Here is a 57,671-nt window from a genome sequence, read left to right as displayed (position 1 = left end):
CGCGACGACCTCGACGGCTGCATCGGCTGCGGCTGCCTGTCGCTGCGGCGCTGCACCCTCTACAACCCGGAGGACTCGCTAGCCGGCGAGGGCCCCGGGGCCCGCCTGTTCCTCCCGCGCCCGGCCGCCTGAGCCGGCGCCGGCCGACCCGTGAGCCGGGGCCGTCCCCGTCGCCGGGGTGTCGCGGGGCGGGCCGGGCGTCAGCCGAGGGTGAGCAGCACCTTGCCGAAATGGTCGTTCGACTCGACCAGCCGGTGCGCCTGGGCCGCCTCGGCGATCGGCAGCCGGCGGTCCACGACCGGCCGGACCCGGCCCGCCTCCACCAGCGGCCACACCTGCTCGCGGACGCCCCGGACGATCTCCGCCTTCTGCCCGGTCGGCCGGGACCGCAGCGCCGTGGCCGCGAGCGTGCCCCGCTTGGCCAGCAGCGCGCCCAGGTCCAGCTCGCCCTTGCGACCGCCCTGCATGCCGATCACCACCAGCCGCCCGTCGGCGGCCAGCGCCGCCACGTTCCGGGACAGGTAGGAGGCGCCCATGATGTCGAGGACGACGTCGGCGCCCCGCCCGTCGGTGACCCGCCGGACCTCCTCGACGAAATCCTGCTCCCGGTAGTCGATCGTGTGCGCCGCGCCCAGCTCGCGCAGCCGCTCGTGCTTGGCCGCCCGGGCGGTCACCACCACCGTGGCGCCGAGCGCGACCCCGAGCTGCACCGCGAACGTGCCGATCCCGCTGCCGCCGCCGTGCACCAGCAGCGTCTCGCCCTCGGCGAGCCGGGCCAGCCACACCACGTTCGACCAGACGGTGCACGCCACCTCCGGCAGCGCCGCCGCGTCGACCAGGTCGACCCCCGCCGGCACCGGCAGCAACTGCCCGGCCGGCACGGCCACCCGCTCCGCGTAGCCGCCGCCGGCCAGCAGGGCGCAGACCTCCTGGCCGACCTCCCAGCCGGTCACCCCGGGACCGATCGCGCCGATCACCCCGGAGCACTCCAGACCGGGGTACGCGGGCGCGCCCGGCGGCGGCGGGTAGTGCCCCTGCCGTTGCAGCAGGTCGGCCCGGTTGACCGCGGTGGCCCGCACGTCGACGACCACCTCGCCGGGACCGGGCTCGGGATCGGGCACCTCGCTCCAGACCAGTGCGTCGGGTCCACCGGGCTCCGGGATCGTCATCGCGCGCATGACCTGTGTCTACCCCACCCGCCCGTCGGTCCACGCCCGGGCCAGGATCTCGTCCACCGTCTGCGCCGGTGTCTGCGCGGAGGTGTCCAGCCAGAGCCCCAGCCGGGGCGTCTCGGCGCGGAACGTCGCGTCGAGGTCGGCGACCGGCCAGCCGCCGTAGCCGGTCTTGTCCCGGGCCTCCTCGCGGACGGCGACGGCCTCTGCGCTGGGGGCGAGCACGACCACCGCCAGCGGCCGGTGCCGGATCCGGTCGACCATGGCCGGCAGGTCGGCGCCGAGGACGACGTCCTGGAGCACCACCGTGAAGCCGGCGGCCGCGTAGCCGTCCGCCGCCGACGCGGCGAGGTCGTAGCGCAGCCGCAACTGCCGCCACGCCTCCTCCGACGGCTCGGCGCTCATCTCCTCCCGGCCGCTCACCACCATCCGCCGGAAGACGTCCCCGCGCAGGTGCACGGACCGGGGCAGTCGCCGGGCCAACGCCTCGGCCACAGTGGACTTCCCGGCGGCCATGATGCCGGTGATCAGGACGACGGACGGGGCCTCCCACATGCCGTCGATCCTGCCAGCTCGGGTGCCGTGCCCGCTCGCCCGGTCGGCCGCCGTGGCAGACTAGGGACGGCCGCGTACCCCCTGTGGGGCGCGGCCCGGGAGGGTTCGCCTAGTGGCCGATGGCGCTGGTCTTGAAAACCGGTAAGGGCAGCGATGTCCTTCGTGGGTTCGAATCCCACACCCTCCGCCGATGAACAGCAAATTCGGTCACGTTCTCACTCGCAGCCCGCCTGCCGGAGGTGCATGATCGTCTGCGTGCGCTACCTGATCCCTCACCCCGACGCGTTGGCCGAGCTCGACGACCTGGACGTCGGCCTGTACGACGGCAGCCAGCCCCCGCCCGAGGACCTGGCCGACGTCGAGTTCTACGCGGTCCCGTACGGCGTCGTCGACCCGCGCCTCTGCGAGCCGATCGTCCGGATGCCCCGGCTGAGGGTGGTGCAGACCGTGACCGCCGGCTACGACCACGTCCTGCCGTACCTGCGGCCCGGCCTGACGCTGGCCAACGGTCGGGGCGTCCACGACGCGGCGACCGCCGAACTGGCCGTGGCGCTGACCCTCGCCGCCCGGCGCCGGCTGCCGGACTTCGTCCGGGCGGCCGACGAGGGCCGCTGGGCGTCGGGCTGGTCGCCCGGGCTGGCCGACGCCCGGGTGCTGATCGTCGGGTACGGCTCGATCGGTGCCGCGATCGAGCGCCGCCTCGCGGGCTTCGAGGTGGAGATCACCCGGGTGGCCCGCAGCGCCCGTCCCGGCGTACGGCCGGTCTCCGAACTTCCCGAGCTGCTGCCACGGGCGGACGTGGTCATCCTGTCCATGCCGTTGACCCCGGAGACCGAGGGCCTGGTCGACCGGGACTTCCTCGCCCGGATGGCCGACGGCGCCCTGCTGGTGAACGTGGCGCGGGGGCGCGTGGTGGACACCGGCGCGCTGCTCGCCGAGCTCGGGGCGGGCCGGCTGCACGCCGCCCTGGACGTCACCGACCCCGAACCGCTGCCCGCCGGCCACCCGCTGTGGTCCGCGCCGAACGTCCTGGTCAGCCCGCACGTCGGGGGCCTGACCGCCGCGCTGTCGCCGCGGGCCCGCCGGCTGCTGGTCGACCAGGTCCGGCGGTACGCGGCGGGCGAACCGCTCGCGAACGTCGTCGTCGGCCCGTAACCCGGATCCGAACCCTCGGCGGACGGCCCGAGGTTCCGCCGGTGAGCGGTGCTCGCCCCGGCGGGCGGCGCGTCCCCTCGGTGGGCGGTGCTCGCCCCTGCGGGCGGCGCGTCTCCTCGGTGGGCGGTGCTCGCCCCTGTGGGCGGCATGTCCCCTCGGTGGGCGGTGCTCGCTCCGGCGGGCGGCGCGTCTCCCCGGTGGGCGGTGCTCGCCCCTGTGGGCGGCATGTCCCCTCGGTGGGCGGTGCTCGCCCCTGCGAGCGGCACGTCTCCCCGTGGGCGGTGCTCGCCCCGCCGGGCGGCGCGACGTCCCCTCGGTCAGCCGGGTGCCTGGCCGAGGGGCGTCGTGGCGTCCGGTCAGTAGTCCAGCAGGAGGGGCTGGCGGTGGTGCAGCGCGGTCTCGGCGAGGTGGAGCATCACCGCGAGGCCGAACCGGGCGACCTCCGTCACCGTCGGGTCGTCGCCCGGCAGCCCGCGCCGCAGCTCGGCCGGGTCGTGCCCGGCGAGGACGCCGGCGCGTTCGTCCAGCAGGCGCAGCTCCGCGACCAGCCGGGCGACCGAAGCCATCGGGGTCGGCTCACCCGCCGGTCGGGACGCCTCGAACACGAGCGGATCGTCGTCGAGCGGCAACCACCACTCGACCCCCGACAGCAGGCTGAGGTAGCGCTCGGGCTGCGCCGCCGCCGCCTGGTAGGCGGGAGCGTCGGCGAACCCGCGCGGGTCGTCCTTCCTGTCCCAGGGGCTCGGGCGCAGGTCCGGTTGCTCGTCGTACGCGGCGAGCAGCAGGACGGCGCCGAACCCGTCCCAGTCGGGCTTGTCGGTCCAGTACGGCCGGGTCGGGTCGTCCGGCCAGTCCACCGGGCCGCCGAGGGCCTCGCCGAGCCACTGCTGCCACCCGCGTACGACGTCCTGGACCACGTCCGGGTCGGTCTCTCCGTCCTCCTCCTCGTGCGCCCGCACGATGCGCACGTCGTAGCCCTCCTGCGCACCGATCTGCTGGGTGATGGTCAGCCAGTCGCCGAGGTGGTAGCGGGTCAGCGGCCCGACGTAGAGATCAAGTCCCATGGGGAGGCATTCTGTCCCATCAACGCGCCCGTCTCGACCCCGTTCGACCTCGTCGGGCACCGGGCTTCCGGTTCGATCGCGGGCGTCGGCGGGGTAAGAAGGTGAGTCAAGGACAACAGCACCAACCGGAAGGACCAGTCTCGATGACCCTGGAACGACCGATCGCCCCCGACCCGTACGAGCTGCTGCCGACCGTGTCGGCGTTCACCCTGACCAGCGACGACGTGCAGAACGGCGAGCCGATGGACGCCGCGCACGCCCACGGCAGCGTCGGGGGCGGTAACGTCTCGCCGCAGCTCGCCTGGTCCGGCTTCCCGGCCGAGACCAAGGGCTTCGTGGTGACCTGCTTCGACCCGGACGCGCCGACGGGCAGCGGCTTCTGGCACTGGGTCGTGGTCAACGTGCCGGCGAGCGTGACGGAACTGCCGCGCGGGGCGGGCTCGGCGGACCTCGGCGGCGGCTTCACGGTCCGCAACGACTACGGCGACCAGGGCTACGGCGGGGCCGCACCGCCGGCCGGCGACCGCCCGCACCGCTACGTCTTCGCGGTGCACGCCATCGACGTGGAGCGCCTCGACGTCACCCCCGACGCGACCCCCGCCGTCGTCGGCTTCAACCTCGCCTTCCACACCCTGGCCCGCGCCGTGATCCGCCCCACCTACCAAATCAACCACTAACCCCCAACCCCACCCCTCGCCCCTCCCCGCCCCCGCCCACCCGCTCCCGCGATCTTGCACTTGCTGCCCCGACAGAAGGGGCGAAAGCCGCGTAACGAGGGCCGAAAGTGCAAGATCGCGGGCGGGGTGGGGGCGTGGGGACGCGGGTGGGGGCGCGGGTGGGGTGGGGTGGGTTAGGAGGGGACTCGGGCGACGGCGAAGACGGACTGGCCGAACGGGGGGCGGACGCGCTGCTCGGCGGCCTTGGTGGCGGGGAGCACGAGGGTGTCGTAGACCTTCACCATCGGGCCCTCCTTCGGCATCAGCCGGAAGACCTTGGTGGCCATGAAGTAGCCGATCAGGCCGAGCGCGTTCGCGTAGTGGATCTTCTCCACCGTCAGGCCGGCGGCGGTCATCGCGTCGGCCAGGGTCTTCTTGGTGTAGCGGCGCACGTGGCCGGTGGCGATGTCCGCCGGGCTCATCGCGAACTGGAACGCCGGCACGATGATGATGACGTTGCCGCCGGGCCGGACCAGGTCGCGCATGCTGCGCAGCGCGCCCACGTGGTCCTCGATGTGCTCCAGCACGTTGTACGACACCGCGGCACTGTAGTCGCCCCGCTCGGAGTGCGGCAGGAGCATCTGGCGGACCTCGATGCGGGGCTCGTCGGCCAGCCGCTCCTTGAGGGAGACGAGCCGGTCGGGGTCGGCCTCGGTGGCGGTGAACCGGGGCAGCCGCTCCGCCCACTCCAGCGCGTAGTCGCCGAGCCCGCTGCCGATCTCGATCGGATTGTCACCGAGGTACGGCACGGCCAGCTCGACGAACCAGCGTCGGTGGTTGACCGCTGTCGCGAGGCCCTCCAGGACCTCGGACTGCACGCGCTGATCCCCAGTGATTTCTGCCATGCGTCGATTCCTCACGATATGACTCGACCCGCGCCTGGACCGACAGAGTGAATCATCCGCGCTGACGGCAGAAGAATCGGGGCACCTGGGTGGCCGAATTGCGGTCGGGGGTGGGCACGTGATCGGCGGTCGGCGAACCCGGCACATGGTACGGCAGTACCCCGAAACATGTCACGGCGGCGCTAGCGGCTGACTACTCTACGAATCGTCATGACTACTCCCGAATCGGGTCCCCCCGCCGGCGCGTCCGCACGCGGGGCGGCGGAGGGCGGTCCCGACCGGGGATTATGGCGGTGGAGCGGCCGGTGGGCGGACGCCGCCGCGGTGGCGAGCTTCGCCGCGCTCGGCTTCTGGGTGACCGCGCGGCTCTGGCTGCGCCCCTCGCACGGCGTGCGGGACAACCGCACGGACCAGTCCCAGTTCGAGTGGATGATGGCGCACGGCGCGCGCGTCGTGACCGATTTCGCCTATCCCTTCACGTCGGACCGGATGAACGTGCCGGACAGCGTCAATCTGATGGCGAATACGTCCGTATTATCCGTATCGCTGCCAATGACGCCCGTCACCCTGCTGTTCGGCACCCGGGCGTCCTTTCTGCTCTTTCTCACCCTCGGCATGATCGCCACGGCGACAGCCTGGTACTTCCTGCTCTCGCGGGTGGTCGTCGGCTCGCGAGGGCCGGCCTGGCTCGGCGCGGCGTTCTGCGCGTACGCGCCGGCGATGGTCTCGCACGCCAACGCCCATCCCAACATCGTCTCGCAGTTCGTGGTGCCCCTGATCATCTGGCGCACGCTGCGGCTCGGCGATCCGGGCCGCTGGCTGCGCAACGGGGTGCTGCTGGCGCTGGTGATCGTCTGGCAGGCCTTCATCAACCTCGAGGTGCTGCTGATGACCGCGATCGGGCTGGGCGTGGTCGTCGGGGCGCTCGCCCTCGGCCGGCCCGAGCTGCGCCGCCGGGCGCGGCCGTTCCTCGCCGGGCTGGGCACGGCCGCCGTGGTGGCATTGGTCCTGCTGGCGTACCCGCTCTACGTGCAGTTCTTCGGGCCGGGCGCGTACAACGGGCTGTCCTGGCTGATCCGCGGCTACTCCACGGACCTCGCCTCGTTCGTGGCGTACTCCCGGGAGTCCCTCGCCGGGGACGCGCGCACCGCGCAGGGGCTGGCGAAGAACCCGACCGAGGAGAACGCCTTCTTCGGCTGGCCGCTGGTGGTGCTCGTCGTCGCCCTGGTCTGGTGGCTGCGCCGGCACGTCGTGGTACGCGGGCTGGCCGTCCTCGCGCTGCTCTTCGGCCTGCTCTCGCTCGGGCGGGAGGTCCAGCTGAACGGCAGGGGGACCGGCGTCCCCGGCCCCTGGGCGGCGCTGGAGGGCCTGCCGGTCCTGCACTCGGTGGTGCCGACCCGGTGGGCGCTGGCGATCACCCCGATCGTCGGGGTGCTGCTCGCCTACGGGGCGGAACACGTGCGCGTGCTGGCCGCCCGGCACCCGGGGGCCCGCCCGCAGATCCGCTTCGCCGCCGCCACGGTGGCCGCCATGGCGCTGCTGCCGATCCTGCCGACGCCGCTGCCCACCACCCGGCTCGACGCCGTTCCCGCCTTCGTCACCTCCGGCGCCTGGCGGCCGTACGTGGCCGGCGGGCGGAGCATCGTGACCCTGCCGCTGCCGGACACCCACTACGCCGATCCGCTGCGCTGGTCGGCGCGGACCGGGCTGGAGATGCCCATCGCCCGGGGCTACTTCCTGGGCCCGGACACCCGTCCCGGGCGGGACCGGGTCGCCCTGTTCTCCGCCCCGCCCCGGCCGACCAGCGAGTTCTTCGCCGAGATCCGGCGCAGCGGCGCGGTGCCGCCGATCACCCCGCAGGCGCGGGTCGACGCGGTGGGGGACCTGCGGCACTGGCGGGCGGGCGCGGTCGTGCTCGGGCCGCACCGGCACGCCGACGCGCTGCGGCGGGGGATGACGGAGCTGACCGGCATCCGGCCCACGTACACCGGCGGGGTCTGGCTCTGGGACGTCCGCACGCTCACCGACTGAGCGCGCCCCCGACGACGTCGACCTGGGGCCGCGCGGGCCGGCGGGTGGTCAGGGCTGGCGGACGCAGCAGCCCTGGCAGACCTTGGGCTTGGGGAGGGTGAACGCGAGGCAGCAGGTGCGCCGCTGCACGGTGGGCTCGCCCGCCGGGCCCGGCACCAGCTCCACCAGGTCGGCGAGGTCGAGCGCGCCGAGCAGCGTCTCGATCGTCTCGACCGACGAGCCGGGCAGGCCGTCGGCAGCCCGGAGGATGCCGTGGGCGATGCCGGAGGCCACCGACCCGAGCAGGGTGCGCGCGCCGATGCGCACCTCGGCCTGGATCGCCGCGATCATCGGCGCCAGGTGGGCGTCGAGCAGCGAGCCGCGCAGCACCCGGAGCAGTTCGGCCTCGTCGGCGACGACCCGCACCTCGGGCGGCCCGGAGAGCGCCAGCGGGTCGCCGGGCAGCACCGCGACCGTGGTCGAGCGCCGCAGGCCCATGGTGAGCAGCGGGCGGTGGTCCTCGAAGTGGATCAGGACGTCGGCCGGGTCGAGCAGGGGCACCCGCCGGGCGGAGGCCCAGCCGAGCACGACGGGCAGCGCCGTCCAGTAGCTGTAGGACTTCCAGGCCAGCGCGGCGCAGGCGTGCGGCGTGCCGCCCCAGCGCAGGGTCGCCGAGTGCAGGAACTCCGGCAGTCGGGTGCCGTCGACCAGGGTGGCGGCGGTGCTCCAGCCGAACTCGTCGGCCACCAGCAGGCCGGGCGCGAGGCCGGGCACGTCGTCGGTGCCGAACATCCCGCGCAGGGCGGCGGTGACCGGCGCCAGCGGCGCGGCGGCGATCTGGCGCCCCGGCATCACCGCTGTCATCCGACTCATCTCCCGTCCGAAGCGCCTCAACTGAGCTAAGGCTACCCTAACCCCAGCGCAGGGGCCGAGGGAAGCCCGACCCCTGTCGGATACCCGAGGTGCGGGTCACCGCCCGGGCCGCTCCGCCGGCGTGCGGGGGACTACCCGAGGGGCGGGGCGGGAAACGTCGCCAGTATCGACAACTGTCGCTTCCCGTCAAGATTCGTGTCGGCAAGACGGCACTTGCCGTGTGTGCGCGGGCACAGAACGTGAAACTTGATACTCCCGGCCACGAGGAAGCTGATGACGACCTCACCGCTCGATCGGGCTGCCGACTCCTTCGCCGCCGAGCTCGCCCGGCACCGCACGGGACGGGGGCTGTCCAAGAAGCAGCTCGCCACCCTGATGGGGTTCGATCCGTCGTACGTCAGCCACGTCGAGGGGCGGCGGCACCGCCCCACCGAGGACTTCGCCCGCCGCGCCGAGGCCGTGCTGGAGGCCAGCGGCGCGATCTGGCAGCGCTTCAAGGAGTACGACGAGCTGCGCCACGCCCGCGCCGAACGGGCCCACCGGGAGCCGCCCCTGCCCGGGCAGTGGATGCCGCCCGGCACGGGGCTCATCGTCGAGCGGGAACTCGCCACCCTCACCCACCTCGACGACGCCTACCGCTGCGTCATCCGGCGGGAGCTCTACAACGCCGGCACCGAGCCGGTCACCCGCTACCTCGTCCGGGTCGCCGTCGACCGCTACCCCAACGACCCGGGGCGGTCCAACCGGCACCACCGGGAGCACCCGCTCACCTTCGCCGAGCTGCGGCTGCGGGCCTACCGCGAGGACGGCGGCGAACGGGAGGCCATGCACTGGCGGGCCAAGCACGACCGGGACGCCTTCAAGGAGATCTGGCTGCTCTTCGAGAACGGCGACCGGCGCTTCCCGCTCTATCCCGGCGACCGGGCCACCATCGAGTACGCGTACTGCGTCGGGCACGACAAGTGGGGCCCCTGGTTCCAGCGGGCCGTCCGGCTGCCCACCCGGCAGATGGCCGTACGCCTGGACCTCCCGGCGGCCCTCGACCCGCAGGTGTGGGGCGCGGAGACCTCGCTCTCGGCGGAGGAGGGCCCCCTGCGCACGCCCGTGCACCGGCGCGACGACGGCGACCGGGTGCTCTTCGACTGGGCGACCGACGACCCGCCGCTCAACGCGCGCTACCGGTTGCAGTGGCGGTTCCGGGCCCGGCCGGACGCCGAGCCGGAGGAGACCGGGCGGGTCCGGCCCAGCGACCGGATGCGCGGCCTCGGCATCGTGCAGCGCGGCGCCGACCTGCTCCGCCAGCCGGCGCGCCCGTTCGAGCTGCCCCGGGAGGAGCAGGCGGCCCGGGAGGTGGTCGACCGCCTCTCCGCCGCCCTCGGCCGCCTCGACGAGCTGCACCCGTTCAGCAAGGGCGTGGGCATCGCCGCCCCGCAGCTCGGCCTCGGCCGGGCCGTGGCGGTGGTCCGGCCCCCGGACCGCTCGGCCGAACCGGTCGTGCTGCTCAACCCCCGGGTGGTCGACACCTCGCCGGACACCGACGAGCAGTACGAGGGCTGCCTCTCCTTCTTCGACCACCGTGGGCTGGTGCCCCGGCCGCTTCGGATCGACGTCGAGCACGCCCAGTACGACGGCAGCCGCATCATCACCTCGTTCGAGTTCGGCATGGCCCGGCTCGTCGCGCACGAGATCGACCACCTGGAGGGGCGGCTCTACGTGGACCGGATGGCGCCGGGCGTGCCGCTGGTGCCCGTCGAGGAATACCGCGAGACCGGCCACCCCTGGCGCTACTGACCCGGCCGGCGGCCCGCCGTCGACCCCCTCCCGGGCCCGACCACGTCCCGCCCGGGTGGAAGGACGGGGTCGACTCCCGTCCGGGCCCGACCACGTCCGCCCGGGTGGGAAGGACGGCCGGGCGGACGTGGTCGGGCGGGGCGGTGCCGGTCCGCCCGACGGGGACCGGGGCGCGTGCCCCAGGGGGCAGGGGCACGCGCCCCGGTATGGGGGGAGGAACGCTTCCTAGAGGTTGCCGAAGGTGTCGTAGCGGGTGTTCTGCGGCGGGACGTCGTCCTCGGCGAGGACGCGCAGGGTGGCCCGGACCATCCGGGCCGAACCCGAGACGTAGCAGTCGTGCGTCGTCCACGGCCCGTACCGGCTGACCACGTCGGAGATGTCGCCCAGCTCGCCGTCGAAGTCCGGGTCCTCGCTGCACGCGGGGGTGACCGACAGCCACGGGTGCGCCGCCACCAGCTCCTGGAGCCCGGCCAGGCCGTAGAGGTCCGCCGCGGTGCGGGCGCCGTAGAAGACGTGCACCCAGCGGGTCCGGTTGTAGGTCGCCAGCTCCTCCACCAGCGCCTTGATCGGGGCGAGCCCGACGCCGCCCGCCACGCACAGGACGTCCCGCTCCGAGGAACGGTCCAGCGTCATCGACCCCATCGGCGCCGCCACCCGGAGCAGGTCGCCCGGCTTCACCCGGCGCACCAGCGCCCCCGAGACCCAGCCCGCGCCCGGCGGCGTACGGACGTGGAACTCCAGCACGTTGTCGTCGTTCGGGGCGTTGGCCACCGAGTAGGTGCGCCACACCCGGGGATGGTGGCGGGGCACCTCGACGCTGACGTACTGGCCGGCCCGCCACGGCAGCGGATGCTGCAACGCGCGGCAGGTCAGCACCGCCGTGTCCGCGCCGTACCGCTCGTGGGTCAGCACCTCCGCGTGCCAGAACGGCGGGTTGTCGTCGGCCGCCGCCCCGGCCAGCATCTTCTCCGAGATCGCCGCGTACGCGTCCCGCCACGCCTGGTCGTACTCGAGGTTCCAGCCGTCGCCGGCGGTGCTGCGCAGCGCGTCCAGCAGCGCGACGCCCATCGTCTCGTAGTGCGCCGCCTCGACGTGGTACTTCCGGTGGTCCCGACCCAACGATCGCAGGTACTCGTCGAAGCTCTCCGGGTCGCCCACCGTCTGGCTGGCGGTGACGATCGCCTCCAGGATCCGGTCGCCCTGCCCGGTCATCTGCACCGGGAAGAGCTTGCGCAGCTCGGGGTCGAGCAGGAAGAGCCGGGCGTAGAAGTGACCGCTCAGCCGCTCCCGGTGCTCCTCGACCAGGGTCCAGCTCTCCTTCAGCAGCCGTGCGAAGTCGTCCACGAGCGCTCCTTCTCCTGACGGCGGATCGGGCGTCCATAGAATGTCCACGGAGCGTGCACGGTGGTCGCACAGAATGTGCGATCGGCACGTGAGGTCCACTCGTCGCTGCCGCCGACCGGCGACGTCGGGCAGAGTGGTGCGGTGACCGTTGAGCTGGACCGCCCGGCGACCCGCCGGATGCTCGGCACCGAGACGCTGCTGGTGCTCGGCCTCTCCCTGGGCCAGTCCGCCGTCTACGCGGCGGTGTCGATCGTCGCCAAGCTGACCGCCGACGGGCCGCTGTCGAAGCAGACCGCCTCGCTCAACACCTCCGTGTCGCCCCGGCCGTGGCTCGACCTCACGTACCAGCTGCTCGGGATCGCCTTCGCGCTGCTGCCGGTGCTGCTCGCCGTACACCTGCTGGCGCGCGACCCCGGCCACCCGGCGCGGACCCTCGGCCTGGACGCCCGGCGGCCCGGCCAGGACCTGGCCCGCGGCGCCGGCCTGGCCGCGCTGATCGGCCTGCCCGGCCTGGCGCTGTTCTGGGCGGCGGCGCAGCTCGGCGTCAACGCCACGCTGGTGCCGGCCGCGCTGCCCGAGCTCTGGTGGACGGTGCCGGTGCTGATCCTGGCCGCCGTGCAGAACTCGGTGGTGGAGGAGGTGATCGTGGTCGGTTACCTGGTCACCCGGCTACGCCAGCTCGGGTGGCGGCTCGGCGCGGTCGTCGCGACGAGCGCCGTCCTGCGCGGGTCGTACCACCTCTACCAGGGCTTCGGCGCCTTCGTCGGCAACGTGGTGATGGGCGTCGTGTTCAGCCTGTTCTACCTGCGCACCCGCCGCGTCATGCCGCTGATCGTCGCGCACACGCTGCTCGACGTGTGCGCCTTCGTCGGCTACGCCCTGCTGCCCAGGGAGTGGTTCGACTGGCTGTGAGCCCGCCCCGCCTCTCGTCTGCTCCTCGGTAGATCTTGGCGAGAATTGGCCCCTCCAGGGGCCGTTTCCTGCCAAGATCTACCGGCGTCCGGTGCTTCTCACCCGGCTTGCCGCCGCCGGTAGGCGGTGATCGCGCGGGCGGCGAGCCGCTCGGCAGCCGCCGCATCGCCGGCCGCCGCCGCGAGCGCCGCCACGCCCGGCAACAGCCGGGACGCGGCTCGCAGCGCCAGCCAGCCAGCGGCCTGGGCCGTCAACGGCGCGGCCAGCCGCCACGCGGCCTCCGCCGCCCGCGGCCACGGCGCCTCACCCGGCCCGTCCGCCGCCCGGGCCGCCGCCAGCGCCGCCCGCGCGCTCTCCGGGCCCGGGTGCACCCGGGTCAGCACCAGCAACTCCGCCGCCCGGTCCGGATGGGCGGGATCCCGACCGTACGCCGCCGCCAGATGCAGCACCAGGTTGGCCTGGGTCCAGAGCACCGCCGCCAGCTCGGCCACCGGCGCGAACAACCCCGCCAGCGCGGCCGTCGCCCCGCCCGCCCCCGCCTGCCGCACGAACCGCCGCGTCGCGAGCCGGGCCAGCCCGTCGGCACTCGCATCCGGGTACGCGTCGCGCAGTCGCTGCGCCCAGTCGCGGGCGCCCGGCCCGATCGCCTCGACAGCTGCCAGGGCCAGCAGCTCCGGAGCGAACCCGGGGTGGTCGAGCACCCGCCGGCCGATCTCCCGCAGGGACGATTCCGGCGTACGGGTCAACGGGCCTCTCCTGATTCCCGTGTCCGTGCCCGCGCCTGTGCTCGGGGCGGCGGTGGTCGCCTCGGCAGCGGCGGTCTTCCTCACCGGCGTCGGCGGCGTCGGGTCGGCCTCCCGAGCGGGGGCGGTGGTTCCGGCGGCGGCCCTCGTCGCGACGGCCTTCTTCGCCGGAGCTTTCTTCGCGGGGGCCTTCTTGTCCGCCGTTTTCACGAGGGCTGCTTCTGCTGGGGCCTTCTTGGCCGGAGCTTTCTTCGCGGGCGCCTTCTTCGCGGGAGCGTCCGGCGTCGGGTCCGTCGTGGCCGGGGCCTTCTTCGCGGGAGCGTCCGGCATCGGTTCCGTCGTGACCGGGGCCGCCGATCGCCCGTCAGCTGCACCCGGCGCCCGCTTCCTCGGCGAACTGGCCGTGGCATCGCCGTTCCCGGCTCCGGCCGTGTCCGGCCTCACTTCGGCCGGCGCCGTGCGCGGGCCGTCGCCGGTGGGGGCGGATTCCGCGTCGCTTCTGTGTGCAGCGTCACTCTCCGCGTTTGCGTCCGCTCGACCGGCTTCGCGACCGGGGGGCGGAGGGGCCGCCCGGTCGGCCTGGCGGGGAAGCGGCGGGTCGGCCGAGGGCGGCTGGAAGAGCACCGCCGGAGCCGGCTTCGCCCGCCGGGGGCGCTTCTCCGAGTCCTCCGCCCGCCGGGGACGCTCGCCGCCGTCCTCCGCTCGGCCGGGCGGTTCCGGGGACGCCGGCGGCGGGGTGAATGTCGCCTTCGGGGAGCGTCGCCGCGCTCCCTCAGCAGGCTCTCGGCGGGTCGGCTCGCGCGGCGGCTGCTCCTGCATATCGATGAAGCGTAGTCCCGATGACGTTCGCGCACAGCCGGGAAACACGAGGCCGGAGAGGGCGCGGGCCGCGCCCCGGGTGCCCCGGCCCGCCGGACGGCCGGGCGTACCGGGGAAGTCGCTTTGCTCCCGATCGGCCGGGCCATGTATTCTCGGGCGCGGTGGTCTGCAGGGGCCACCAGGGAGACTTCGCCTAGTCTGGTCTATGGCGCCGCACTGCTAATGCGGTTGGGGTCTTAAAGCCCCTCCCGGGTTCGAATCCCGGAGTCTCCGCGCGAAAGCCGGGTGTGTAGACTGGCTGAGCACCGAGCGCCCGTAGCTCAATGGATAGAGCATCTGACTACGGATCAGAAGGTTAGGGGTTCGAGTCCCTTCGGGCGCACAGCAGGTGAGGGGCCGTTTCGGGTAACCGAGACGGCCCCTTCTCCGTGGGTACAGCAGCAAAGTACAGCAGTAGTCATGCCGACTCCGTGCCGTTCATGCGGTCGCCCAGGCGCTTCAACGCCTCACGAGTCTGCTTCGAGCTGACCCGCGTGTAGATCTCCATCGTGACCTTGAAGTCGGCGTGCCGCAGGATCTGCATGGCCACCCGTGGGGGCATGTCGAGCTCGGCCAGGATGCTGGCGCGGCCCCAACCAGCGGCAAGAAGAGCACGATCCGCCAAGCCGCCTGGCTGGCTGGCGATGAAGTTAGGGCGGTGAGCTTGGTCGAGGGGGAGCATCTTTGCAAGGCGGGGGTCCCTGCGGGATGTTGCCGGGCTACGGGCTGAGGCGGTCCACCGTAGGCCGTTCGGTGACGCTACGGCCGAAGTCCGTCCGGTGCAGGTAGCTAATCTCCGTCGAGTCTTCCCCGGTCCACGGGTCCTGCGCGACATACCGCTCGGTGCGCGGGAGCGCCACCTCGACGAGCTTGCCGTCGTACATCATCCACAGGCCAAAGCAGTCGTCTTCCTCGTCGTGGATCAGCACCTGCACCGTCTCAGGGCGCGGCCAGGGGAGCAACTGCAGGTACTCCAGCAGGTGGGCCCAGTGGCGCCGGTGGGTGAACTCGGCTGCCCACCCGCCGCCGAACGAACCTGGCCATTGGCTCTCAATTGGCACGAAGATGTTGTTCCACGGACGTGTCCCGTCGTTGTCCCGGGTCAGTGGGGCCATGACGTCGTGGGCATCGGCCGCCAACACGACAACTTCCGCGAATCTGCTCACCCCAGTATTCGATCTTTGGAGGGGAGGTGACCGCAACCGCCTTTGATGCCACCGCTGCGGTTGCGGCCTTGATCGCTTCTGCATGATGGGGCAGATCTTTCCGACATCTGGGATCTGCTGCTCCGTTGTCGGTGTGCTGTTTCGGCGGTGGCCGTGCCGGCCGGGTGCTGACCCCAGCATTGCGTGTCGGCTGGTCGGGATCGCTGGTCGGGATGCCCATGTGTCAGGGGTGTGACTGTTGTCCACGGTGGTCAGTGTCGTGGTTCTTGCCCGCCGAGGTGGGCGCCCGGGTCGTTCGCGTCGTCGAACTGGCTGGCGCAGGGTGACGAGTGGGGGTTGCCCCGCGGGCGGCGAGCAGTAGCTGGTGGCAGCCGGTGGGTCCACGCATCTGATGTTGCGCTCTGCTCGTCGCCCGGCTTACCGGGCGGCCCGCTCCTCGGACGCGACCCGCGCTCTCGTTGCTCGGCGCCGGATGTCGGGGCTGCCGGTGGACCAGGCCCGCGCACCTTCGTCATGGCCGCGCGGTGCCTTGCGGCGCCGTCCAGCAGGTGGAACAGCTCGACCGAGTTGGCGTGGTGGTGCGGCCGGGGCGCCGTTCGCGACATCGAACGCCTCCTTCGGGGTGTTCACAGGGCGAACAGCAGGACGGCGTCGAGGACCACGACCACGGCTGTGGCGAAGTGGATGCCGAAGGCGACGGCCTTCGTGCCGCCGTGCCGGAGCACGACGACGGTGTCGCCCAACGGGTTGAGCGCGACGATCAGCATGAACCACGCGACCGCGTCGGCGGTGGTGAAGGCGATCAGTGCGAGGCCGAGCAGGCCGTAGCTGAGGTCGCGCAGGCCCTTGATCGTGAGGTAGGCGGGGTCCCCGTTCGGGGCGGCCGGGACGCCGTAGCCGGCGGCCGAGGCCTGCGGCGCCAAAAGGAAGCGGGCGCCGATGAAGACGACGAAGAGGCTGAGGACGACGGCGAGCCCGTAGGCGATGGGGCTGAGCATGTTCGGCTCCGATGCTAGCGCTGCTAGATGTGAGAGCGAAGCTAGCAGAGCGGCGACAGGTTGGCTAGCGGTGCTAGGGTTGTGAGCATGTCGATTCGGGCCCGCCGGGAGCGGGAGCGGGCGGAACGGGAGCGGGCGATCGTCGCCGCGGCCCGGGATCTGGCTGAGTCGGAAGGCTGGGACGCGGTCACTACCCGCCGACTCGCCGCCGAGATCGAGTACAGCCAGCCCGTCCTCTACAGCCACTTCAAGGGCAAGGACGCCATCATGGCGGCGGTCGCCGTGGAAGGCTGCGGTGACCTGGCCGCCGAACTCGCCGCCGCCCGGGCCGCCGCGACCGACCCACGGCAGGCGGTGTCCAACATCGCCACGGCGTACGTCGCGTTCGCCGAGCGCCGGCCCGCGCTCTACGACGCGATATTCAACCTTCCCGTCGACCTGTCCTTCGCCAGCCAGGACGCGCCGGTCGAGCTGGCCCGGGCCTTCGCCGAGCTGGCCGAGACCCTGCGCCCGGTCGCCGGCGACGACGACCTGGAGACGTTCACCGAGACCTTCTGGAGCGGACTGCACGGCCTGGTCACGCTGATGCGCAGCGGCCGGCTCCGGCGCGCGGAGCACGAGCGGCGACTGGCCCTGCTGGTCGACCGCTTCACTCGGCCAGGGTGAGCTGCCCGCCACGGAGGAGCGCACCCGATGGCCGACCACCCACCCGTCGCCGTCGCGATCGACGAGCCGCTGCTCAGCTACCTCGACGGGACCCCCAGGAACACCTGCCGCAGGAACGCGGCTTCGGCTCGGAGACGACCCGCCGGCACGCTCTGCGGAGCGAGGGGTAGCTACAGATCATTGCTGGTCGGGTTGTGTGTCGGGTTCGAGTGTCAGTCCGGTGGGAGCGAGGAAGCCGTTCAGCAGGCCGGTGCGGTACTGGATGCTCTTGACCCGTTCGACGGCCAGAGCCTGCTCACCACCGGCCCTCCCGCGCCCACGGCTGCAGCTTCTCCGGGTTGCGGACCGCCCAGATCCGGGTGACGCGCCCGTCGGCGACGTCGAACGAGGCTACGGTCACGACGACGCCGGCACGCTGGGCCACCAGGCCCGGCACACCGTTGACCGTCCGCTCCAGGAGTTCGAGCCCCGGAGCACTATCGGCAATGGCGACCATGTACCGGGCGATGCGCGCGCCGCCCTCGACCGGGCGCAGGACGGTGCCGACCACGCCGCCGCCGTCGGCGGTCATCACGGCAGCCGGGTTCAGGAGACCGACGAGGGCTGCGACGTCCTTGGTCTCCCATGCCTCTTTGACGTGCCTCACCACGTCGGCCTGGCCGGTCGCCGTCACCCGGGCACGCGCGTCGCCCACCCGCCGCCGGGCGGAGGCCGCCAACTGCTTGCAGGCCGCAGGGGTCCGGCCGAGAACGTCGGCGATCTCGGCGAACGGGTACCGGAAGACCTCGTGCAGGACGAACGCCACGCGCTCGGCCGGCGTCATCGACTCCAGGACGACGAGGAAGGCCATGGTGACCGACTCGTCCAGAACGATCTGCTCGGCGGGGTCCGCACGGCCGGTGGGGTCGGCGCCGCCCGCGTGGTCCCACTCGGCGCGGTCGGGCAGCGGCTCGGGCAGCCACGCGCCGACATAGCGTTCACGGCGGGCCCGCGCCGAGCCGAGCAGGTCCAGGCAGATGCGGCTGGTCACCGTCGTCAGCCAGGCGCCGGGGGAGAGGATCTCCTCCTGTCGGCTCCGCGGCAGCGCGTACCAGCGTGCGTAGGCATCCTGTACGGCGTCCTCGGCCTCGGTCACCGAACCGAGCAACCGGTAGGCGACATTGATCAGTTGACGTCGCTCGCCGACCACCTCGTCCGCGCTGGTCGTGACAGTCCCCATGCTTCCGGCCGCCCCTCGCCTTACCTTTCGCAGGCCCGCATCGTCGGACTGGTGAGACCTTATCGACCTGCTGCCCGAGGGCGGAAAAGGGGACTGTGACATGACCACCCAGGTGACGGCGAACGCACGACGCATTTTCTCGTTCCTGCAGGTCGCGATCGCCCTGCAGACCCTGACCATCTTCCTTCAGGCGGTCTCCGCCGGGCTGCTGTTGACCTCGTCCTACGGGGAGACGCTGCACAGCGTCGGAGCCCGTGTGATGTACGGGGCGTCGATGCTGTACGTGCTTGCGGCGGTGCTGGCGTGGAAGCCCGGCGGCAGTTCCTTCCGGCCCGTCTGGCACGCGTCGGGATTCCTCGCACTCGCCTCGGTTCAGGTCGTGCTGGGCATCGCGCACGTCCCGTCGCTCCATCTCCCCCTGGGTGTCTTGATGTTCGGCCTGAGTGTGCTGGCGCTGGCCCGGCGCTGAGGTCCCATGCGTGTGGACCGGATCAGCGGGTCCCTTCGGGCGCACAGCAGGTCGGAGGCCGTCTCGGGTGACCGGGACGGCCTCTTCCCCGTCCTGGACGGCAGCGAGGTGCAGCAATGGTCACTCCGCGCCGCCCGGTCGCTCCCCCGGGCTCAGATGGCGCGGTTCGCGGCGCGGGGTTCCCGTGCGGCGACGGCGGGGCGGGCCGGCCGCCTGTCGACGACGCCCGCGGCCCAGAGGGCGACCGCGATGAAGACGATCTGCTCCGGAATCCGGAACCACAGCGGCGTGGCGGGATCGCCGTTGAGCGGCACGTCTTCCAGGGCGGCGTGGACGTTGGCCGGGAACATCAGCACGAACAGGACGGAGAGGCCGATCCCGGCTGCCTTACGGGTGCGGGCCACGACGAGTCCCAGGGCGCCGAGAAGCTCCAGCATGCCGGTCGCATAGACCGCCAGGCGGGGGAACGGGACGAACGGCGGAACCATGGCCACCATGTCGCCGTGGCTGGGCATCACCGTGACGCTGTCGGGGAGAAAGTGCGCGGCACCGGTGAAGACGAGCATGACGGCCAGCCCGTGGGCCGCGCTGGTCCGCCAGTCGGCGAACCGACGCACCCCGACCACGGCGAGCAGGCGGAACCCCAGCGTGGGGATCGCCAACAGCATGAGTGTCGTGAACAAGTCTTCTCCCTGGATGACGGTCGGCGGGTGACGAGGGGCGAGGCAGCCGGTGAAGAGCGCGGCTCCGTACGCGTGACGGGCGGGGACGGGCCGGGAAGACCGTCAGGCATCGGTGACGGCGAGTGGTACGCCGCAGGCGTCCTCGGCAGCGACGGGGGTGAAACCGAGGGCCGCGTAACGGGCGGAGGCTGCGGCGAGGCCGGTGGTGATGAGCACGGTGTGGTCGATGTCGGCCGCGTGTTCGGTGCTCATGCGCGGTGTCCCTCCTGGATTCCCGGGTTGACGTGGTGCGGCTGGCGGAACCGACGTTGCGAGCTCACCCGGCCGCCGCGACCGCGGCGGCGATGAAGAGCACCTGCAGGGCCGTGCGGGTCGGCAGGGGGGTCACGGGTTTTCCGGCCAGGGTGAGACCCCGGCGGGCCGCCGAGACGTTGGCCGGGAACATCGCGAGCATGAGCACGGCCAGCCCGATCGCCGCGTACGGCGCGGTCGGCGGAAACAGCAGTCCGGCGGCGCCGGCGAGTTCCAGGACGCCGGTGAGCGTGACCAGCAGGGCGGGGTGCGGGATCACCGGCGGGATCATCGCGACGAAGTCGCGGCGCCACGAGGACAGGAAGTGGGGCACGCCGGTGAGGACGAACATCAGGGCCAGCGCGCCCCGTAGGGCCGGCTGCCAGGCGTCCAGGGCGTCGATGCCGGCCAGGCCGATGAGCCGCAGGACGACGAACCCGCCCGTCAGGGCGATGAACGGAACCATCTCGTCTCCAATCTTGTCACCGCAAAGATTGGAGGAGGCTCCTCATCTTGTCAATGTAAAGATAAGTGAGGGCCGCCACGTCGAGCCTCGGGGCGGGATGGGGTGAGTCGACCAGCCGGGCCGGCGCGACCGGGGGGCAGGTCGGTGCGCCGCGCCGGCGACGAAAGAGGCGCGCCGCGACCAGGGGCGAGTCGGCGGGTTGCGCCGGCGACGAAAGAGGCGCGCCGCGATCAAGGGCGAGTCGGGGCGCCGTGCCGGCGACGAAACGGGCGAGCCGGTAGTTCTGGGCCGGTAGCCGACCTGCCGCCGAGCGAAAGACCTATCGCCGCAAGGCGCCAAATCCTGCTTATCCGCCGATGTGGCTCATGGCTCCTCTGTCGCCACTCTTCGGGCGCCGGGGCGGCGCGGCGGCGCATTATTTCTCACCTGCAACTTCCACCGCCACCCCTGGGGCACGCCGCTGCTGCCAGGTAGTTGACATTGGGGCGACATCGGCTCGCGTCAGTGACGGAGGGATTACGAGAAATTGCCTTCCGGCCTGCGGAATCGCGGATGATTCGCCCCCGTCATGACGCTCAGTGATGGCCGGTAAGTTGACTGTGATCCACATCACTGATCATCCTTACCAGTCGGGTCGACTTGGTCATCTACAGTCGGGAATTGCAAATCCGGTTCTGATGAGCTGTTGTCCGGCGTGGCGTCGGACGGAAATCATTGGGGGATTGCCGAATGCCTGTGTTCCCGCGGGGGGAAGCGGCTTATGTGTCAAGTATTCGGAACGGGCAGTCAAATCCACGATCGTTGGACGAGCAATCGAAGGCGGTAATCAGGGCGTGCATCGCCGAGCTCGTCGCGCTCCTCGGTGAGGACCCGCTGGCGGGCGGCCCCGGGGTCGAAGGGCCCACCGCCCTGCCGCTCACCGACCTTCAGCAGGCCTATCTCATCGGCGAGCAGGGGGTGGCGGGGCACGCCTCGCCAGCGCTCTACATCCAGGAGTACGCGTTTCCGGCGGCGTCGCCGCCGGATCCGGACCGCCTCGCCGACGCCCTCGCGCGGTTGCGTCGGGCGCGACCCGTGCTTCGTACGCGCGTCATGCCGGAGGCCACTCAGCATTTCGCCCCGGTCGACGACGACCCGAAGGAATTGCTCGTCGACGTGCTGGACCTGTCGGCCCGCGAGCCGGGGGAAGTGCCCGGAGAATTGCGGAGACTGCGGCGGGAAATAGTCGGAAACGTGCCGCCGCACGACGCGGGCAGGCCCTTCCTGTTCCGATTCGTCCGGCTCCCTGGCGGCGAAACGAATCTGCAGGTCGCGCTGCGCCTGACGGTGTTCGACGGAGCAACGATCCAGCTGTTCTTCGCCGAGTTGGCCCGTTGTTACGCCGATCCCGCCCATCTGCCCGCGCCCGAGCCGGAGAGTTTCGCGGACTACCTCGTCGAGCAGGAGGGCCGCAGGTCGCTCCCCGCCCGCCAGGGGGCGGAACGCTACTGGCGGTCCCGGCTGGCGAGCCTGCCGCCCGCCCCCGACCTGCCGCGCGCCCCGGACTCGCAGGCCGCCGAGGGCGACCGCGACGTGCCGCTGCACCGGGTGGCGCACCGCCTCGACGCGGACGACTGGAAGCGGTTCCGGCACCACGCCGCCGAGCAGGGGCTGTCCGCAGGCCTTGCCCTCTTCGCGCTCTACGTCGAGTGCCTGCTGCGGTGGTCCGGCGGCCAGCCCGGCACCGTGTCGGTGCTCTCCTCGGACCGGGTGACCGGCGCGCCGGGCCGGGAGCGGATGTGGGGCAACGCCGCCACCACCCTGCTGGTGGCGTACGACGACGCGCCCGGCCCGTTCGTCGAGCGGTGCCAGGCGCTGCAGAAGCAGCTCTACGCCGACCTCGACGCGGGCGAGTTCTCCGGGGTCGCGGTCGGCCGCGAGCTCAACCGGCGCGACGGCAGCGTGGGCAATCCCGTGCCGGTGGTGTTCAGCAGCGGCCTCGACCTGGTGCCCGGCATCTCCGACGGTTTCCGGCTCGCGCTGCCGGCCGGCACGCTGGCACACAGCGCCATCGCCACCCCCGAGGTGCTCCTCGACCACCAGGTCTTCGAGTTCGACGGCGCGCTGGTGTGCAACTTCGACCACGACCGGTCCGCGTACCCGCCGGGCCTCGTCGACGACCTCGCCGAATACCACCGGCACCGGTTGCAGCAGTTGGCCGCGGACGCCGACGCCTGGACCGGGGCGGGCCGGCGGCCGCTGCCCGTACGGCAGCTCGCCGACCGCCGGCGGGCGAACCACACGGAGGCCCCTGGCCTGGCGGGCGAGCTGCACGAGGCGACCGTGGAACAGATGCGGTGCCGGCCGGACGCCGTCGCGGTCGTCGACGCCGAGCGCAGCCTCACCTACGGCGAGCTCGACCGGCTGTCGGGGGCGCTGGCGGCCCGGCTGCGGGAGGCGGGCGTGGGCGCGGATCCGGGACGGACCGACCTGGTGGCCGTACGGGTGCCCAAGTCGTGGCGGCAGCCCGTCGCCGTGCTGGCGGTCCTCCGGGCCGGCGGCGCCTACCTGCCGGTCGGTCCGACCTGGCCGGAGGCGCGGGTCCGCGAGGTGCTGCTCCAGAGCGGCGCGACCGCGGTCGTCGCCACCGACGCCGCACCGCTCGACGGGCTGCCCGACCTGCCCGTCGTCGGCATGCCCACGACCACGGCCGGCCCGGACGCCACCGGCCCGGACGCCACCGGCCTGGACGGCACCGGCGGCGCGGACGTCATCGGCCCGAACGGCACCGGCGCGGACGCCATCGGCTCGGACGCCACCGGCCCGGACGGCACCATCGGCCCGGACACCACTGGCCCGGACGGCACCGGCGGCGCGGACGTCGTCGGCCCGGATGGCGCCGTTCTCGACGGCCTCGGCGGTGACCTGCGGCGCACCGCCTACGTCATCTACACGTCCGGTTCCACCGGCGCCCCGAAGGGCGTGGTGATCTCCCACGGGGCGGCGACCAACACCCTGCGGGACCTGGCGCGGCGGCTGGCCCTGACGTCGGCCGACCGGGTGCTCGCGGTCTCCTCGCTCGCGTTCGACCTGTCGGTCTTCGACATCTTCGCCGTCCTGGGCGCCGGCGGCACGGTGGTCGTGCCCGCGCACAGCGACGTGCCCGACCCCGAGCAGTGGGGGGAGCTGTGCCGGCGGCACGGCGTCACCCTCTGGAACTCGGTACCCGCGCTGTTCTCCGTCACGCTCGAATACCTGGCCGAGCGGGCGCCGGAGATGCTCCGGGCGCTGCGGCTCGTCATGCTCAGCGGCGACTGGGTCCCGATGCCGCTGCTCGACCGGATCGCGCGGGCGTGCCCCGCGGCCCGGGTCATGGCCGCCGGCGGCGCGACCGAGGCGTCCATCTGGTCCAACTACTTCTGGACCGAGGACCTGCCGCCGGGCTGGTCGAGCGTCCCCTACGGCTATCCGCTGGCCAACCAGACGATGCACGTGCTGGACCGGCAGCTGGCCGACGCGCCGACGTGGGTCCCCGGCGACCTCTACATCGGCGGGGTCGGGGTGGCCGACGGCTACCGGAACGCGCCCGAGCTGACCGGGGCGTCCTTCTCCACCGACCCGGTCACGGGCGAGCGCCGCTACCGCACCGGGGACCGGGCCCGGTACTGGCCCGGCGGCATCCTCGAGTTCCTCGGCCGGCAGGACGACCAGGTCAAGGTGGGCGGGCACCGGATCGAACTCGGCGAGATCGAGACCCGGCTCTCCGCACACCCGGACGTGCGCAAGGCGGTCGCCGTGGTGGCCGCCGGGCGGGGCGAGCCGTACCTGGCCGCGTTCGTCATCCCGGCGCCGGGCTGCGCCGCTCCGGACCCGGCCGCGCTGCGGGCGCACCTCGCCGCCGGGTTGCCGTCCTACATGGTGCCCGCCGTGGTCACCGTGGTCGACGAGGTGCCGCTGACGGCCAACGGGAAGGTCGACCGAAAGGCGCTCGTCGCGCGACTCGCCGCCGATCCTGCCGTACGCGGGACGGGTCCGACGGTCGTCGCGCCGCGCACGGCGGACGAGGCCCGGCTGCTCGGCCTGTGGCAGGAACTGCTCGGCCCGGAGGTCCGCGGAGTCACCGACGACTTCTTCTCCCTCGGCGGCAACTCGCTGCTCGCGGTCCGGTTGTTCCACCGGATCAGGGCGAGCTTCGGGCGGACCCTGCCCCTGGCGTCGCTGATGCGCAGCCGCACGGTCGCCGATCAGGCGAGCCTGCTGCGGGCGGGCGAGCAGCACCCGCACGGCGGCACGCCGCTGGTGCGCGTCAGGGACGGCGACGCCCGCACCCTGGTGCTGGTCCACCCGGTGGGCGGCGACGTGCTCTGCTACCAGCCGCTCGTCGAGGCGCTCGACCGGCAGGCGGTCACCGCCGGCGCCACCGTGTACGGGTTGCGGGCGGTCGGCCTGCAACCCGGCGAGGAGCCGCCGGCGGACATGGCGGAGCTGGCGGCCCGCTACGCCGAGGCACTGCGCGAGGTCCTGCCGGAGGGGGCGAACGTGCACCTCGTCGGCTGGTCGATGGGGGGCACCGTGTCGGCGCACGTCGCCGGGCTGCTGGAGGAGCAGGGCCGGGCCGTGCGCTCGGTCACCGCGATCGACTCGTTCACGGGCCGACCGGAGGCCCCCGCCGTGACCCTCCGGCAACGGCTCGCGGGCTTCTTCACCGACCTGGCGCAGGGCGAGGACGTCAGCGGTCACCTGCCCGGGGACGTCACCGCCGGCGAGCTGCCCGCGGCCCTGGGCGCCCTGCAGGACGCCCTGGTCCGGGCGGGCCTGCTCGACGCGCCGCTCGACGCCGGCGACCTGGAGCGGCTCTTCGCCGTCTACCGCCGCAACTCCGAGATCCTGGAGGGACACCGGCCCGGCGCGCCGCCCGAGCGGCTCCTGCTGGTGCGGGCGCGGGACACCCGGCGCGACGCCTTCCCCGGCCTGGTGCCGTTGGACGAGGTCATGCATGGCGTCGCCCGTCCACTCCCGATCGACGGCACCCACTACTCGGTCGTGCGCCCCGGCCGGGTCGCCGACGTCGCGGCCCTCGTCGCGGCGCACCTCGCGGCGGCCGAGGAGCCCGGGCCCACCGAAGCCGACGCCGAGGCGTACTACCTGCGCGGAAAGCTCTGGTGCTGACCAACCGGCCCCTGCCCCGGGGCCGGGGACGAGCAGCGCGGGACACCCACGACACCCGGGGCGGCGCGCACTGCCGGAACACCGACGAGGCAGGCGCGGCGCCCGGACGCGGGGTGGCCGGACACCACCTGGCCGACCCTGACCAACTGTTCAGCTCACGAAGCGGAGGGACCACGGCATGACCACGACAGCCGACAGAAACGAGATCTGGAACTCCGGCACGTTCGACGTGATGCGGCGCAAGCTCATCCCCTCCTTCGACCTCATCTACGCCAGCGCGGTGCACGCGGTCGTCGAGACCGTCCCGGAGACGGCGCGCGTGCTCGACCTCGGCGCCGGCACCGGGCTGCTGGGCGGCGCCGTCCTGGAGCGGCTCCCGCGGGCCGAGCTGACCCTGGTCGACCACTCGGACGCCATGCTCGCCAAGGCGCGGGAGCGGTTCGCCGGCAACCCCCGGGTCACCGTGCTGGTGTCCGACATGGCGGACCCGCTGCCGGCCGGCCCCTTCGACGCGGTCGTGTCCGGCCTGGCCATCCACCACCTCACCCACGACGCCAAGCAGGACCTCTTCCAGCGCATCCGCGAGGTGCTGACCCCGGAGGGCGTCTTCGTCAACGTTGAGCAGCTCGCCGGCCCCAACGCGCGGATCGAGGCGATGTACGACTTCCAGCACGAGGCGCACGTGCGGCGCGCGGAGTGCCCGCCCGACGAGTGGGCCGCCGGCCGCGAGCGGATGAAGCTCGACATCTGCGCCACCCTGGAGGACCAGTTGGAGTGGCTGCGCAAGGCCGGGTTCGGGCAGGTGGACTGCCTGGCCAAGGACTGGCGCTTCGGCACCTACGCGGCGTGGGTGGCGGCATGACGGCGGTGCTCTGCCAGGCGGTCGCCGACGTCGCGGCACGCCGGCCGGACCACGTGGCCGTCGTCGACGTCGACGGCGGTCGCATCCCCTACCGTGACCTCGTCGCGCTCGTCGAGCGGCTCGCCGCCGGGCTGCACGCCAACGGGATCCGGCCCGGCGACACGGTCGCGTTCGCGCTGCCCAACAGCGTGCGCTACGTCGCGCTGATCATGGCCGTCGCCCGGGTCGGTGCCCGGTACGTGCCGCTGATGCGCAACTTCACCGCCGCCGACACCGAACGGGCCGTCGGGCAGGCGCGCCCGGTGCTGCTCGTCGCCGGCCGGGACCACCACGTCGCCCCGGGAGCCGTGCCGGTCGTGTCGCTGGACGACCTCGACGCCGACGCGCCGCCGGCGCCGGACGAGCCGTACGCCGGCCTGTTCCGCCAGCTCTGGACGTCGGGCTCCACCGGCTTCCCGAAGATGATGGTGTGGCGGCAGGACAAGTTCGTCGCCGAGCGCCGGCGCTGGCTGGCCGACACCGGCATGACGGCCGACGACGTCTTCTACTGCCGGCACCCGCTCGACGTCGCCCACGCCACCGACCTGCACGTCTTCGCCGCCCTGCTCAGCGGGGCCACGCTCGTGCTGGCCGACCCGGACGACCCGCCGCGCGCCTACCTCGACCGGCTCCAGCGGGAGCGGGCGACGGTGATGAGCGCGCTGCCCGCGCACTACGAGATGCTCGTCCGGGCCGCCGCCGACACGCGGGTGGACCTGTCCGCGCTGCGGCGTCCGCTCTGCGGGGGCGCCTACCTGAGCCCGGACGTGGTGCGCGCCGCCGAGGCCACGCTGGGCATCCACATCCGGCAGATCTACGGCTCGACCGAGTTCGGTCTCGCCCTGGGCAACATGGCCGACGAGTTGCAGACCAGCGGGGCCATGCCGCCCGTACGCGGGGTCGGCGCGCGGCTGGCGCCGCTGGTGGAGGGGCACGCCGACATCGGCGAGCTGGTGTTGCGCTCCGAATGCACGAGCGAGGGCTACCTCTTCGCCGACGCCGCGAACGCGCGCACGTTCCGGGACGGCGAGTTCTGGACCGGCGACGTCGCGCAGGAGGTCGGCGACGGCGCGTACCGGATCGTCGGCCGGGTCTCCGAGGTGCTGTCCACGCCGGACGGGCCGGTGCTGGCCCCCGTGCTCGACGCCGAGTGCCGCGCGGCCAGCCCCGGCGCGCAGGTGGTGAGCCTGCCGCTCGACCCGGGCGAGCTCACCGACCGGGTGCTCGTGGTGGTCCGCCCCGCCGACGGCGGCGATCCCGAGGACGCGGTCCGGCAGGTCACCGCCGTCCTGGCCGGGCACCGGCTGGCCGCGACGGTGCGCCTGACGGACGAGATCCCGCACACGCCGGTAGGCAAGATCGACAAACCGGCCCTGCGCCGCCGCTTCGCCCTGGTGAGCCGATGATGCGCGCGGAGTTCCACGGCGCCGGGCCGGACCTCGTTCTCGTCCCCGGGCTCGCCGCCAGCCGGCACTTCTTCGACCCGACCGTTGCGGAACTCGCCCGCGACCACCGGGTGGTGACCGTCGACCTGCCCGGGCACGGCGACGCGCCGGCGCCGACGAAGCCACCCACCCTCGCCGACTGCGCCGCCGCGCTGCACGAGGTGATCGAGGGCCTCGGCTCCGACGACGTGACGTTGCTGGGCTGGTCCCTGGGCGCGACCGTCGCCTGGACCTACCTGGAGGAGCACGGCACCCGGCGGGTCCGTCGGCTGATCAGCGTCGAGCAGACGCCCTGCCTGATCGCCCGGGACGGCTGGCCGTACGCCGCGTTCGGCTCCCTCGACGAGGCCGGGGCGGCGGCGCTGCTCGGCGACGTGCGCCGCGACTGCGGGGCCTTCGCCGAGACCCTGGTCCGCAGCTCCTTCGCCGTCGACGGCCCCGCCCCCGACGAGGCGCTCGTCGCGGACCTCGTACGCCAGGCCCGCCGCGCCGACGCCGACGCGGTCGGCGGCCTGCTCGCCGACGTGCTCGCGCAGGACTGGCGGGACCGGGTGGCCGCCCTGCGGCTGCCCACCCTGCTCGTCCACGGCCGCCGCAGCGCGGTCTACCCGCCGGAGGTCGGCGCCTGGCTGGCCAAGGCGATCCCGGACGCCCGCGTGGAGTTCCTCGAGCACTCCGGCCACCTGTGCTTCCTCGAGGAGCCGGAGGCGTTCGCCGCCGTTGTCCGCGGCTTCCTGACCGATGAGGAGAAGCAGTCATGACCGCCAGCACCGAGACGTCCGCCCCCGCCCTCGCCCGCCGGCTCTGCTGGATCTATCCCGACCGCGGCACGGTGCGCCAGCGGGCGGCCGAGGCCGCCGCCATCTGGACGACCTACACGGAGATCGCCAAGGACTGCGGCCTGGCCATGTCCCTGCACAAGGCGGAGTCGCTGGCGGTCGAGGCCGTCGGCGCGGAGCACCGGGTCTTCCTCGACGGCGAGCGGATCACCCCGGAGGACACCATCCTGGTCACCTCGCTGTGGTCGCTGCCGCACCAGGTGCAGGAGGTCTGCAACCAGCTCTTCGCGTACTCGATCGTCGAGCAGGCCGGCTTCTACCTGCCCATCCACCCGCGCATGTCGTACATCACGACGGACAAGATGGCCACCATGCTCTACCTGCGGGACTGCCCCGTCCCGCGGGTGCCCACCGTGCGCATCGGCACCGGCCGCGACTCGATCAGCCGGCACTACGAGCCGGTGCTGGAGAAGCTCGACTTCCCCATGCTGGTCAAGCCCGCGTACTGGGGGATGGGCCAGGGCGTCTGCCTCGCGAACAACGAGCACGAGCTGCGCGGGCTGATCGGCCTCGCCGGCGGCGCCGACACGGCCCTGGTCGTCCAGCCCTATCTCGGCACCGGCGTCAACGACTTCCGGGTGTACGTCGTCGACGGCAGGGCGCACACCGTGCTGCGCCGGATCCCGCAGGGGGAGTCGCTGACCGCGAACCTGGTCAACGGCGGCCGGCTGGAGTACCCGCCGCTGCCGCGGGAGCTGGAGGGCGCGATCGACTACATCGCCGACAAGCTGCGGATGCCGTACTTCGCGGCCGACTTCCTCTGGGACGGCAAGCAGTTCTGGCTGTCCGAGGTGGAGCCGGACGGCGCGGTCGGCTACGCCACGACCGAGGAGATCGCCAAGATCCAGCGGCCGGTGATCGAGGCCCGGTTCCGCGCGTACATCGCGGCGCACGCCGCCTGGATCGCCCGGGCGGGGGACGCCGCATGACCGCGACGATCGGCGACCTGCCCTGGGCGGACGTGCTGGCCCAGGCCCGTTTCCTGGACGGGCGCGGCGGCTTGCCGGTGCCGCCGGGCGCGGCCGCCCTGTCCGACCTGGCGGTGAGCGGCCCGGCCGAGATCGTGGCGGTCACCCGGGAGTTGGCCAGACAGACCGGCAGCGCGCTGATGTCCAGCGGCGGCACCACCGGCAAGCCGAAGCTCACCTACGTGCCATATCACCAGGCGGTGGAGCGGGTGCTGCGGGAGTGGCGGCCGCTGCGGCCCGACAACGTGCTGCTCAACCTCTTCAACCCCGGGCGGCTGTGGGCGTCGCACTACTACATCCACGCCCTCGCCGAGCGGTCGCGCTGCACGGTGCTGCCGTCCGGCGCGTACCCGCCGGAGGACGTGGGCAACTGGGTCCCGATGTTCCGCGAGATCGGCCTCGACGCGCTCACCGGCACCCCGAGCGCCCTGGCCGACTTCGCCGAGGGCCTGATCGCGGCGAACGAGACGCTGCCGATCCGCACCGTCATCTGGCTGGCGGAGCCGTGGACCGACGCCAAGCACCGGATCGTGCAGAAGGCGTTCCCGGAGGCGGAGTACTGGGCCAACTACGGCTCGGTGGAGACGTACATCATCGCCACCAACACCCCGGCCTGCGACCTGCAGACCCTGCACCTGATGCCCGACCAGACGCTCGAACTGGAGGAGGCGGGCGCGCTGCTGAGCCGGCGTGGCACGGGCTGGACGATGCCGGCGGTGCGTTACCGTCTCGGGGACCGGCTGGCCTCCGCCGAGTGCCGTTGCGGCCGTCCCGACGGGCTGCGGGTCCTGGGGCGGGCGGACGACGCGGTGAGCCTGCGCAGCGCCCTGTTCAGCGTCGGTGAGGTGGTGTCGTTCGCGCGCACCCTGCCCGGCGTGGAGGAGGCTCAGCTCGTCCTGACCCGCGACACCGAGTCGCCGAGGGCGGCCACCGCGCTGACGCTGGAGTATTCCGGTGACGCCGCCGCCGAGGACGTGCGCGCCCACCTGACCGCGCAGTTCTACCACCTGGCGGCGGTGCACCGGCAGGTTCCGGGCGCGATCACCGCCCGCCGGGTCGACAAGGTGAGTCGCGTCGAACGCACCAACAAGGTGCCACCCGCCATCTGGAGGCAGTGAGTGACGTCGGAAGCCCTGCAGCAGGAGACCGCCGCCCGCCGGGGATGGCGGGAGAATCCTTGGGTCAGCCTCGTGGTGCTGGCCCTCGGGTTCTTCCTGACGATGCTCGACGTGTCGATCGTCAACATCGCCATCCCCGACATCCGCGCGGACTTCGGCGCGTCCCTGCCGACGGTGTTGTGGGCGGTCAACGCGTACGTGCTGGTGGTGGCCGTGCTGCTGATCACCGCCGGTCGCCTCGGCGACCTCTTCGGTCCGCGCCGGCTGTTCGTCGTGGGCATCGCCGTCTTCACGGTGTTCAGCCTGCTCTGCGGGCTGGCCCGGGATCCGGGCCAGCTGATCGCCGCCCGGGCCGTGCAGGGGCTGGGCGCCGCGCTGCTGCTGCCCCAGACGATGGCCATGATCGTGAGCCTGTTCCCGCCCGCGCGGCGGGGCCTGGCGATGGGCGTCTGGGGCGCGGTGGGCGGGGTGGCGGCCGTCGCGGGCCCGTCCGTCGGCGGCCTGCTGGTGACCACGCTGGACTGGCGATGGATCTTCCTGGTCAACGTGCCGATCGGCGTCGCGGCGGTGGTCCTGGCCCTCGTCGCCGTACCCGACCTGCGCTTCGACCGCCGGCACCGGCTCGACGTGGGCGGCATCGTGCTGGCCTCCGCGGCCCTGTTCTGCCTGGCCTTCCCGCTGATGGAGGGCGAGCGGTTCGACTGGGCGCCGTGGACGCTGCTCATGCTCGCGGCGGCGGTCGTGCTGGCGGTGGCGTTCGTCTGGCACGAGCGCGGCCGGCAGGACCGGGAGCCCCTGGTGCCGTTCGTGCTCCTGGGCATCCGCTCGTACTCCGCGATGGTGGTCGTGGCCGCGGCGGTCTCCTTCGGGATTATTGGCTTCATGCTGCTGATGACCCTGTTCTTCCAGTCGGTGCTGGGCTTCTCCGCCCTGGCCGCGGGCCTGGCGCTGGCGCCCCCGGCGCTGATCTCGACCGTGCTCGCGCCGTTCGCCGGGAAGATCACCGATCGGCTCGACGGCCGGGTGGTCCTGCTCGGCGGGTTGCTGCTCACCGTCGCCGGGATGGGCTGGGCGGCGGCGGTGATGCGGCTCGACGCCGCCTGGCTGACGTTCCTCGGCCCGATGGTGGTGATCGGGCTGGGCAACGGGCTGCTGATCGCGCCGATGGCGGCGGTGGCGATGCGCGAGGTGCAGCCGGCCCTGGCCGGCGCCGCGTCGGGCCTGCTGAACACGGTCCGCCAGCTCGGCCCGGTGCTGGCGGTCACGCTGGTCGGCCTGCTGCTCGCGCAGCGGTTGTCGGCGTGGGCGGACGGCGCCGCGCCGGTGGACCGGTACGCGGAGGCGCTGCGGCTGGGGATGGTGCTGCCGGTGGCGGCGATCCTGGTCGGCGTCGTGGCCTGCCTGCCCGGCGCCCTGCGCACCCTCCGGAGCCGAGGAGGAGCGGCGTGAGGGTGGGCTTCTGGTTCGACCCGCTCTGCCCCTGGGCGTGGATCTCCTCGCAATGGCTGGTGCAGGTGCAGCAGGTCCGCGGGATCGAGCCGTGCTGGGACCTGATGAGCCAGGCGATCCTCTACGAGAACCAGGACCTGACGCCGGAGCAGCGGGACACCGTACGCGAGATGATCAAGCCGCTCCGCGTGCTGGCCGCCGCCGAGCAGCGGTACGACGGCGACGCGCTGCCGCTGCTGTACGCCGCGCTGGGCGTCCGCTTCCACGACCGGGGGCTGCGCCACCGCCTGGACGTCCTGCCGGAGACGGTCGGCGACGCGCTGCGGGCGGCCGGGCTCGACCCCGGCCTGGCGGCGGCGATGGAGAGCACCGAGTTCGACGGGCGGATCCGCCGCTCCCACGACGAGGCGGTGAGCCGGGTCGGCCCCGACGCGGGCACCCCGGTGATCGAGGTGGACGGGCCGGCCGGGCGGGTCGCGTTCTTCGGCCCCGTGGTGTCGCCCGCCCCGCGCGGCGAGGCCGCCGGCCGCCTCTGGGACGGGCTGCTCCTCCTCGCCGGCACACCCGGCTTCTCCGAGCTGAAGCGCTCGCGGACCCAGGGGCCGGTGTTCGACTGAACGTTCGCTGACCCGACGACATCCTGCTGTTGAGACGGGGGAGTTCCATGGCAAAGGCGACTTTTCCGGTCGGAGAGGTGCGACAGCGCCCGAGCCGGCTGCCGTACGGGCGGTACGCCCCCGCGGCCGAGGTGGACCTGACCGACCGGTCGTGGCCCGGGCGGCGGATCACGAGGGCGCCGCGCTGGCTCTCGACGGACCTGCGGGACGGCAACCAGGCGCTGCCGCACCCGATGGACGTCGAGCGCAAGACCCGGCTGTTCCGGCTCCTCGTCGCCCTCGGCTACAAGGAGATCGAGGTCGGCTTCCCGGCGGCCAGCCGGACCGAGTTCGAGTTCACCCGCAGCATCATCGAGAACGGCGAGATCCCGGACGACGTGCTGATCCAGGCGATCGTGCCGGCCCGCGAGGAACTGGTCCGGCGTACGTTCGAGGCGCTCGCCGGGGCGCCGCAGGCCATCGTCCACCTCTACAACTCGACGTCGCCGACGCAGCGTCGGGTGGTCTTCCGCGCCGACCGCGACGGCGTGCTGCGTCTCGCCGTCGACCACGCCCGGCTGTGCCGGGAACTCGCCGACGCGCACCCCGGCCGGATCGGCTTCGAGTACTCGCCCGAGTCGTTCTCGCAGACGGAGCTGGACTTCGCGCTCGACGTGTGCGCGCAGGTCACGGACGTCTGGGAGCCGGGGGCCGACCGCGAGATCATCATCAACCTGCCGGCGACCGTCGAGTGCGCGGGGCCGAACGTCTTCGCCGACCAGGTGGAGTGGATGAGCCGCAACCTGCCCCGGCGGGAGCACGTCTGCCTCTCCCTGCACCCGCACAACGACCGCGGCACCGGGGTCGCCGCGGCCGAGCTGGGCCTGCTGGCCGGCGGCCAGCGGATCGAGGGCTGCCTGTTCGGCAACGGCGAACGGACCGGCAACGTCTGCCTGGTCGTCCTGGGCCTCAACCTGATGAGCCAGGGCGTCGACCCGCAGATCGACCTGTCCGACATCGACGCCGTCCGGCACGAGGTGGAGCAGTGCACCGGGATGCGGGTGCCGGAGCGTTACCCGTACGCCGGGGACCTCGTGCACACCTCGTTCTCGGGGTCGCACCAGGACGCCATCAGCAAGGGGCTGCGGGCGTTGGCCGAGGACGCGGCGGCGCGGGGCGCGGCGGTGGCGCGGCACCCGTGGGACGTGCCGTACCTGCCGATCGACCCCGGGGACATCGGGCGCTCGTACGAGGCGATCATCAGGGTGAACAGTCAGTCCGGCAAGGGCGGCGTGGAATACCTGCTGCGCTCCCGCCACGGGCTGACCCTGCCGCGCGGGGTACAGATCGAGATGTCCCGGCTGGCGCAGGCCGTCTCCGACGAGGAGGGCCGGGAGGTGACCGCCGACGAGCTGTGGACGGCCTTCCACGCCGAGTTCCTGCCGGCCGCCCCCGACGTGCAGCTGGTCTCCTACGAGGCGTCGGCGGGCGTCGACGGTCCCGGCACGGTCAAGGTGGAGCTGGCCGTGTGCGGCGAGCCGATCGTCGTCGGCGGCGACGGCGGGCACGGGCTGCTGCCGAGCGTCGCGCGGGCGCTCGGGCAGAGCGGCGTCGCGCCGGTCGTCCTCGACCACGTCCAGCAGGCGTTCACCCTCGACGAGGAGCCCGGCACGCTGACGTACGTGCGGTGCCGGATCGACGGCCGGGCCGTCTGGGGGTGCGGCTTCGACCCGGATCCCGTGGCCGCCGCGCTGCGCGGGTTGTGTGCGGCGCTGCACCGGGCCGGTTGGCGCCCGGCCGCCGCGGACGCGACGCGCCCCGCCCGGCCGCACCGGACCTGATCCGCCCCGCGGCCCGGCCGGAGGCGGGCCCGGGACCGACGCGTCCGGCGGTGCCGGCCCGGAGCCGGCACCGTCCGGGCGTTCGCGTTCCTCGGCGGCCGCGCCGGTGTGCGGCGGCGGCCCGGTCGGCGGCCAGCCGGAAGTTCCAGCCGACGTGGGCCGGTAGGTGTCGTTTCCGACAGATCCGGCCGGTTGTTGTGGCTCGCCATAGCGTCACGACGGGCCCGACCATTAGGCTCATTTGCTGAGTGGGGGCCGCCAGACATCGTCTCTACTCGATTCCGGGTTACGAGTATTGGCTGGTTGTGGCACCGAAGGGCAGGATGGAGTGACCCGAGAAGGCGAGCCAGGGGCCGACTTCGCCACACGCGAGGACAGCAGACGCGTGGCGTACGAGGTGACCGGCGCGCCCGACGGGTTCCCCGTCTTCCTGCTCCACGGCACACCCGGCAGCCGCCGTGGCCCGAAGCCCCGCAGCATCGTGCTCTACCGGATGGGCGTCCGCCTGATCGCCTACGACCGCCCCGGCTACGGCGACTCCGACCGGCGCGAGGACCGGGACGTGGCCGACGCCGCCCGCGACGTGGAGGCGATCGCCGACCAGCTGGGCGTGGAACGGTTCGCCGTCGTCGGCCGCTCCGGGGGCGGCCCGCACGCCCTCGCCTGCGCGGCCGACGCCAGGCTGCGCGGCCGGGTGAGCAGGGTGGCGGTCCTGGTGAGCCTCGCGCCGTGGAACGCGATCGAGCTGGACTGGGTCGGCGGCATGAACACCGGCAACGTCCGCGGGTTCGGCGTGGGCGCCCCCGACACCGCCGCCGTGGTGGAGGAGATCCGGCAGCGCGCCGAGCGGGCCGCCGCGGATCCCCGGCTCCTCCTGGCCGACCTGCGGACGGAGATGAGCGCGGCGGACCGCCGGGCGGTCAACGACCCGGCGCTGCGCCGCCTGATCACCGACACCTACGCCGAGGCCCTCCGCTCGGGCCCGTACGGGTGGATCGACGACGTGCTGGCGTTCCGCCGAAACTGGGCGTTCGATCTCAAGGCGATCGACACCACGGTGACGCCGGTCCGGCTGTGGCACGGCGCCGACGACAACTTCGCCCCGGTCAGCCACGGCCGGTGGCTCGCCGCGCAGATCCCCGGCGCCGAGATGGAGATCCGGCCCGGCGCGGCGCACTTCGACGCGGTCGAGGAACTGCCGCGCATCCTGCGCTGGCTCACCGACCCCGCCTGCGCGCTGACCGGCGACCTGCTGATCGGGGCGCGGCCCGGTCAGTAGGGGTGCGGGTCGAGGACGCGGCGCACGTACCGCCCGTCGCGTAGCAGCACCACGCTGGGGTGGTGCTGCCCGATCCGGTTGGCGAGCCGGTCGGCGATCCGCATCCGGCCGATGCTCACCCGCCCGCCGGAGGCCGCCTGGTTGGCGGTCTCCAGGTTGCCCCGGCTGCGCAGCGTGTCCGGGTGCTCGGGCCCGAGCACCTCGGTCAGCCGCTCCACCACGGCCCGCAGCCGCTCGCGTCCCACCTCCGGGTCGCCGGCGAGCATGGTGAAGACGGCCACGTTGTTGGCCGCGCCCATGGAGAACGGGTGCCGGTCGCCGAGCGTGGCGAGCAGCGCCTCCGCCGTGGCGTCGGTGAGGGACCGGCTGGCGTCCGTGTCGCCGGCGTCCCACAGGGCCACGCCCAGGTTGATCCGGCAGACCAGGGAGTAGGGGTGCTCGGCGCCGAACACGCGGACGAACACCTGCTCCACCTCGCCCAGTTCCGCCAGCGCCCGGGTGCCCTGGCCCTGGAGCATCAGGTTCGCCGTGTGGCTGAGCCAGCTGAACAGGGTGTCCGGGCTGGTCGGCCCGAGGGTGGCGAGCAGCCGCTGGTAGGTCTCGTCGAGCAGGTGGGCCGCCTCGTCGATCTCCCCGGTGCTGCGCAGCGACACGGCCAGGTTGGACTGGGCGGTGAGCACGTCCCGGGAGTGGTCGCCGAAGAGGTTGCGGTAGCCGGCCACCACGTCCCGCAGCAGCGCCACCGAGCCCTCGTAGTCGCCGGTCTCCCGCAGGTCGCGGGCGAGGTTGTTGGCCGACGCGAGGGTGTTGGGGTGCTCCGGGCCGAGGACCACCCGCAGCCGGCGGTGGGTGGCCGCGTCGCCGTCGAGGGCCTTGTCGAACATCCCCATCAGCCGGTAGGAGGCGGCCAGGTTGTTCGCCGCCGTCAGCGTCCGGCGGTGGTCCTCGCCGAAGACCTCGACCGACGCGGCGTACGTGCGCAGGTCGCGCTCCAGGGCCTCCCGGTAGCGGCCGAGCGTGCGCAGGTCGGCCCCGTAGCCGCCGGCGGTCATCAGCGTGTACGGGTGGCTGTCGCCGATCAGCTCCTCCTGCTGGCGCAGCGTGTCCTCGTCGAGCCGGTGGGCCTCGTCGAACCGCCCGAGCCGGCGCAGCAGGTTGGCCAGGTTGAACCGCAGGTGCAGCAGTTGGACGCGCAGCTTGCGGTGCTCCGGCCCGTCCGGTGGCAGCGTCCCCAGCAGCTCCGACCAGACGGCGTCGGTCTCCCGGGCGTACCGCTCGCCCTGCTCGTAGCCGCCGTTGACGTAGATGTAGCGGACCCGGTCGATGACCAGCTGCCGGACGTCGTCGTCCTGGCAGGAGATGGCGTCGGAGCCGTCGAGGTGCGGCCAGAGGATGCGGAACCGCAGCTGGTTCGCCGGGTCCTCCACCTCACCCGGCGGCCGGGAGCCGGCGAGGATCTGGTGCACCTCGTGCTTGGCCGCCGACAGCTCGTCGTCGGACATCCGGGCGCGCAGCGCGGCCTGCAACAGCCGGTGCACCTGCACCCGGTGCGCGTGCGGGTCGAGCTTGATCAGCGCCAGCTTGTTCATCCGCTGCACCAGCGCCGCCGCGATGTCGCGTTCGGAGACGCGGTCCGCGACGCGGGCGGCGACCACCGGGTCGTGCGGGGCGATGACCCGGGCGACCTGGTCGCCGTAGAGCAGGTCGAGGGAGATCTCGGGGGCGAGCACCGACGCGAGCTGCAGGAGACGGTACGCCCCCGGCGAGCCCTCCCTGAGCCGTCGCAGCGGCAGGTCCCAGACCTCGGTCTCCAGGCCGGTGCGGCGGAGCCCGGCCAGGTATTCGTCGACCGGCGTCCGGGTGTCGGCGAGCCACGCCCCGACGGTGGCGACGAAGATCGGGACGTTCTCCACGGCGTCGGCGACCTGCTCGGCCTCGGCGACGCTCAACAGGTGCTCGCCGAGGCGGGCGCGCAGGTGCGCCACGCTCTCCGCCCGCTCGAACGCGTCCACGTCGACCGCCCGCGCCAGGTCGCCCCAGTCCGGGTTGCGGGTGGTGACCAGCACGTGGCCGTTGCCCTGCGGCAGGTACGGCCGGACGTGCTCGTACTGGTCGGCGTTGTCGAAGATGAGCAGCCAGTGCGGCGGCGGGGTGCCGTCGGCGCGGCGCTCGGTCTGGCTCAGCCGCTGCCGCAGGGCGCGGTTGGTCTCCGGCATGGTCGTCTGCGTCGGCAGGCCCAGCTCCTCGCTCAGCTCCACCATGCGCACGTCGACGAACTGCGGCGGGTCGGCCGCGACCCACCAGATGATGTCGTACGCGCCCCGGAACCGGTGGGCGTACTCGATCGCGAGCTGCGTCTTGCCGAGGCCGGGGCCGCCCCGCAACGCGACCGGCGTACCGCCGCCGCCGGACGCCTTCAGCTCCTCCCGGAGCCGGCGCAGCAGCTCCTCCCGCCCGGTGAAGCGGGCGTTGCGGGCCGGCGCGTTGAACACCGCGGCGCGCACCCCGGGGAAGCGGACGGGGCGCAGCCCGGCCGTGCCCGCCGTGCGCCCGACCAGCTTCAGCAGGTGCGCGGCGGCGTCCTCGGCGGTGAGGTCGTGCACGGCGGCCCAGCTGCCGACCGGGACGTCCGGCACGGGCGGGGTGTCGTCGACGTGCAGGGCCAGCCACGCCGACGCGCCACGGTCGCCGTCCGGTTCGCCGAGGGCGCGGCGGGCCGACTGGTAGGCCCGGGAGACCAGCCGCACCTCGCGGAAGGCCGTGCCGGGCGGCACCGGCGCCGCGCCGTCGAGCGTGGTGCCCACCACCCGCAGGTCGGCGGAGTGCAGGACCGACTGCGCCCACTCCGCCCAGACCTGGTCCTCCGGCACGTGCCGCAGCACGATGAGCTCGTCGACCACGGCCGGCTTGCGCTCGAAGCGTTGCACCGTACGGCGGCGTAGCTGGTCGTCCATCCGGGGCAGCCCGGTGATCCTGCCGTTGGTGACGTGGCTGGTCAGCGTCTCGTACGCGGACAGCAGGGTGGTCCGCCCGCCCGGCTCGTCGCCGAAGGTCGCCAGGGTCTCCTCGTACGCGTAGTACGCGCGGTAGGGCACCTCGACGGTGAGCCAGTAGTGCTGCCGCTCGGTCTCCGTCATGCCGCCGGGCAGGCCGGCGAAGCGCTGCATGGCCAGCGCCCGGCCGGCGTCCCGCTTGCCCTTCTCCCCGTCGTCGACCCGCATCGGCACCGGCAGCACCCGCCGGGCCCGGCGCCCCTCGTAGTCGCGGACCCGGGCGGCCACGGCGGCGGCGCCGTCGATGCCCTGGTCGCTGAGGGTGAAGCAGTCCACGAGGATGTCCGGCAGGTGGATCGTGCAGATCTCGGCGACGTCGCTGATGCCGGTGCGGCTGTCGATCAGGGCGTAGTCGTAGTGCCGCTTCATGTCGTCGCGCAGCGCGTCGAAGAACTGCGCCCCGCCGAGCCGGTTGTAGAAGTTGTCCCAGTTCAGGCCGGTCACGCTGGTGGCGTAGTCGGGGTTGTGCCGGCCGGCCAGGAGCAGGTCGAGGCTGCCGCCGCCGGGGAACTCCCAACCCACCGAGAAGGCGTACCGGTGGACGCGCGCGTACTCGCGGTGCCAGTCCCCGGGGCGGGTGGTGTCGGCCCCGTCCTCCTTGCGCCGCCGGGCGTTCTCCCACTCGTAGTCGAGGATCAGGTCCATCACGCCGCCGGTGGTGGCCACCTGCTCCGGGTCGAGGAACGGGGCGTAGAAGCGGTGCAGGCCGGGGGACTCCAGGTCCCAGTCGGCGACGAGCACCCGCTGGCCGTTCGCGGCGAGGATCCAGGCGGTGTTGGCCAGCGCCATGGTGCGGCCCGTGCCGCCCTTGTAGGAGTAGAAGGTGACGACCTGGCCGTCGCGTGATGGCGTCATCGCTCGTCCTTCCCTCGCGTTACGTCGAAAGGCCCCGCCGGCCGTTCGGCCGGGGCGGATCCGGGCGGCAGCTGGGCCGGCCACACCGGACGCAGGCTCGGCTTCGGGGGGTGCGGGCCGTCCGGCGGATCGACCGGGCCGTGCCGCAGGAACTGCTTGCGTGCCTCGGTCACCAGCAGCGGCGCGCAACGCTCGAACTCCTCGATCGCGCGCGCCGGCAGCACCCGGGGGAAACCGGCGCCCTGCAACGTACCGGCGATCGACTCCGGCGTCTGCTCGCCACGCTCGTGGTCGGCGGCGATCACCAGCGGGACGACCCAGCGGGGCAGCCCGGCCAGCGCGGACCGGGCGGCGTCGGCGCCGGTGGCGGCGTCCACCAGCACGACCGTGGGGCTCTCCGGCGCCAGGGCCCGGGCCCGGGCCAGGTCGACGACCCGGGTGGGCAGGCCGAGCCGTTCGGCCGTCGCGGCGACGTAGTCGGCCACCGCCAACTCGTGCTGACCCGCGTAGGGCCGCCAGCGGGCGTGGTCGGTGACGGTGGTGACCACCAGCGCCGGGCCGCCGCCGTCGGTGACGGGATGGCTGGCCAGCGTCGCCGCCCGGGAGCGTGGCAGCGGCTGGGTCTCGGTCACCGTGACGATCCGCTCCGCCAGCGCCGCGAGGACGCTCTCGTACTGCCGCCGGTAGGCGCTGAGCTTGCAGAGCGCGCGCAGGCCGTTCTCGGCGTAGTCGGCGCGGTCGTCGGCGTCGGGAACCAGGTCGAGGGCCCGGGTCGTCTCCGGGCGGTCGCCCCAGGACGGCAGCGGCAGCCACAGCACCGGCAGGAGGTGCCGGTCGGCGCGCGCCGGGCTCAGCCGGGCGAGGCGGCTGCGGAACGACTCGCGCTCGCCGAGGGCCCAGGCGTTGCGGAAGTAGTTGGGCGAGTGCAGCGCCACGAAGACGTGCGCCAGGCTCAACGCCTCGGTCAGCGTCTGCCGGAGGTCCGCCCCCGGGTTGACCAGGCCGTCGAAGAAGCCGGCGTCGAGGTCCCCCGTCCGCGTGGCGCCGCGCCGGACGGCGCCCGCCAGGTCCTGGAAGAACCGGGTGACCCAGTAGTCGGTGTCCGGCCGGGACGCGGCCGACAGCGGCACGGAGTGGGCGTAGCTGAGGAAGAAGTAGCTCTCCCGGCGGGGGACGGCGCGTGCCGAGGAAGGGTCAGACCACGTCACGGCCGACCTCCTCGAACGTGGCGCGCAACTGTCGCACGTCGGTCGGGACCTGCGCCCGCACCCAGTGCGTCTGGTAGGCCCGCGCGACCCGTTGCGCCAGCCGCCAGACCACCGCGTCGTAGGCGTCCTTGCCGTTCTTGCCGAGGCTCAGCAGGCCGTAGATTCCCTCGTCGTGGTATTGCGGGGCGATGTCCGAGGGTAACCGGGTGGGGGTGAACATCTGCCGCCGCGACACGACCTCCGGCAGGCGCCGCCGGTCCACCACCGACCAGTTGACCGGGATCACCGGCGTCTCCCCGACGGTCGGCTCGGCGCCCGGGCGGGTCAGCACCGGCCGCCGGGTGAACGCGTCCCACTCCCGGGCGCACCAGGCGCTGTTGAGGTACTGCGGGGAGATCAGCGGGATGAAGACCTGGCAGTGGCCGGCGGCGAAGGCCAGATCCTCCGTCCACACCTGCCCGCCGTCGAGCATCCGGTCCATGAAGCCGGCCGTGCGGCCGGCGCCGAGGCCGAGCAGCTCCACGACGTGGTCGGAGAGGTCGACGAAGAGCTGGAAGACCTTCTGGTTGGTGTCCCGGGGCGGCGCCGCCACCCGGTTCTTGGTGCGGGCATAGCTGAGGAAGAACACGGGGGCGCTCTCGGCCTCCCAGTACTGTTCCTCTGTCACCTACCGCTCCCGACCGGCGCAGCGAGTCCCGGCTGACCACAGTATCGACAGCCGCCAACCTGCGACCGCCCCGCCCGTCACCGTCGGTGCTCATCCATCCACCCTCGGGCGAAGTCGACCGCCACCCGCAGGCCCACCAGGCGGCACCGTGCGGCGCCGACCCGACCGGTCCGCACCCCGCCGGCGGCTGTCAGCGCCCGGCCGATCAGCGGAAAGTCGCCGTCGTCGAGGTCCGGGGCGCGGAAGTCCCGCCGCAGCCGCCGCCCGTGCCGATCGCGCACATAGCACCGGTACGCGCGCTCCGCGGGCGGCCGGCACTGTCGGTATTCCGCCAGATGGAACGCGGTGCAGGCGGACCAGTCGACGCCGAGCAGCAGCACCACGGCGTCGGCGGCGTAGAGAGCGCCGAGGGGCGAGCGCTCGCCGAGGTGGCAGGCGAGGTCGTGGACGGCGGTCAGCCGGGCCGCCCCGGGGCCGAGGGCGGCGAAGGAGGTCTGCGGGTGCCGGCTGCGCGACGCGCCCGGCTGCCGGCGTACGTGCTCGGCGAAGATCCCCATGCCCTCGGACGGGCTGCGGTCGGGGTCGAACGGCGGGATCGCCGCCTCGGCCGCCGCGACCTCGGCTTCGGTCAGCCCGGCCGTCGCCGCCCTGAACACCCGCGACGTGACGGAGTTGCCGGCCGTCTGGGCCGGTACGACCACAGTGCCCCGGTCGCCCAGCACGTCCCGCAGGGCTGCCAGCAGCGTCGCCGGGCCGCCGGCGACCCGCCCGACCCGGGACAGGGCGCAGTGCACCAGCACGGTGGCCCCCGGCGCGAGCCCCAGCGCGCGTAGGTCGGCGACCAGCGCCGCGCGCCCGAGCCCGGGGCGGCCCGGCGCCGGGCGTGGGCCGGCCCGTCGCGCGGACCTGCCGGTCACGACCACCCGTCCACCGTCGCGCGCATCCGCCGGACGAACCGGTCGCCGGAGGTCGTGAGCACGCCGAGGTCCAGCAGGGCGTCGATCGCCCCGTCGGTCCAGGCGCGGTAGCGGCGGAAGTGGCCCTCGGCATCCGGGCCGGGCCGCCGCCGCCACACGTCGGCGACCGCCAGGTGGGCGTAGACGCCGTGCAGCGCGCCCTCGACCGGGCGGGGGTCGTCCCGCCAGGGCACGGTCAGCGTCCGGGTGTCGTCGCGGTCGAACAGGTCGCAGACGTCCAGCGCCGCGCTGAGCTTGAGGTGCTGCACCTCGTGCACCAGCAGCACGGCGAGGGTGGCGTCGTCGGGCACGGCGGTCACGGCCACCGCGCCGAAGGCCGCGCCGGCGGCGGCGCTGCGGAACCGGCCGGCGGCGTCCGGGCGCAGCGGCACGACGGCCCGCAGCAGGGCCCGGACGCCGGCCGCGTAGTCGGGCGTCTCCGCGCCGACCCGTCGCACCGCCCGCTCCAGCCGCCGTACCCACGCCGTCGCGGCGGCGCCGGTCAGCCGGGGCTCGACCGGTACGTCGTAGCAGTCCCGGTGCGGGTCGGTGTCCTCGAGCAGCAGCCGGTGCCCGTCGACGTGGACCGTACGCACCGGCAGCCAGCCGTCCGGGTCGTCCTCCCGCGCCGGGTCGCCGGGCCGGCCGGCGTCGGGGTCGAACCGCCGGCCGCCGACCCGGACGTCGCCGTCGTCGGTGGCCAGCCGGACGACGCCCCGCTCGGCGTGCCCGGCGATCGCCCCGAGCGTCGGCAGGCTGACCCGCCCGTCGCGTACCGGCACGGGCAGGTCGGCCCGGATCCCGGCGTGCACCGCGGCGGCGGCCGCGACGCAGGCCAGGTACGACAGATCGGCCGTCCCGTCCCGGCACCGCCGCGCCCAGCGCCGCACGAACGGGTGGGCCAGCACGGTGCGGACGGCCTCCGGATGCGCGTCGTCCAGGTCGACGAGCAGCTCCCAGCCGGCGGCGGCGACCGGGTCGGCGCCGGCCCGGTCGCTGAGGGCGACCAGCAGGGCGCGCACCAGCGCCAGGTGGATCGCGGCGAGCTGCTCCGCCGAGCCCGCCGTGCCCGGCCCCGCGGCGAGGTCGTCGAGCACGCGCGGATCGAGCGAGTCGGCCGGGCGGGCCGGCGCGTCGACGGCCGGGGTGGCCGTCACCACCCGGACGAGCTTCAGCAGGTCCGGGCAGTAGACCGACGGGTTGTCGAAGCCGTTGTCCGCGCGGTAGCGGTGGGCGTAGAGCCCGCCGCCGCAGTGCCGGACCACCGGGCACGCGCGGCAGGTCGGGCAGAGCCCGGCCAGGCCCGTCTGCCGGACGGCGATGCCGGGGTGGGCGGCGGCGTCGTCCACCCGGTGCCGGAACACGTCCAGGCCGGTGGCCGCCGCGCCGTCGAAGGCCGACTTGAGCGAGTCGACCTGTTCGAAGCTGCCGTCGGTCTCGACGACCACCAGGTCGGCCGGGCCGAGCCCGACCGCCTCGCTGTGGCTGCCGTGCCCGGAGGCCGTGGAGAGCAGGGATTCCAGCAGGCGGATCGGCACCGGACGCCCGTCGGCCAGCCAGCGCCGGTGGACGGCCAGCAGCCAGTCCGCGTACTGCGTCGCGCGCCCGTCGGGCCGGACGGGCGGGCTGTCCCAGTTGGCGTGCGGCAGCAGGAAGTCGACGTGCGGCGGCTCCTCGGCCAGCAGCGCCTCGTAGACCCGGATCGGGTCGTTGGCGACGTCGACGGTGCAGAGGATGCCCGCGTAGACGGCGCGGTAGGCGGGGCTGCGCAGCAGCGACAGGGCCCGCAGCACCTGACGGTGGCTGCTCGCCCCGTTGGCGTGGCGGCGGTGCCGGTCGTTGGCGGCCCGGTCCCCGTCCAGCGAGATCCCGACCTTCACGTCGTGGGCGAGCAGTACGTCGCAGATCTCCGGGGTGAGCAGCACCCCGTTGGACTGCATCCGCAGGTCGAGGCGGGCCACCGGACCGATCGCACGCCGCAGGGCGGCGGCGGTGGCGTCGAGCCGGGCGGCGCCGGCGAGCAGCGGTTCGCCGCCGTGCAGGACCACCCGGACCGCGTCGAGCCGGTGCGTCGCGGCGTGCTCCGCGATCCGCCCCGCGACGGCCGCCACCGTCGCGGGCGCCATCATCCGGGGCTGGCGTCGCCAGGACTGGTCGGGGTGTTCGTAGACGTAGCAGTGGTCGCAGGCGAGGTCGCAGCGACTGACCAGCTTGAGCACGTACTGCGTCAGCGGGGCGACGCGCCCGGCCGCCCCGGCCGGATCAGATCGCAGAGATGAAGGCCGCGACGTCGACACGGGCCGGACGGTCCTCCCTCCGGGTGGTCGCGCCGGCGACGGACCGGGCCCGGTCGAGGGAGATCCGGCCGAGCGGGGTGCGCCGGAGGTCGTCCAGTGGCGGCGGGGTCGGATCGGGCTGGCGTACGGTGCGATCCACGTCGGTTCCCCCATTTGAGTCGGGAGTGGACGGACGGCCGTCCACGGCGACGGTCAACGACGACTATCGACGATGCTATATGGCACAGCGGGTGATGTCACTGCTGCGCTGCGCCATCCTGCTCGATCACCTTCGCCATCCACCCCTCGTTGGAGAGCGAGATGATCCGCTCCGCCTCGGCGACGAACGCGTCGTCGTCGGTCCAGCCCCGTCCGGCCTCGCGGGCGATCCGCAGCCGGACGAGCTGGTCGGCGGTCCGCGCGTACTCGATCTGGTGGTGTTCGTGCTGCTGGGCGGACCCGTAGCCGACGAGCGCCGTGGTGACGGCCGCCGCGACGCCGATCCAGGCGGTGAGCCCGAGGTTGTCGCCGAGCACCCCGACCGTCGCGGAGACCGCGGCCGCGGCGACCGTGAGCGCCGTGCTGGCGTACCGGATCCGCCGCGCGGCGCGACCCATCCGGCGGGCCTGCGGCAGGTAGTAGCCGTCCACCTGTCGCTGCAACCGCTCCGTCAGGTATGTCGCCACGTCGGAGACGGCCGGCAGGGGCCGGGTGGCCGGCGCCGCGTCCACGGTGCGGCCGACCAGGTCGCCGGCGTCGTCCATGAGGGCGTCGAGCCGCCCGAGCAGGACGGCGTCCCGGTCGGCGCCGACGAACGGGACGACCCCGGCGAGGTAGCGGTAGGTGTCGGCCTTCAGGGCCTCGGAGACCGACCGGAGCCGGGTCCACGCGTGCACGGCGTCGCGGGAGGCCCACCGGCCCGCGACCGGCACCAGGAGCAGCGCCGCCGCCGCGACGATCGCGAGCGCCCGACCGGCGGCGTGCTGGGTCTGCCCGAGCTGGTTGGCCAGGGTGCCGCACACGGCGGCGCCCACGGTGAGCGCGGCGACGGCCAGCCGCGCCCGGGTGATGGCGCGCTTCGCCGCGCCGGCCGCCCGTGACCAGGCGGCCTGCCGCTGCCAGACCGTCTCGACCGCCACCGAGGTATCGAAGCCCGCCATCCTCCGGATGGTAGGACGGCGACGCCCGTGCCCGGGGCGGCCCGGCCCGTGTCGGGCTCAACGGGGCAGGAAGCTGTCGTACTCCTCCTCGTACCAGTCGGCCTCGTTGTGCCGGCGGACCGTGCCCGCGACGCGGGTCAGCATCAGCCAGTCGTCGTTGAAGAGCAGCGCCGCGTCCTCGGTGCGGTCGGCCAGGATCCGGCCCACCGTACGCATCATGTGGGGCCGGCCCTTCTCGGCCAGCACGTCCTTGCGCATGTGGAAGTCGACGTCCACGTAGGCCTCCGGCTCCCACACCCACCGGGCACCGTCGTCCTCGGCCTCGTAGTAGCCGTGGCGACCGGCGACGATGCCGACCACGTAACCGCACTCGTCGGTCAGGTCGGCGCTCAGCAGGCGATTGCCCGCAGGCGTCGGGGTCTCGCTCGCACTCGGAGCGGCCAACTGTGCCAACTGCTCCAACGGGATCTTGCCGGCGAGCGTGAGACGGTAGGTGATCGACATGTGCTCGGCCTTCCTCAGGTGCGCCTCAGGAACTGGACGATAGTGCCGTTCCGGGTCACTGCCGCCAGTTCCTCCAGCCCTGCTACCGGCCAGTCGTCGAACTGCTTCCGGGTCAGTTTCCCGACGAACCGAGCTGCCGCGCCGCGGCCACCGCCGTGTCGACGGCCTGCCTGGCGGGGCCGGTGCGCTGGATCATCAGTACGAGCACCTGCTTGACGTTCTCCAGACCCTGCACCAACGGTCCCGGCTGGCCGCCCTGGAGGACGCCGGTGACGAGCCGCTTGGCCTCGTCGAGCTGGGCGATGGTGGCGCTCGTCGCGTCGCGCATGCCGTCGATCGCGCTCGCGACGGGAGTCAGCCCGGCGATCGTCTCGTCCGGGGTGGCCTCCTGCGGCACGGCCGCGGTCGCCCGGGTGGCCTCGCCGATCGTGGTGGCGACGCCGCCCAGGCCGCCCCGGATTCCGGCGATGGCGTCCCGTACCCGCGCCATGCCGACCGCGACGGCGGCGAAACCGGCGCCGGCGGCCCGCAGCGCCACCTCCTGTGCCTGGTTGTCGGCGGCGGCCGCCAGCCCCTGGGCCCTGTCGACGCCCGCCGTCAGCGCGCGGAGTTCCCCGGTGATCTTCTCGATGTGCGACACGCCGCCGAATCCCCGATCGAAGACAGTAAGGAAACCCGAAGCTGCAACCTAGCCGCAACCGTCCGTGGCCACCAGGCCGGCCGACCGGTCCGGAGCCGCGCCACGACAGGCGGTCGCCGCCCACGTCGGGATCCGGAGGGCCGACCGGGAGGTCCGGGACGGGGACCGCCCCCGGTCGCCGTGGGCGGCCGGGGGCGGTCGGGTGCCGGTCGGTCAGATGATGATCTTGTACGTGTTCCAGCCGCTGCCCCGCTGCACGCGCGGTGCGAAGGACCCGTTGCCGAGCCCCGCGTAGTACCAGAGCAGGCCGTCCGCGTCGCGGGCGACGAGGTCGTTGCGGCCGTCCTGGTTGAGATCGCCGATCGGGACCACGGAGTTGTAGATGTTCCAGCCGGCGTAGACCTTGACGCGGGCGTTCCAGCCGGTGTTGCCGTTGCTGAGGTAGTGGTACATGACGCCGGTGGAGTCGATGCCGAGCAGGTCGCCGTGGCCGTCGCCGTTGAGGTCGCCGGCGCCGGTGACGCGGGGGTAGATGTTCCAGCCGGAGCCGACCTGGACGCGGGGGTTGATGGCGCCCTTGCCGGTGGTGGTGTAGAGCCAGAGTTTGCCGTCGGTGTCGATGCCGAGGATGTCGTGGTGGCCGTCGCCGTTGACGTCGCCGGGAGCGACGATCGACCGGTACATCATCCAACCGGCACCGAGGCTGGCCGTCTTCCCCAGGCCGTAGTTCATGTAGCCGGCGCCGAGGTGCGCCTTCATGCCCCCGTTGCCGTCGCGCACGAGCAGGTCGGGATAGCCGTCGCCGTCGTAGTCGCCGAACGGCACGAGCGCGGACGTACGCTCCGCGCCGGTGCAGCTCAGGCACCAGTTGTCGGTCCACCCGTTGTTCAACAGCTCGCCGGTCGGCTCCCCGCCGTTGGTGTCGCCGTACCAGTGGCCCGCGCCCGTGGACTTCACGCCGAGCAGGGACGGGCTGCCGGTGCAGTCGACCACCCGGAACGCGAAGGAGCCGCAGGTGACCAGCAGGTTCCCGGCCCCCAGCGTCGTCTCCGAAGCGCCCTCGGTGGTGCCGTGCACCGTCCAGCGGTAGCCGCCGCTCGGGGCCGCCGCGCCCGACGGGAGCCGGCCGTCCCAGCGCACGTCGAGCCGGTCGCGCGCCGCACCGCCGGTCCGCTGCGCCACCACCTCGCCGGTCGACTTGCGGGCGACGGTCACCCGCCACGACGACAGCGGCCGGGTCGGGTGGAACGCGCCGGTCCAGTACCGGCCGTCGTCGGTGGCCGCCCGCGGGTTGCTGCCCGCGTTCGTGGCCGCCCGGCCGATCCCGGGCGCGGTGCCCGGGACGCCGGTGTCGACGACGTGCACGGCGTTGTCGCCGTCGACGTACGCGACCCCGCGCCCCTGGCGGTCCACGGCCCAGCTGTGGCCCCGGCTGTCGGTGGCCGTGCCCCGGGCCAGGCTGGCGAGCGTGACCGGGGCGTGGACGGTGCCGTCGTGGAAGGCGGTCATCCGCAGGGTGGCGGCGGCGGTGTCGTGCTGGACGAGGAAGCCGTCGCCGAGCAGGGCCGGCCCGGCGGGCACGGTCAGGTTGGCGCCGGTGTGGAGGTCGTGGACGCCGGCGGGGCCGGTGGCGCCGCAGCTCCACCACAGCCAGCGGGCGCTGGTCTGCACCTCGGTCGGTACGCAGGCCGCGCCGGTGGACACCGTCCGCTGCGCCGTCAGGCCCGGCAGGCTCAGCTGCTGGAGCTGGCCGTTCGTGCCCGTGGCGGTCCACAGCGTGTCGAACCAGAGCGCCGCCGCCCGGATCGGGCCGGTACGCAGGATCTTCGTCTCCGCCAGGTGCGCCACGTACTGCGTGGCCGGGGAGCCGCCGTCGACCACCGCGTACTCGTCCATGGCGTCGACCAGCCGCGCGCCCGTCGTCGGGACGACCATGGACAGGTCGCCGACCCGGCGCGTGCTGACCATCGTCTGGCCGTTCACCTCGCGCAGGTAGGTGGTGCCGTCCTGGGCGCCGTCGACGACCCGCACGCACCGCGCCTCGCCCGGGCAGCGGACGGAGTAGACGCTGAGGGTGCCGCCCTGCTCGGGCACGGCGCCGGCGGCGTCCGGCGCGAGGGTGTGGTTGAAGAGCGCGAAGTGTGTCTCGCCGGTGCTCGGCAGCACCTGGGTCTGCAGGTGGCGGACGACGCCGCGCCGGAACGTGAGGCCCGCGTTCTCGACCGGGTCCCGCACCGGCAGCACCGATGCCGGGCCGGGCTCCCCGGCGGCGAACCGGTGCACCGCCCAGTCGCGGGAGGTGGAGCCGCCGACCGCCAGGGCGGTCCCGTCCGGCCCCTGCACCAGCGAGTCCTTGGCCTGCGCGCGGGGCAGCACGGTCGTCCGCGCGGTGCCGTCCAGCCCCACGGTGACGACCGAACCCTCGGTCGCGCCGGACGCGGGGTCGAGGAGGACGACCACCCGGTCGCCCAGCACCGCGGCGCTCGACCAGGCGCCGGCGACGGTGGCGGTCCGGGCGGCGGTGTCCGCGCCGGAGACGAGGCCGCCGCGCGAGTGGACGCGTACGGTGCCCGAGCCGATCCACGCCACCGTGTCGCCCGAGAGCCGGAAGGCGGTTGGTGCGGCCGGGGCGGCGCCGGGGATGGGCACGACGCGCGCGGTGGCGATGTCGAGCAGGCCGTACCAGCGCTCGCCGTCGGCGCCGACGGCCGGGACGACCACGGACGTGGCGTCGCCGACCCGCGCGTCGTCGAGGTAGCTGCTGCCGGCCGGCAGGCCCGTGACCGGCCGGGTGTCGGTGACGGTGCCCTCGGGGCCGACCGTCCGGATCTCCAGCCGCATGTCCGGGTGGCGGACGAGGATCGAACGCCCGAAGACCCCGAAGAGGGTGCCCTCGGTCGGTCGGGGCCAGTAGTCCCAGGTCCGGTCGCTGAGGTCGTACACGCCGAAGCGGGTGACGTCGTCGACGGGGTGCCTGCTCCAGACGGAGACGGCGTCGCCGCCGGCCGGGCGGATGTCCCAGCTCTTGTAGCCGTTCAGCCCGCTGGCCTGGACCGTCGCGCCCGTGTCGTACCGGGTCCAGTGGTGGTTTGAGGACGAGTTGTGCTGGTGCAGGAAGCCGGACGCGCCCGCGAGCAGGATCTTCTCGACGGGCAGTACGGTCGGCTCGGATTCGGGGATGACGGCTGTCTCGCGGGGGGCGACGCCGGTGTCGGCGGCCGCCGGCGTGGCCGGCACGGTCAGCAGGGCGAGGGCGAGGGTGGTCGCCACGGCGCCTGCCGGAAGACTGCGGCCCAAAGAGATCCTCCTGATGGGGGCTGCGCACAGACGCGCTGGAGCCTACCGGTGGGGACGGACGTGAATGCGTCGCCGAACGGGTGGAATCCCCGCCGCGACGGCGACCGCCCCCGGTCGCCGTGGGCGGCCGGGGGCGGTCGGGTGCCGCTCGGTCAGACGATGATCTTGAATATGTTCCAGCCGCTGCCGGCCTGCACCCGGGCGGCGAAGGAGCCGTTGCCGAGCCCGGAGTAGCGCCAGAGGACGCCGTCGGCGTCGCGGGCGACGAGGTCGTTGCGGCCGTCCTCGTCGAGGTCGCCGATGGCCACGACCGAGTTGTAGATGTTCCAGCCGGCGAAGACCTTGACGCGGGTGTTCCAGCCGGTGTTGCCGTTGCTGAGGTAGTGGTACATGACGCCGGTGGAGTCGATGCCGAGCAGGTCGCCGTGGCCGTCGCCGTTGAGGTCGCCGGCGCCGGTGACGCGGGGGTAGATGTTCCAGCCGGAGCCGACCTGGACGCGGGGGTTGATGCCGCCGCGTCCGGTGGTGGTGTAGAGCCAGAGTTTGCCGTCGGTGTCGATGCCGAGGATGTCGTGGTGGCCGTCGCCGTTGACGTCGCCGGGCGCGACGATCGACCGGTACATCATCCAACCCGCGCCCAGGCTGACGGTGTTCGCGCCACCGAAGCCCAGCTGACCGGTGCCCAGGTGCGCCCTCATGCCCCCGTTGCCGTCACGGACGAGCAGATCGTGGTAGCCGTCGCCGTTGAAGTCGCCGAACGGCACCAGGGCCGAGGTCCGTTCGGCGCCCGTGCAGCTGAGACACCAGTTCTCGGTGTATCCGTTGCTGTAGAGCTGGCCGGGCGTGGAGGTGGGCCGGGTGCCGTACCAGTGGCCGTCGCCCGTGGACTTGACACCGAGCAGGCCCGGCCCGCCCGAGCAGGCGTACCCACGGTACGGGAACGTGCCGCAGTGCACGACCAGCTCGCCGGAGCCCACGGTGACCGGGGCTGCGGAGTCGGTGAGGGTGCCCTTCAGCGTCCAGGTGTACGCCCCGTTGAGCGCCGCCTGCCCCGACGGCAGCCTGCCGTCCCACCGCAGGAAGGCCGAGGTCCGTGACCTGCCGCCGCCGGCGCTGTGCACCACTTCGCCCGTCCACCTGCGGGTGACCGTCAACTCCCAGCTCCACAGCGGACGGGTCGGCCGTACGTCCGCCTGCCAGGCGAGGCCGGTGGTGCCCGGATACACCGCGTCGCTCGCGGTCACGCTGCCGAACCCGGGGGCGGTGCTCGGCACGCCGGTGTCGACGACGTGCACCGCCCGATCGGCGTCGGCGTACGCGACGCCGGAGCCGTGCCGGTCCACCGCCCAGGTGACGCCGCGACCGTCGGCGGGGACACCGGCGGGCAGGTCGGCGAGCTTCACCGGGGCGTGCACGGTGCCGTCGTGGAAGGCGGTCATCCGCAGCGCGCCGGTGTCGTGCCGGACGAGGAAGCCGTCGCCGAGCAGCGCCGGCCCGGACGGCACCGTGAGGTTGCCGCCGTCCCGCAGGTCGAGGACGCCGGCGGGGCCGGTGGCGCCGCAGGCCCAGTAGATCCAGCGGGCGCTGGTCTGCACCTCGGTCGGCACGCACGCCACACCGGTCGAGATCGTGCGCGTGGTCTTGCCGGTCGACAGGTCGACCGCCGTGAGCTGGCCGGCCGTGGCCGTCGCGGTCCACAGCGTGCCGTACCAGAGCGCGGCTCCGCTCTTCGGCGCGGTGCGGACCACCTGGTCGGAGCCGACGTCGACGACGTGCTGCTCGTTCGACGCGCCGTCGGCGACGATGAGGTGGGAGGTGGCGGCGTCGAGGATCCGCCCGCCCCTCGTGGGCAGCGGCACCTGGACGTATCCGCCCGCGGCCTGGTCCAGCGTGAAGGCGGTGTCCGTCGTGGCGCTCGGCACCAGGTAGGCGGCCCCGGCGGCGGCGCCGTCGACCAGGCGTACGCACTTGACGTCCGGCGCGCACGGCGCCGGGGTCAGGCGTGGCAGGAACCGCTCCCCGGGCGTGTAGCGCGGATCGGGGAAGACCGGGTGGTTGGCGACGACGTACTCGGTCGCGCCGGTCTTCGGGGACACCTGGGACTGCACGTGCCGGACCAGGCCCTGGCGGTAGCTGATCCCGGCGTTCGCCACCGGATCCCGCACGGGAAGCACCGGCGTGACGGTCGGTGTGTCACCGGGCCGCCCGGTGATCCGCCGCACCGCCCAGTCCGAGGGGCCGGAGCCGCCGACGACCAGGGCCGTTCCGTCCGGGGCCTGGACGAGCGCCTGGAGACCCCAGGAGATCTTCGGCAGCAGCGTGGGGCGGGGCGCGGTGGTCTGCACCGGCACGTAGGTCGCCGGGAAGTACTCGCCGGTGTCGCTGGTCTGGCTCCGGCTGATCACCAGCCCGCCGTCCACGACGACGGTGCGGAGGAGGCTGTCCTGCGGGACGGTCACCAGCCGGGCGGAGGTGTCCGCGCCGCTGGTCAGGCCGCTGCGGGAATAGAGATGATATTGCCCGCTGCTCGACATCCAGCCCACGGTGTCGCCGGAGAGCCGCCAGAAGCTCGACGGGACGCCGTTCGGGATCCGCTTCACGGTCGCGGTGGCGAGGTCGAGCAGCCCCATCCGCTGCCCGCCGTCGGCCTGGTAGCCGATCACCACCGAGGTCTCGTCACCGGCCGGCGGCAGCCCGCTGGGCAGGGCGTCGGCCGGGATGCCGGTCACCGGCGTCGTCGTCCACGTGCCGTCGCCGTCGGGGCTGCGCAGTTCCAACGTCACGCCGGTGAGCGGCGGGGTGCGCAGCAGCATCCGCCCGCCGTAGACGCCCCACACGATGTGGTCGGCGGGAATCTCCCACTGCTGCCAGCTCAGGTCGGCGAGGTCGAGCACGCTGACCTTGCCCGGCGCCGGCCGCGCGGGCACCTGGGCGGTGGTGTAGACGCTGTCGCCGCCGGCCGACTTCAGCGCCGAGGGCTGGACGCCGGCCAGCTCCTCGACCCGGACGGTCCGGCCGGTGTCGTAGCGCGTCCACAGGTAGTCGAGGGAGCTGTCGTGCCGGTGCAGGAAGCCGGTGCGGCCGGCGAAGAAGACCGCCTCGTGGGCGGGCACCGTCGCGTCCGCCGGCGGAATGACGGCGACCTCGCGCGGTGCGGTGGGGGTGTCGGCGGCGGCCGGCGTGGCCGGCACGGTCAGCAGGCCGAGGGCGAGGGCGGTCGCCAGGGCACCTGCCGGAAAGCTGCGGCCCAAGAAGTTCCTCCTGATGGGACGGCGCGCACAGATGCGCCGGAGCCTATCCGGAGGACCCACGGCGCACGCGCCGCCGAACGGACGAATCCCGGGCACCCGGCCGGGGCTCAGTCGGCCCGGTGCAGCGGCCCCCACTCCGCCGACGCCTGCGCCTCGACCGCCCGGTCCGCCTCGCGCAGCGCCCGCTCCGACACCCAGGCGACCGGGCGGCGGCAGTGCACCAGCGGCTCGTTGTCCGGCCCCCGGCCGCACTGCTCCCCGACGAGCACCCAGGGGCGTACGCCCGGGCCGCGCAGCTCGCGCAGGTGGCGGTAGTCGTAGAGGCGTCGGGCCACCCACAGGCGCAGCGGCCGGTCGCCCCACCACGGCTCGACCGCGAGCGGGTTCGCGGAGAGGCCGGGCAGCTCGATGCCGGTCAGCGCGTCCCTGCTGGACTGCCCGGGCCCGCGCGAGCCGAACAGGTCCGCGTCGGGGCCCAGGGACCACCGGACGTACAGCTCCTCGTCGGGGTCGGCCTTCCGCAACACGTCGACGAGCTGGTCCAGCCCGTCGACGACCGGCATCACCGCCTCGTGTCGCACGCCGCCCATGGTCCTCCACATGCCCCGGCGGCGGCCGGCCATTCATCCCTATTCGTCGGCGCGGCGTCCGGCCCGGAACCCGGCGGTCGCGGTTCCGGGCCGGCGCGTACGACGATCAGGCCGGCGTGGTCGCGGCCCGGCGGCGCCGCTCGGCCCGGCGCCGCACCTGGGTGTACGCGCTCGTCAGCCCCATCGCCCGGCGGGCCTCGACGACCGTCTGCCGCACCTCGCGCCGGGTGCGCTCGGTGCCCTCGACGATCAGCTCGTCGACGAACCCCGGGTCCGCCTCGAACCGCGCCCGGCGCTCGCGGATCGGGTCGAGGAAGTGGTTGAGCGCGACGGCCAGCTTCTCCTTGACCTCCACGTCGCCGACCCGGCCGGCCCGGTACCGGTCCTTGAGGTCGTCGACCTGCCCCCGGTCGGGGTTGAAGATGTCGTGGTAGGCGAAGACCGGGTTGCCCTCGACGGTGCCGGGCACGTCGGCGCGGACCCGGTTCGGGTCGGTGTACATCCCCATCACCTTCCGGCGGACCGTCGCCGGGTCGTCGGAGAGCGAGATCGCGTTGCCCAGGCTCTTGCTCATCTTCGCCCGGCCGTCCGTGCCGATCAGGGTGGGCGTCTCGGACGCGATCATCTCCGGTACGGGGAACACCTCGCCGTAGAGGTGGTTGAAGCGCCGGGCGACCTCCCGGGTCACCTCGACGTGCGCCGCGTTGTCCCTGCCCACCGGGACGACCTGCCCCTTGACGCAGAGGATGTCGGCGGCCTGGAGGACGGGATAGCCGAGCAGGCCGTACGGCATCTCCTCCTTGCCCGCGTCACGGGCCATGTCCTTGAGTGACGGCACCCGCTCCAGCCTCGGCACGGTGACCAGGTTCTGGAAGAGGGTGTTCAGGTCGCCGACCTCCGGGATCGCCGACTGGAGATAGAAGACGGCCCGCGCGGGGTCGACGCCGGACGCCAGGACGTCGGTGACCATCTCCCGGGCGTTGACCGCGACCCGCTCGATGTCCTCGCGGGTGTTCCGCGTGGTGAGCATGTGCAGGTCGGCGATGATGAAGAAGCTCTCGTAGCGCTGGTGCAGGCGCACCCGGTTGGCGATGCTGCCGACGTAGTGGCCGAGGTGCAGCCGCCCGGTCGGGCGGTCTCCGGTGAGCATGCGTGGAACAGACACGGTGACAGGGCCTTTCGTGCGTGACGGACGAGGCGCGCGGTGGCGGGCCGGCCGGGAGGTCGTCCCGGGATCGGTCGGGGTCGGCTCAGTGAGCCGACCGCCATCGCCCGCCGTCGCGGAACCGCAGTCCGCCGGCACGAAGGAGGTCGATCATCTGCTCGCGGCCGTCGCCGGAGCTGGTGGGGAAGGTGGTCACGACGCCGATGGGGAGGCCGTCGACCAGGTCGACGGCCTCCGGCGCATAGCTCGTCGGCCGGACCACGTCTCCCACCGTAACCGGTCCGCCGCCCGTGCGGGGGTCCCGCGGCGCTCAGGCCCGCTGGTAGGTGTCCCGGTAGTAGTCGCCCACCCGGTCCCGGTAGTCGCGCTCCCGGTATCCGTCCGGGTCGAAGGCCGGCGACTCCTTGACCTGCTCCCTGGTGCGGTCGACGTGCACCGTGCGGTCGAGATGGTCCACCCGCGTCACCGTGCCGACCGGCAGCAGCACCTTGCGGCCGAAGATCCACGGCCCGGTGTCGACCACCAGCCAGGGGGCGTCGGTGTCGTCGCTGGCCTCGTCGATCGCGCCGATCCGCCCGTCGGTGGCCTCCACCCGGTAGCCGACCAGGTCGACCGGGGTGCCGGGGCCGGGCGCGTCGGGCCCGTCGCCGGCGCCCTCCCGCGCCTCGGGCGGCGCGGCGTCGGGGCTGGTGCGGGCGTACCCGCCGGCCAGGGCGGACGGGTCGCGCCAGGTCCAGGGGTTGAACGTCGACGGCTGCACTGGTCACCTCCGATGAGGGTTCGTCGGTCGCGTAAATCAGTGCCCCTCCCGCGCCGGCGGGAAACAAGTCGGCAATTATCGGTTCACAAAAAATGTACGGGTGCGAAGTACGTCATATTCGTCGCCCGCCGGGGCTCGACGGTGTCGCGCCGCAGGTCGGCCTGCTCGGAACTGGGGGTCAGCACACCGGCCGGCAGTGCGGAATGTTCCCTGGGCACATTCGCGGGACGGCCCCCGCCGACAATTCTGGTCCCGTATCCGTCGGAGGTAGAAAAGAGGGAGACGCAGATGTACCGCACCATTCGCCGGTTCGGGGTCGTGCTCGCCGTCGCGGTCGGGCTCGTCGCCGGAGGCGGCGCCGCCGCGCAGGCCGCCGTCGCCAACCCGGTCACGCCGCAGTCGCTCTGCGGGCTCGGCTACGTCGTCCAGGACCAGGACCCGATCCGGCACGCCCAGACCGGCACCCGGCTCGGCACCGTCTACCTGATGTACAACCCGATCGTCGGCTACGGCTGCACGGTCACCGTCAAGTCCGCGCACGCCGGCACCCTGACCCGCACCCAGGTCTACCTGGCCGCCCAGCACCTGCCCACCCGGGTCGACGACGGCGACCGGCTCTGGGCCGCCGGCCCGGCCCGGGCGTACGTCAAGGGCGGTTGCGTCATCTGGGGCGGCTTCATGGCCGACCCGACCGGCACCATCCACCACCACGACCGGGCGAACCCCGCGATCGGCGGCATCGGCACCTGCTTCTGACGCGACGGGAGGCCCGCAGACCCGGGCGGGCCTCCCGCTCGCCGGCGCCTGACCAGCGCGGAGGCTGCGCTGGCATACTCGGCAGCCATGGTGCTGTCGCGTGGCTGGGCGCTCTTCCTCACCGGGGTCGGGATCTGGACCTGGGTGATCTGGCCGAGATTCGCGGTCGCCATCTGGAAGGACCCGCGCTCCTGGTCCACCGGCACCGTCGGCGACTTCCCCGCCACCGGGTTCCTCTGGGTGCACGCCCTGCTGATCGCGGCGTCGTTGGCCATCGGTACGACTGTCGGCGTGCTCGGCGTCCGCGCCTGGCGGGCCGCTCGGCGCGCCGCCCGATCGCCAAAGGCTGCTGACCAGGCAAGATAGCCGGGCGGTAATGGTGTGACGGGGGACGCTACCCCCGGATTTGACGTTCAAACCCGCAGACGCGTAACTTTCTCTCTGCCAGCGCGGAACGGGGCAAACAGGGCGAAGGTCCTGGAGCGCCGAGCCGGACTGGCGCCGGGTCAGGCAGGAGGTCGACTCCTGGGTGACGCGGACCGGGCGGGGCCCGCCGGATCTGCCGCGAGGCGGACTTGGCGGAGCGAAGCCGACCGGGTATGGTTCGACGCCGGCAGGAAACCGGGCGAGCTCGCGGAGTTCCGCAGAGCGGCCGGTCTGCCAAATCCGATGATCTGGCGCAGCGGGACACCGTTGCGTGCGTTCGTCGGGACCGACCCGTACGAAGCACGACAGACCGGGACAAACGGTTTGACACGGCGGGGACGGTGAGGTAACGTAGTAAAAGTGCCCGGCGCGAGAGCGGCGGGGACGCGAACGAAATGCCCCGGGTCGGGGGCCCCACGGTGTGGGGTTTCCGGGCGGTGTGTGGTTGTTCTTTGAGAACTCAACAGGGTGCTTGATAAGCCAGTGCCAAATTGATTTATACCCCGGGCTGGTCGGAGCTGTGGTTT

48 protein-coding genes, 3 tRNA genes and 1 pseudogene (1 of these 52 running past the window's edge) are annotated in these 57,671 nt (G+C 73.4%); 23 read left to right on the top strand and 29 right to left on the bottom strand.

The window, feature by feature from the left end; genetic code table 11:
- A protein-coding gene (soxR, locus tag ACWENR_RS05970; RefSeq protein WP_452275931.1) for a redox-sensitive transcriptional activator SoxR crosses the window boundary here: on the top strand, positions 1-132 show its 3' portion. The gene continues 315 nt to the left of window position 1, outside the view; the window shows 132 of its 447 coding nt (coding positions 316-447); its start codon lies off the left edge, out of view; it ends in the stop codon at positions 130-132.
- Between the two features lie 68 nt (positions 133-200).
- Here the strand turns inward: soxR and ACWENR_RS05965 are convergent, their stop codons facing one another.
- A complete protein-coding gene (locus tag ACWENR_RS05965) occupies positions 201-1,178 on the bottom strand; it encodes an NAD(P)H-quinone oxidoreductase (RefSeq protein WP_452275930.1) in 978 nt (325 codons plus the stop codon).
- Between the two features lie 9 nt (positions 1,179-1,187).
- The gene (locus ACWENR_RS05960; RefSeq protein ID WP_452275929.1) at positions 1,188-1,727 is read right to left on the bottom strand and encodes an AAA family ATPase; all 540 of its coding nucleotides are present in this window, start codon (positions 1,725-1,727) and stop codon (positions 1,188-1,190) included.
- A 98-nt stretch (positions 1,728-1,825) separates the two neighbouring features.
- Here ACWENR_RS05960 and ACWENR_RS05955 point away from each other — a divergent pair.
- Together ACWENR_RS05955 and ACWENR_RS05950 are read left to right on the top strand one after the other, a co-directional pair.
- Positions 1,826-1,914, top strand: a tRNA-Ser gene (locus ACWENR_RS05955).
- A 68-nt stretch (positions 1,915-1,982) separates the two neighbouring features.
- Complete coding sequence (locus ACWENR_RS05950; protein ID WP_452275928.1) at positions 1,983-2,882, top strand: 2-hydroxyacid dehydrogenase; 900 nt, start codon at positions 1,983-1,985, stop codon at positions 2,880-2,882.
- 356 nt (positions 2,883-3,238) lie between these two features.
- Here ACWENR_RS05950 and ACWENR_RS05945 read toward each other — a convergent pair whose 3' ends face one another.
- Complete coding sequence (locus ACWENR_RS05945; protein ID WP_452275927.1) at positions 3,239-3,946, bottom strand: hypothetical protein; 708 nt, start codon at positions 3,944-3,946, stop codon at positions 3,239-3,241.
- 143 nt (positions 3,947-4,089) lie between these two features.
- On the opposite strand from ACWENR_RS05945, the gene ACWENR_RS05940 reads away from it, so the two are divergent.
- Positions 4,090-4,623, top strand: coding sequence for a YbhB/YbcL family Raf kinase inhibitor-like protein (locus tag ACWENR_RS05940; RefSeq protein WP_452275926.1), 534 nt, complete (start codon positions 4,090-4,092; stop codon positions 4,621-4,623).
- Between the two features lie 173 nt (positions 4,624-4,796).
- Here ACWENR_RS05940 and ACWENR_RS05935 read toward each other — a convergent pair whose 3' ends face one another.
- Positions 4,797-5,507, bottom strand: coding sequence for a class I SAM-dependent methyltransferase (locus tag ACWENR_RS05935; protein ID WP_091100997.1), 711 nt, complete (start codon positions 5,505-5,507; stop codon positions 4,797-4,799).
- Between the two features lie 210 nt (positions 5,508-5,717).
- Between ACWENR_RS05935 and ACWENR_RS05930 the strand changes: the two genes are divergently transcribed.
- Complete coding sequence (locus tag ACWENR_RS05930) at positions 5,718-7,538, top strand: hypothetical protein (protein ID WP_452275925.1); 1,821 nt, start codon at positions 5,718-5,720, stop codon at positions 7,536-7,538.
- A 48-nt stretch (positions 7,539-7,586) separates the two neighbouring features.
- On the opposite strand, the gene ACWENR_RS05925 is transcribed toward ACWENR_RS05930, so the two are convergent.
- Positions 7,587-8,369: an IucA/IucC family C-terminal-domain containing protein gene (locus ACWENR_RS05925; protein WP_452275939.1), complete on the bottom strand. Its 783-nt coding sequence runs from the start codon at positions 8,367-8,369 to the stop codon at positions 7,587-7,589.
- Positions 8,370-8,663: 294 nt separating this feature from the next.
- On the opposite strand from ACWENR_RS05925, the gene ACWENR_RS05920 reads away from it, so the two are divergent.
- Complete coding sequence (locus ACWENR_RS05920; protein ID WP_452275924.1) at positions 8,664-10,181, top strand: peptide deformylase; 1,518 nt, start codon at positions 8,664-8,666, stop codon at positions 10,179-10,181.
- A gap of 225 nt (positions 10,182-10,406) precedes the next feature.
- On the opposite strand, the gene ACWENR_RS05915 is transcribed toward ACWENR_RS05920, so the two are convergent.
- Positions 10,407-11,525, bottom strand: coding sequence for a globin domain-containing protein (locus ACWENR_RS05915; RefSeq protein WP_452275923.1), 1,119 nt, complete (start codon positions 11,523-11,525; stop codon positions 10,407-10,409).
- A gap of 141 nt (positions 11,526-11,666) precedes the next feature.
- Here ACWENR_RS05915 and ACWENR_RS05910 point away from each other — a divergent pair, with 141 nt between their 5' ends.
- Positions 11,667-12,437 (top strand): CPBP family intramembrane glutamic endopeptidase, encoded by a 771-nt coding sequence (locus tag ACWENR_RS05910; protein ID WP_452275922.1) that lies wholly within the window; start codon positions 11,667-11,669, stop codon positions 12,435-12,437.
- 98 nt (positions 12,438-12,535) lie between these two features.
- Here ACWENR_RS05910 and ACWENR_RS05905 read toward each other — a convergent pair whose 3' ends face one another.
- Positions 12,536-13,390 carry a hypothetical protein gene (locus ACWENR_RS05905; protein WP_452275921.1) on the bottom strand — a complete coding sequence of 285 codons (855 nt, stop codon included), beginning with the start codon at positions 13,388-13,390 and terminating at the stop codon, positions 12,536-12,538.
- 791 nt (positions 13,391-14,181) lie between these two features.
- Between ACWENR_RS05905 and ACWENR_RS05900 the strand changes: the two genes are divergently transcribed.
- Together ACWENR_RS05900 and ACWENR_RS05895 are read left to right on the top strand one after the other, a co-directional pair.
- Positions 14,182-14,272, top strand: a tRNA-Ser gene (locus ACWENR_RS05900).
- Between the two features lie 36 nt (positions 14,273-14,308).
- Positions 14,309-14,381 (top strand) — tRNA-Arg (locus ACWENR_RS05895).
- A gap of 75 nt (positions 14,382-14,456) precedes the next feature.
- Here the strand turns inward: ACWENR_RS05895 and ACWENR_RS05890 are convergent.
- The 3 genes and pseudogenes from ACWENR_RS05890 to ACWENR_RS05880 all read right to left on the bottom strand — a co-directional run.
- Positions 14,457-14,624, bottom strand: a pseudogene (locus ACWENR_RS05890) (site-specific integrase); the annotation flags it as partial.
- Between the two features lie 133 nt (positions 14,625-14,757).
- Positions 14,758-15,204, bottom strand: coding sequence for a hypothetical protein (locus ACWENR_RS05885; RefSeq protein WP_452275920.1), 447 nt, complete (start codon positions 15,202-15,204; stop codon positions 14,758-14,760).
- Positions 15,205-15,830: 626 nt separating this feature from the next.
- Positions 15,831-16,202 (bottom strand): DUF4267 domain-containing protein, encoded by a 372-nt coding sequence (locus tag ACWENR_RS05880; RefSeq protein ID WP_452275919.1) that lies wholly within the window; start codon positions 16,200-16,202, stop codon positions 15,831-15,833.
- An 87-nt stretch (positions 16,203-16,289) separates the two neighbouring features.
- Here ACWENR_RS05880 and ACWENR_RS05875 point away from each other — a divergent pair, with 87 nt between their 5' ends.
- On the top strand, positions 16,290-16,868 hold the full coding sequence (locus ACWENR_RS05875) for a TetR/AcrR family transcriptional regulator (protein WP_452275918.1): 579 nt from the start codon (positions 16,290-16,292) through the stop codon (positions 16,866-16,868).
- Positions 16,869-17,163: 295 nt separating this feature from the next.
- Here ACWENR_RS05875 and sigJ read toward each other — a convergent pair whose 3' ends face one another.
- On the bottom strand, positions 17,164-18,087 hold the full coding sequence (gene sigJ / locus ACWENR_RS05870; protein WP_452275917.1) for an RNA polymerase sigma factor SigJ: 924 nt from the start codon (positions 18,085-18,087) through the stop codon (positions 17,164-17,166).
- Positions 18,088-18,187: 100 nt separating this feature from the next.
- Between sigJ and ACWENR_RS05865 the strand changes: the two genes are divergently transcribed.
- Entirely contained in the window at positions 18,188-18,556 is a 369-nt protein-coding gene (locus ACWENR_RS05865; protein ID WP_452275916.1) for a hypothetical protein, read from the top strand.
- A gap of 152 nt (positions 18,557-18,708) precedes the next feature.
- Here ACWENR_RS05865 and ACWENR_RS05860 read toward each other — a convergent pair whose 3' ends face one another.
- The 3 genes from ACWENR_RS05860 to ACWENR_RS05850 form a co-directional block, all read right to left on the bottom strand.
- Positions 18,709-19,239 carry a DoxX family protein gene (locus tag ACWENR_RS05860; RefSeq protein ID WP_452275915.1) on the bottom strand — a complete coding sequence of 177 codons (531 nt, stop codon included), beginning with the start codon at positions 19,237-19,239 and terminating at the stop codon, positions 18,709-18,711.
- A 102-nt stretch (positions 19,240-19,341) separates the two neighbouring features.
- Positions 19,342-19,491, bottom strand: coding sequence for a hypothetical protein (locus tag ACWENR_RS05855; RefSeq protein ID WP_452275914.1), 150 nt, complete (start codon positions 19,489-19,491; stop codon positions 19,342-19,344).
- A gap of 64 nt (positions 19,492-19,555) precedes the next feature.
- On the bottom strand, positions 19,556-19,996 hold the full coding sequence (locus ACWENR_RS05850) for a DoxX family protein (RefSeq protein ID WP_452275913.1): 441 nt from the start codon (positions 19,994-19,996) through the stop codon (positions 19,556-19,558).
- 801 nt (positions 19,997-20,797) lie between these two features.
- Here ACWENR_RS05850 and ACWENR_RS05845 point away from each other — a divergent pair.
- From ACWENR_RS05845 to ACWENR_RS05800, 10 genes are all read left to right on the top strand, one after another.
- Positions 20,798-25,144 carry a non-ribosomal peptide synthetase gene (locus ACWENR_RS05845; protein ID WP_452275912.1) on the top strand — a complete coding sequence of 1,449 codons (4,347 nt, stop codon included), beginning with the start codon at positions 20,798-20,800 and terminating at the stop codon, positions 25,142-25,144.
- Between the two features lie 178 nt (positions 25,145-25,322).
- Positions 25,323-26,006, top strand: coding sequence for a class I SAM-dependent methyltransferase (locus ACWENR_RS05840; protein WP_452275911.1), 684 nt, complete (start codon positions 25,323-25,325; stop codon positions 26,004-26,006).
- Positions 26,003-27,451 carry a class I adenylate-forming enzyme family protein gene (locus ACWENR_RS05835; protein ID WP_452275910.1) on the top strand — a complete coding sequence of 483 codons (1,449 nt, stop codon included), beginning with the start codon at positions 26,003-26,005 and terminating at the stop codon, positions 27,449-27,451. Before ACWENR_RS05840 ends, ACWENR_RS05835 begins: the two co-directional genes overlap by 4 nt.
- Positions 27,448-28,251 (top strand): alpha/beta fold hydrolase, encoded by an 804-nt coding sequence (locus ACWENR_RS05830; protein WP_452275909.1) that lies wholly within the window; start codon positions 27,448-27,450, stop codon positions 28,249-28,251. Before ACWENR_RS05835 ends, ACWENR_RS05830 begins: the two co-directional genes overlap by 4 nt.
- Positions 28,248-29,258: an ATP-grasp domain-containing protein gene (locus ACWENR_RS05825; RefSeq protein ID WP_452275908.1), complete on the top strand. Its 1,011-nt coding sequence runs from the start codon at positions 28,248-28,250 to the stop codon at positions 29,256-29,258. Before ACWENR_RS05830 ends, ACWENR_RS05825 begins: the two co-directional genes overlap by 4 nt.
- On the top strand, positions 29,255-30,415 hold the full coding sequence (locus ACWENR_RS05820) for an AMP-binding protein (RefSeq protein WP_452275907.1): 1,161 nt from the start codon (positions 29,255-29,257) through the stop codon (positions 30,413-30,415). Before ACWENR_RS05825 ends, ACWENR_RS05820 begins: the two co-directional genes overlap by 4 nt.
- Positions 30,416-31,864, top strand: a complete 1,449-nt coding sequence (locus ACWENR_RS05815) for an MFS transporter (protein WP_452275906.1) — start codon at positions 30,416-30,418, stop codon at positions 31,862-31,864.
- The gene (locus ACWENR_RS05810; RefSeq protein WP_452275905.1) at positions 31,861-32,481 is read left to right on the top strand and encodes a mycothiol-dependent nitroreductase Rv2466c family protein; all 621 of its coding nucleotides are present in this window, start codon (positions 31,861-31,863) and stop codon (positions 32,479-32,481) included. The genes ACWENR_RS05815 and ACWENR_RS05810 overlap by 4 nt, the downstream gene beginning before the upstream one ends.
- A 47-nt stretch (positions 32,482-32,528) precedes the next feature.
- Complete coding sequence (locus ACWENR_RS05805; RefSeq protein ID WP_452275904.1) at positions 32,529-34,301, top strand: 2-isopropylmalate synthase; 1,773 nt, start codon at positions 32,529-32,531, stop codon at positions 34,299-34,301.
- A gap of 328 nt (positions 34,302-34,629) precedes the next feature.
- Positions 34,630-35,580, top strand: coding sequence for an alpha/beta fold hydrolase (locus ACWENR_RS05800; RefSeq protein WP_452275903.1), 951 nt, complete (start codon positions 34,630-34,632; stop codon positions 35,578-35,580).
- On the opposite strand, the gene fxsT is transcribed toward ACWENR_RS05800, so the two are convergent.
- From fxsT to ACWENR_RS05725, 15 genes are all read right to left on the bottom strand, one after another.
- Positions 35,574-39,488, bottom strand: coding sequence for an FxSxx-COOH system tetratricopeptide repeat protein (fxsT, locus tag ACWENR_RS05795; RefSeq protein WP_452275902.1), 3,915 nt, complete (start codon positions 39,486-39,488; stop codon positions 35,574-35,576). The genes ACWENR_RS05800 and fxsT overlap by 7 nt on opposite strands.
- Complete coding sequence (locus ACWENR_RS05790; RefSeq protein ID WP_452275901.1) at positions 39,485-40,696, bottom strand: TIR-like protein FxsC; 1,212 nt, start codon at positions 40,694-40,696, stop codon at positions 39,485-39,487. The genes fxsT and ACWENR_RS05790 overlap by 4 nt, the downstream gene beginning before the upstream one ends.
- The gene (locus ACWENR_RS05785; RefSeq protein ID WP_452275900.1) at positions 40,683-41,363 is read right to left on the bottom strand and encodes a TIR-like protein FxsC; all 681 of its coding nucleotides are present in this window, start codon (positions 41,361-41,363) and stop codon (positions 40,683-40,685) included. Before ACWENR_RS05785 ends, ACWENR_RS05790 begins: the two co-directional genes overlap by 14 nt.
- Before the next feature lie 77 nt (positions 41,364-41,440).
- Positions 41,441-42,208 (bottom strand): aminoglycoside N(3)-acetyltransferase, encoded by a 768-nt coding sequence (locus tag ACWENR_RS05780; protein WP_452275938.1) that lies wholly within the window; start codon positions 42,206-42,208, stop codon positions 41,441-41,443.
- A gap of 68 nt (positions 42,209-42,276) precedes the next feature.
- On the bottom strand, positions 42,277-44,550 hold the full coding sequence (locus ACWENR_RS05775; protein ID WP_452275937.1) for an FxsB family cyclophane-forming radical SAM/SPASM peptide maturase: 2,274 nt from the start codon (positions 44,548-44,550) through the stop codon (positions 42,277-42,279).
- A gap of 31 nt (positions 44,551-44,581) precedes the next feature.
- Positions 44,582-44,755 (bottom strand): hypothetical protein, encoded by a 174-nt coding sequence (locus tag ACWENR_RS05770; RefSeq protein ID WP_452275899.1) that lies wholly within the window; start codon positions 44,753-44,755, stop codon positions 44,582-44,584.
- Between the two features lie 97 nt (positions 44,756-44,852).
- Positions 44,853-45,755, bottom strand: a complete 903-nt coding sequence (locus tag ACWENR_RS05765; RefSeq protein ID WP_452275898.1) for a DUF4231 domain-containing protein — start codon at positions 45,753-45,755, stop codon at positions 44,853-44,855.
- Positions 45,756-45,812: 57 nt separating this feature from the next.
- The gene (locus ACWENR_RS05760; RefSeq protein WP_452275897.1) at positions 45,813-46,259 is read right to left on the bottom strand and encodes a SitI3 family protein; all 447 of its coding nucleotides are present in this window, start codon (positions 46,257-46,259) and stop codon (positions 45,813-45,815) included.
- A gap of 112 nt (positions 46,260-46,371) precedes the next feature.
- Positions 46,372-46,899 carry a DUF6244 family protein gene (locus ACWENR_RS05755; protein ID WP_452275896.1) on the bottom strand — a complete coding sequence of 176 codons (528 nt, stop codon included), beginning with the start codon at positions 46,897-46,899 and terminating at the stop codon, positions 46,372-46,374.
- 213 nt (positions 46,900-47,112) lie between these two features.
- The gene (locus ACWENR_RS05750; protein WP_452275895.1) at positions 47,113-50,169 is read right to left on the bottom strand and encodes an FG-GAP-like repeat-containing protein; all 3,057 of its coding nucleotides are present in this window, start codon (positions 50,167-50,169) and stop codon (positions 47,113-47,115) included.
- A gap of 179 nt (positions 50,170-50,348) precedes the next feature.
- Positions 50,349-53,447: an FG-GAP-like repeat-containing protein gene (locus tag ACWENR_RS05745; RefSeq protein ID WP_452275894.1), complete on the bottom strand. Its 3,099-nt coding sequence runs from the start codon at positions 53,445-53,447 to the stop codon at positions 50,349-50,351.
- A gap of 107 nt (positions 53,448-53,554) precedes the next feature.
- Positions 53,555-54,028, bottom strand: a complete 474-nt coding sequence (locus ACWENR_RS05740; RefSeq protein ID WP_452275893.1) for a DUF6098 family protein — start codon at positions 54,026-54,028, stop codon at positions 53,555-53,557.
- 115 nt (positions 54,029-54,143) lie between these two features.
- Positions 54,144-55,202, bottom strand: coding sequence for a tryptophan--tRNA ligase (trpS, locus tag ACWENR_RS05735; protein ID WP_452275892.1), 1,059 nt, complete (start codon positions 55,200-55,202; stop codon positions 54,144-54,146).
- Positions 55,203-55,287: 85 nt separating this feature from the next.
- Positions 55,288-55,464 (bottom strand): hypothetical protein, encoded by a 177-nt coding sequence (locus ACWENR_RS05730; protein ID WP_452275891.1) that lies wholly within the window; start codon positions 55,462-55,464, stop codon positions 55,288-55,290.
- A gap of 48 nt (positions 55,465-55,512) precedes the next feature.
- Complete coding sequence (locus ACWENR_RS05725; protein WP_452275890.1) at positions 55,513-55,962, bottom strand: PRC-barrel domain-containing protein; 450 nt, start codon at positions 55,960-55,962, stop codon at positions 55,513-55,515.
- Positions 55,963-56,250: 288 nt separating this feature from the next.
- Between ACWENR_RS05725 and ACWENR_RS05720 the strand changes: the two genes are divergently transcribed.
- Positions 56,251-56,718 carry a hypothetical protein gene (locus ACWENR_RS05720; protein WP_452275889.1) on the top strand — a complete coding sequence of 156 codons (468 nt, stop codon included), beginning with the start codon at positions 56,251-56,253 and terminating at the stop codon, positions 56,716-56,718.
- A gap of 87 nt (positions 56,719-56,805) precedes the next feature.
- Entirely contained in the window at positions 56,806-57,084 is a 279-nt protein-coding gene (locus ACWENR_RS05715; RefSeq protein WP_452275888.1) for an SCO4848 family membrane protein, read from the top strand.
- The last annotated feature ends 587 nt before the right edge of the window (positions 57,085-57,671 follow it).

This window comes from Micromonospora sp. NPDC004336, from assembly GCF_053602615.1.
Note: the sequence above shows the minus strand (reverse complement) of the source record. Positions and strands in the feature narration are given on the sequence as shown.

Coding starts and splice junctions, on each gene's coding strand:
- ACWENR_RS05965 (WP_452275930.1), bottom strand. CDS start 1,178: ATGCGCGCGATGACGATCCCGGAGCCCGGTGGACCCGACGCACTGGTC.
- ACWENR_RS05960 (WP_452275929.1), bottom strand. CDS start 1,727: ATGTGGGAGGCCCCGTCCGTCGTCCTGATCACCGGCATCATGGCCGCC.
- ACWENR_RS05945 (WP_452275927.1), bottom strand. CDS start 3,946: ATGGGACTTGATCTCTACGTCGGGCCGCTGACCCGCTACCACCTCGGC.
- ACWENR_RS05940 (WP_452275926.1), top strand. CDS start 4,090: ATGACCCTGGAACGACCGATCGCCCCCGACCCGTACGAGCTGCTGCCG.
- ACWENR_RS05935 (WP_091100997.1), bottom strand. CDS start 5,507: ATGGCAGAAATCACTGGGGATCAGCGCGTGCAGTCCGAGGTCCTGGAG.
- ACWENR_RS05930 (WP_452275925.1), top strand. CDS start 5,718: ATGACTACTCCCGAATCGGGTCCCCCCGCCGGCGCGTCCGCACGCGGG.
- ACWENR_RS05925 (WP_452275939.1), bottom strand. CDS start 8,369: ATGCCGGGGCGCCAGATCGCCGCCGCGCCGCTGGCGCCGGTCACCGCC.
- ACWENR_RS05920 (WP_452275924.1), top strand. CDS start 8,664: ATGACGACCTCACCGCTCGATCGGGCTGCCGACTCCTTCGCCGCCGAG.
- ACWENR_RS05880 (WP_452275919.1), bottom strand. CDS start 16,202: ATGCTCAGCCCCATCGCCTACGGGCTCGCCGTCGTCCTCAGCCTCTTC.
- ACWENR_RS05875 (WP_452275918.1), top strand. CDS start 16,290: ATGTCGATTCGGGCCCGCCGGGAGCGGGAGCGGGCGGAACGGGAGCGG.
- sigJ (WP_452275917.1), bottom strand. CDS start 18,087: ATGGGGACTGTCACGACCAGCGCGGACGAGGTGGTCGGCGAGCGACGT.
- ACWENR_RS05865 (WP_452275916.1), top strand. CDS start 18,188: ATGACCACCCAGGTGACGGCGAACGCACGACGCATTTTCTCGTTCCTG.
- ACWENR_RS05855 (WP_452275914.1), bottom strand. CDS start 19,491: ATGAGCACCGAACACGCGGCCGACATCGACCACACCGTGCTCATCACC.
- ACWENR_RS05850 (WP_452275913.1), bottom strand. CDS start 19,996: ATGGTTCCGTTCATCGCCCTGACGGGCGGGTTCGTCGTCCTGCGGCTC.
- ACWENR_RS05840 (WP_452275911.1), top strand. CDS start 25,323: ATGACCACGACAGCCGACAGAAACGAGATCTGGAACTCCGGCACGTTC.
- ACWENR_RS05835 (WP_452275910.1), top strand. CDS start 26,003: ATGACGGCGGTGCTCTGCCAGGCGGTCGCCGACGTCGCGGCACGCCGG.
- ACWENR_RS05830 (WP_452275909.1), top strand. CDS start 27,448: ATGATGCGCGCGGAGTTCCACGGCGCCGGGCCGGACCTCGTTCTCGTC.
- ACWENR_RS05825 (WP_452275908.1), top strand. CDS start 28,248: ATGACCGCCAGCACCGAGACGTCCGCCCCCGCCCTCGCCCGCCGGCTC.
- ACWENR_RS05820 (WP_452275907.1), top strand. CDS start 29,255: ATGACCGCGACGATCGGCGACCTGCCCTGGGCGGACGTGCTGGCCCAG.
- ACWENR_RS05805 (WP_452275904.1), top strand. CDS start 32,529: ATGGCAAAGGCGACTTTTCCGGTCGGAGAGGTGCGACAGCGCCCGAGC.
- fxsT (WP_452275902.1), bottom strand. CDS start 39,488: ATGACGCCATCACGCGACGGCCAGGTCGTCACCTTCTACTCCTACAAG.
- ACWENR_RS05765 (WP_452275898.1), bottom strand. CDS start 45,755: ATGGCGGGCTTCGATACCTCGGTGGCGGTCGAGACGGTCTGGCAGCGG.
- ACWENR_RS05760 (WP_452275897.1), bottom strand. CDS start 46,259: ATGTCGATCACCTACCGTCTCACGCTCGCCGGCAAGATCCCGTTGGAG.
- ACWENR_RS05720 (WP_452275889.1), top strand. CDS start 56,251: ATGTACCGCACCATTCGCCGGTTCGGGGTCGTGCTCGCCGTCGCGGTC.
- ACWENR_RS05715 (WP_452275888.1), top strand. CDS start 56,806: ATGGTGCTGTCGCGTGGCTGGGCGCTCTTCCTCACCGGGGTCGGGATC.